General features: G+C 41.3%; 52 protein-coding genes, 1 tRNA gene, 1 other RNA gene and 2 pseudogenes (1 of these 56 cut by a window edge). 20 read left to right on the top strand and 36 right to left on the bottom strand.

What is annotated here, in order from left to right; all coding sequences use genetic code 11:
• Positions 1-266 precede the first annotated feature (266 nt).
• A pseudogene (locus tag NSTC731_RS20220) lies at positions 267-1,502 on the top strand (glycosyltransferase family 4 protein); the annotation flags it as partial.
• Positions 1,503-2,065: 563 nt separating this feature from the next.
• Complete coding sequence (locus NSTC731_RS20215; protein ID WP_445626499.1) at positions 2,066-3,814, top strand: Rqc2 family fibronectin-binding protein; 1,749 nt, start codon at positions 2,066-2,068, stop codon at positions 3,812-3,814.
• Positions 3,815-4,028: 214 nt separating this feature from the next.
• Here NSTC731_RS20215 and NSTC731_RS20210 read toward each other — a convergent pair whose 3' ends face one another.
• The 3 genes from NSTC731_RS20210 to NSTC731_RS20200 all read right to left on the bottom strand — a co-directional run bounded on the left by NSTC731_RS20210 (position 4,029) and on the right by NSTC731_RS20200 (position 7,277).
• Complete coding sequence (locus NSTC731_RS20210) at positions 4,029-4,256, bottom strand: type II toxin-antitoxin system HicA family toxin (protein WP_445626498.1); 228 nt, start codon at positions 4,254-4,256, stop codon at positions 4,029-4,031.
• Positions 4,249-4,458, bottom strand: a complete 210-nt coding sequence (locus tag NSTC731_RS20205) for a type II toxin-antitoxin system HicB family antitoxin (protein WP_445626497.1) — start codon at positions 4,456-4,458, stop codon at positions 4,249-4,251. Before NSTC731_RS20205 ends, NSTC731_RS20210 begins: the two co-directional genes overlap by 8 nt.
• Positions 4,459-4,646: 188 nt before the next feature.
• Complete coding sequence (locus NSTC731_RS20200; RefSeq protein WP_445626496.1) at positions 4,647-7,277, bottom strand: DNA polymerase III subunit alpha; 2,631 nt, start codon at positions 7,275-7,277, stop codon at positions 4,647-4,649.
• 193 nt (positions 7,278-7,470) lie between these two features.
• Between NSTC731_RS20200 and NSTC731_RS20195 the strand changes: the two genes are divergently transcribed.
• Positions 7,471-8,763: a dicarboxylate/amino acid:cation symporter gene (locus NSTC731_RS20195; RefSeq protein WP_445626495.1), complete on the top strand. Its 1,293-nt coding sequence runs from the start codon at positions 7,471-7,473 to the stop codon at positions 8,761-8,763.
• Positions 8,764-8,807: 44 nt separating this feature from the next.
• Here NSTC731_RS20195 and NSTC731_RS20190 read toward each other — a convergent pair whose 3' ends face one another.
• From NSTC731_RS20190 to NSTC731_RS20170, 5 genes are all read right to left on the bottom strand, one after another.
• Entirely contained in the window at positions 8,808-8,987 is a 180-nt protein-coding gene (locus NSTC731_RS20190) for a hypothetical protein (RefSeq protein ID WP_322679176.1), read from the bottom strand.
• A gap of 275 nt (positions 8,988-9,262) precedes the next feature.
• Positions 9,263-10,336, bottom strand: coding sequence for a TIGR03032 family protein (locus NSTC731_RS20185; protein ID WP_445626494.1), 1,074 nt, complete (start codon positions 10,334-10,336; stop codon positions 9,263-9,265).
• A 335-nt stretch (positions 10,337-10,671) separates the two neighbouring features.
• A complete protein-coding gene (locus NSTC731_RS20180; RefSeq protein WP_445626493.1) occupies positions 10,672-11,376 on the bottom strand; it encodes a hypothetical protein in 705 nt (234 codons plus the stop codon).
• 693 nt (positions 11,377-12,069) lie between these two features.
• On the bottom strand, positions 12,070-13,782 hold the full coding sequence (locus tag NSTC731_RS20175; RefSeq protein ID WP_445626492.1) for a diflavin flavoprotein: 1,713 nt from the start codon (positions 13,780-13,782) through the stop codon (positions 12,070-12,072).
• Positions 13,783-13,897: 115 nt separating this feature from the next.
• Complete coding sequence (locus NSTC731_RS20170) at positions 13,898-15,637, bottom strand: diflavin flavoprotein (RefSeq protein ID WP_445626491.1); 1,740 nt, start codon at positions 15,635-15,637, stop codon at positions 13,898-13,900.
• A 1,093-nt stretch (positions 15,638-16,730) separates the two neighbouring features.
• Between NSTC731_RS20170 and NSTC731_RS20165 the strand changes: the two genes are divergently transcribed.
• Positions 16,731-17,186: a helix-turn-helix domain-containing protein gene (locus NSTC731_RS20165; protein WP_445626490.1), complete on the top strand. Its 456-nt coding sequence runs from the start codon at positions 16,731-16,733 to the stop codon at positions 17,184-17,186.
• Here NSTC731_RS20165 and NSTC731_RS20160 read toward each other — a convergent pair.
• From NSTC731_RS20160 to petL, 11 genes and pseudogenes are all read right to left on the bottom strand, one after another.
• Positions 17,179-17,391 carry a hypothetical protein gene (locus NSTC731_RS20160; RefSeq protein WP_445626489.1) on the bottom strand — a complete coding sequence of 71 codons (213 nt, stop codon included), beginning with the start codon at positions 17,389-17,391 and terminating at the stop codon, positions 17,179-17,181. The two genes, NSTC731_RS20165 and NSTC731_RS20160, sit on opposite strands and share 8 nt — an antisense overlap.
• Positions 17,392-17,582: 191 nt before the next feature.
• Positions 17,583-17,973, bottom strand: a transfer-messenger RNA (tmRNA) gene (gene ssrA, locus NSTC731_RS20155).
• 171 nt (positions 17,974-18,144) lie between these two features.
• Positions 18,145-19,092 carry a F0F1 ATP synthase subunit gamma gene (locus NSTC731_RS20150; protein WP_445626488.1) on the bottom strand — a complete coding sequence of 316 codons (948 nt, stop codon included), beginning with the start codon at positions 19,090-19,092 and terminating at the stop codon, positions 18,145-18,147.
• Positions 19,093-19,188: 96 nt separating this feature from the next.
• Positions 19,189-20,703 (bottom strand): F0F1 ATP synthase subunit alpha, encoded by a 1,515-nt coding sequence (atpA, locus tag NSTC731_RS20145; protein WP_445626487.1) that lies wholly within the window; start codon positions 20,701-20,703, stop codon positions 19,189-19,191.
• Positions 20,704-20,917: 214 nt separating this feature from the next.
• Entirely contained in the window at positions 20,918-21,472 is a 555-nt protein-coding gene (gene atpH / locus NSTC731_RS20140) for an ATP synthase F1 subunit delta (RefSeq protein WP_445626486.1), read from the bottom strand.
• Positions 21,469-22,043 (bottom strand): annotated as a pseudogene (locus NSTC731_RS20135) (F0F1 ATP synthase subunit B). Before NSTC731_RS20135 ends, atpH begins: the two are co-directional and overlap by 4 nt.
• Before the next feature lie 194 nt (positions 22,044-22,237).
• Entirely contained in the window at positions 22,238-22,669 is a 432-nt protein-coding gene (locus NSTC731_RS20130) for a F0F1 ATP synthase subunit B' (protein ID WP_322715098.1), read from the bottom strand.
• A gap of 181 nt (positions 22,670-22,850) precedes the next feature.
• On the bottom strand, positions 22,851-23,096 hold the full coding sequence (gene atpE / locus NSTC731_RS20125) for an ATP synthase F0 subunit C (protein ID WP_012411162.1): 246 nt from the start codon (positions 23,094-23,096) through the stop codon (positions 22,851-22,853).
• Between the two features lie 232 nt (positions 23,097-23,328).
• Positions 23,329-24,090: a F0F1 ATP synthase subunit A gene (gene atpB / locus NSTC731_RS20120; protein ID WP_322652708.1), complete on the bottom strand. Its 762-nt coding sequence runs from the start codon at positions 24,088-24,090 to the stop codon at positions 23,329-23,331.
• A 60-nt stretch (positions 24,091-24,150) separates the two neighbouring features.
• The gene (locus NSTC731_RS20115; protein ID WP_292873069.1) at positions 24,151-24,591 is read right to left on the bottom strand and encodes an ATP synthase subunit I; all 441 of its coding nucleotides are present in this window, start codon (positions 24,589-24,591) and stop codon (positions 24,151-24,153) included.
• Positions 24,592-24,859: 268 nt separating this feature from the next.
• Positions 24,860-24,955 carry a cytochrome b6-f complex subunit PetL gene (petL, locus tag NSTC731_RS20110; RefSeq protein ID WP_099101760.1) on the bottom strand — a complete coding sequence of 32 codons (96 nt, stop codon included), beginning with the start codon at positions 24,953-24,955 and terminating at the stop codon, positions 24,860-24,862.
• A gap of 220 nt (positions 24,956-25,175) precedes the next feature.
• Between petL and aroB the strand changes: the two genes are divergently transcribed.
• The 3 genes from aroB to NSTC731_RS20095 all read left to right on the top strand — a co-directional run bounded on the left by aroB (position 25,176) and on the right by NSTC731_RS20095 (position 27,624).
• Entirely contained in the window at positions 25,176-26,333 is a 1,158-nt protein-coding gene (gene aroB / locus NSTC731_RS20105) for a 3-dehydroquinate synthase (RefSeq protein ID WP_445626485.1), read from the top strand.
• A gap of 73 nt (positions 26,334-26,406) precedes the next feature.
• Positions 26,407-27,042, top strand: coding sequence for a Uma2 family endonuclease (locus NSTC731_RS20100; protein ID WP_445626484.1), 636 nt, complete (start codon positions 26,407-26,409; stop codon positions 27,040-27,042).
• A 189-nt stretch (positions 27,043-27,231) separates the two neighbouring features.
• A complete protein-coding gene (locus tag NSTC731_RS20095; RefSeq protein ID WP_445626483.1) occupies positions 27,232-27,624 on the top strand; it encodes a hypothetical protein in 393 nt (130 codons plus the stop codon).
• 153 nt (positions 27,625-27,777) lie between these two features.
• On the opposite strand, the gene NSTC731_RS20090 is transcribed toward NSTC731_RS20095, so the two are convergent.
• On the bottom strand, positions 27,778-27,993 hold the full coding sequence (locus tag NSTC731_RS20090) for a hypothetical protein (RefSeq protein WP_445626482.1): 216 nt from the start codon (positions 27,991-27,993) through the stop codon (positions 27,778-27,780).
• 465 nt (positions 27,994-28,458) lie between these two features.
• Here NSTC731_RS20090 and NSTC731_RS20085 point away from each other — a divergent pair, with 465 nt between their 5' ends.
• Both NSTC731_RS20085 and trxA read left to right on the top strand, forming a co-directional pair.
• Positions 28,459-28,770, top strand: a complete 312-nt coding sequence (locus NSTC731_RS20085) for a hypothetical protein (RefSeq protein WP_445632133.1) — start codon at positions 28,459-28,461, stop codon at positions 28,768-28,770.
• Between the two features lie 225 nt (positions 28,771-28,995).
• Positions 28,996-29,334, top strand: coding sequence for a thioredoxin (gene trxA / locus NSTC731_RS20080; protein ID WP_445626481.1), 339 nt, complete (start codon positions 28,996-28,998; stop codon positions 29,332-29,334).
• A gap of 53 nt (positions 29,335-29,387) precedes the next feature.
• Here the strand turns inward: trxA and NSTC731_RS20075 are convergent, their stop codons facing one another.
• From NSTC731_RS20075 to NSTC731_RS20050, 6 genes are all read right to left on the bottom strand, one after another.
• Positions 29,388-29,921: a dihydrofolate reductase family protein gene (locus NSTC731_RS20075; protein WP_445626480.1), complete on the bottom strand. Its 534-nt coding sequence runs from the start codon at positions 29,919-29,921 to the stop codon at positions 29,388-29,390.
• Positions 29,922-30,063: 142 nt separating this feature from the next.
• Positions 30,064-30,318 (bottom strand): TIGR03643 family protein, encoded by a 255-nt coding sequence (locus NSTC731_RS20070; RefSeq protein WP_445626479.1) that lies wholly within the window; start codon positions 30,316-30,318, stop codon positions 30,064-30,066.
• Positions 30,319-30,362: 44 nt separating this feature from the next.
• Positions 30,363-32,165: an ABC transporter ATP-binding protein gene (locus NSTC731_RS20065; RefSeq protein ID WP_445626478.1), complete on the bottom strand. Its 1,803-nt coding sequence runs from the start codon at positions 32,163-32,165 to the stop codon at positions 30,363-30,365.
• Positions 32,162-33,940, bottom strand: coding sequence for an ABC transporter ATP-binding protein (locus tag NSTC731_RS20060; RefSeq protein ID WP_445626477.1), 1,779 nt, complete (start codon positions 33,938-33,940; stop codon positions 32,162-32,164). Before NSTC731_RS20060 ends, NSTC731_RS20065 begins: the two co-directional genes overlap by 4 nt.
• Positions 33,941-34,029: 89 nt before the next feature.
• Entirely contained in the window at positions 34,030-35,103 is a 1,074-nt protein-coding gene (locus NSTC731_RS20055) for a WD40 repeat domain-containing protein (protein ID WP_445626476.1), read from the bottom strand.
• Positions 35,103-35,447: a hypothetical protein gene (locus NSTC731_RS20050; RefSeq protein WP_445626475.1), complete on the bottom strand. Its 345-nt coding sequence runs from the start codon at positions 35,445-35,447 to the stop codon at positions 35,103-35,105. The genes NSTC731_RS20055 and NSTC731_RS20050 overlap by 1 nt, the downstream gene beginning before the upstream one ends.
• 264 nt (positions 35,448-35,711) lie before the next feature.
• Between NSTC731_RS20050 and NSTC731_RS20045 the strand changes: the two genes are divergently transcribed.
• Positions 35,712-36,773, top strand: a complete 1,062-nt coding sequence (locus NSTC731_RS20045) for an L-histidine N(alpha)-methyltransferase (protein ID WP_445626474.1) — start codon at positions 35,712-35,714, stop codon at positions 36,771-36,773.
• A 499-nt stretch (positions 36,774-37,272) separates the two neighbouring features.
• On the opposite strand, the gene NSTC731_RS20040 is transcribed toward NSTC731_RS20045, so the two are convergent.
• Both NSTC731_RS20040 and NSTC731_RS20035 read right to left on the bottom strand, forming a co-directional pair.
• On the bottom strand, positions 37,273-37,485 hold the full coding sequence (locus NSTC731_RS20040) for a type II toxin-antitoxin system HicB family antitoxin (RefSeq protein WP_099103575.1): 213 nt from the start codon (positions 37,483-37,485) through the stop codon (positions 37,273-37,275).
• Positions 37,469-37,735: a type II toxin-antitoxin system HicA family toxin gene (locus tag NSTC731_RS20035; protein WP_292703480.1), complete on the bottom strand. Its 267-nt coding sequence runs from the start codon at positions 37,733-37,735 to the stop codon at positions 37,469-37,471. Before NSTC731_RS20035 ends, NSTC731_RS20040 begins: the two co-directional genes overlap by 17 nt.
• Before the next feature lie 525 nt (positions 37,736-38,260).
• Here NSTC731_RS20035 and NSTC731_RS20030 point away from each other — a divergent pair.
• A complete protein-coding gene (locus tag NSTC731_RS20030; protein WP_445626473.1) occupies positions 38,261-39,031 on the top strand; it encodes a pentapeptide repeat-containing protein in 771 nt (256 codons plus the stop codon).
• A gap of 210 nt (positions 39,032-39,241) precedes the next feature.
• Complete coding sequence (locus tag NSTC731_RS20025; protein ID WP_445626472.1) at positions 39,242-39,865, top strand: TenA family protein; 624 nt, start codon at positions 39,242-39,244, stop codon at positions 39,863-39,865.
• Positions 39,866-40,026: 161 nt separating this feature from the next.
• On the opposite strand, the gene NSTC731_RS20020 is transcribed toward NSTC731_RS20025, so the two are convergent.
• Positions 40,027-41,631: an iron uptake porin gene (locus tag NSTC731_RS20020; RefSeq protein WP_445626471.1), complete on the bottom strand. Its 1,605-nt coding sequence runs from the start codon at positions 41,629-41,631 to the stop codon at positions 40,027-40,029.
• Between the two features lie 404 nt (positions 41,632-42,035).
• On the opposite strand from NSTC731_RS20020, the gene NSTC731_RS20015 reads away from it, so the two are divergent.
• The 5 genes from NSTC731_RS20015 to NSTC731_RS19995 all read left to right on the top strand — a co-directional run bounded on the left by NSTC731_RS20015 (position 42,036) and on the right by NSTC731_RS19995 (position 45,560).
• On the top strand, positions 42,036-42,977 hold the full coding sequence (locus tag NSTC731_RS20015) for a metal ABC transporter substrate-binding protein (RefSeq protein WP_445632132.1): 942 nt from the start codon (positions 42,036-42,038) through the stop codon (positions 42,975-42,977).
• Positions 42,978-43,090: 113 nt separating this feature from the next.
• Positions 43,091-43,867 carry a metal ABC transporter ATP-binding protein gene (locus NSTC731_RS20010; RefSeq protein ID WP_445626470.1) on the top strand — a complete coding sequence of 259 codons (777 nt, stop codon included), beginning with the start codon at positions 43,091-43,093 and terminating at the stop codon, positions 43,865-43,867.
• 11 nt (positions 43,868-43,878) lie between these two features.
• A complete protein-coding gene (locus NSTC731_RS20005) occupies positions 43,879-44,748 on the top strand; it encodes a metal ABC transporter permease (protein ID WP_445626469.1) in 870 nt (289 codons plus the stop codon).
• Positions 44,749-44,822: 74 nt separating this feature from the next.
• Positions 44,823-44,895: transfer RNA gene (locus tag NSTC731_RS20000), tRNA-Phe, on the top strand.
• A gap of 278 nt (positions 44,896-45,173) precedes the next feature.
• The gene (locus NSTC731_RS19995; protein ID WP_334866878.1) at positions 45,174-45,560 is read left to right on the top strand and encodes a hypothetical protein; all 387 of its coding nucleotides are present in this window, start codon (positions 45,174-45,176) and stop codon (positions 45,558-45,560) included.
• Between the two features lie 183 nt (positions 45,561-45,743).
• Here the strand turns inward: NSTC731_RS19995 and NSTC731_RS19990 are convergent, their stop codons facing one another.
• Positions 45,744-47,078: a lipid-A-disaccharide synthase gene (locus tag NSTC731_RS19990; RefSeq protein ID WP_445626468.1), complete on the bottom strand. Its 1,335-nt coding sequence runs from the start codon at positions 47,076-47,078 to the stop codon at positions 45,744-45,746.
• Between the two features lie 544 nt (positions 47,079-47,622).
• Between NSTC731_RS19990 and NSTC731_RS19985 the strand changes: the two genes are divergently transcribed.
• A complete protein-coding gene (locus NSTC731_RS19985) occupies positions 47,623-50,007 on the top strand; it encodes an ATP-binding protein (protein ID WP_445626467.1) in 2,385 nt (794 codons plus the stop codon).
• Between the two features lie 106 nt (positions 50,008-50,113).
• Positions 50,114-51,412, top strand: a complete 1,299-nt coding sequence (locus NSTC731_RS19980) for a hybrid sensor histidine kinase/response regulator (protein WP_445626466.1) — start codon at positions 50,114-50,116, stop codon at positions 51,410-51,412.
• Positions 51,413-51,487: 75 nt separating this feature from the next.
• On the opposite strand, the gene NSTC731_RS19975 is transcribed toward NSTC731_RS19980, so the two are convergent.
• Positions 51,488-52,039, bottom strand: coding sequence for a 2'-5' RNA ligase family protein (locus NSTC731_RS19975; RefSeq protein WP_445626465.1), 552 nt, complete (start codon positions 52,037-52,039; stop codon positions 51,488-51,490).
• Positions 52,040-53,075: 1,036 nt separating this feature from the next.
• On the opposite strand from NSTC731_RS19975, the gene NSTC731_RS19970 reads away from it, so the two are divergent.
• Complete coding sequence (locus NSTC731_RS19970) at positions 53,076-53,387, top strand: hypothetical protein (RefSeq protein ID WP_445626464.1); 312 nt, start codon at positions 53,076-53,078, stop codon at positions 53,385-53,387.
• 12 nt (positions 53,388-53,399) lie between these two features.
• Here the strand turns inward: NSTC731_RS19970 and NSTC731_RS19965 are convergent, their stop codons facing one another.
• From NSTC731_RS19965 to NSTC731_RS19945, 5 genes are all read right to left on the bottom strand, one after another.
• Positions 53,400-53,765 (bottom strand): hypothetical protein, encoded by a 366-nt coding sequence (locus NSTC731_RS19965; RefSeq protein ID WP_445626463.1) that lies wholly within the window; start codon positions 53,763-53,765, stop codon positions 53,400-53,402.
• A gap of 60 nt (positions 53,766-53,825) precedes the next feature.
• Positions 53,826-54,203, bottom strand: a complete 378-nt coding sequence (locus NSTC731_RS19960; protein WP_445626462.1) for a hypothetical protein — start codon at positions 54,201-54,203, stop codon at positions 53,826-53,828.
• Positions 54,203-54,772 carry a hypothetical protein gene (locus NSTC731_RS19955; RefSeq protein WP_445626461.1) on the bottom strand — a complete coding sequence of 190 codons (570 nt, stop codon included), beginning with the start codon at positions 54,770-54,772 and terminating at the stop codon, positions 54,203-54,205. Before NSTC731_RS19955 ends, NSTC731_RS19960 begins: the two co-directional genes overlap by 1 nt.
• 124 nt (positions 54,773-54,896) lie before the next feature.
• Positions 54,897-55,751, bottom strand: a complete 855-nt coding sequence (locus tag NSTC731_RS19950) for a hypothetical protein (RefSeq protein WP_445626460.1) — start codon at positions 55,749-55,751, stop codon at positions 54,897-54,899.
• Positions 55,751-57,671, bottom strand: the 3' portion of a protein-coding gene (locus tag NSTC731_RS19945) for a collagen-like triple helix repeat-containing protein (RefSeq protein WP_445626459.1). Its footprint extends 524 nt past the window's final position; only the last 1,921 of its 2,445 coding nucleotides appear in the window; its start codon lies beyond the right edge, outside the window; it ends in the stop codon at positions 55,751-55,753. The genes NSTC731_RS19950 and NSTC731_RS19945 overlap by 1 nt, the downstream gene beginning before the upstream one ends.

The following is a 57,671-nucleotide window of genomic DNA, read 5'->3' as shown; positions in this document are numbered from 1 at the left end:
AATTAAAATTGCCATATCTATGAAATTAGAGCTAGACATGAATGAAAAAATCTCATGTTTATCTATCAAAAGGATGAGATACGGATATAACAATTTCCTATATCTGAAGAAACTAAATGTATATTTCTGACAGAGGATGTTAAAAAAAATTAGACATAGTAAATTAAAGTCAATAATAATCAAAGTTCCTAAACAATTCTGGCAAGTGTGCTATACACGTGTTTGGAACAATCCAAAACTTTGTTAAAATCAGCAACACACAAACTATGAACTCTACCACCGAAAAACGTATCGCCTTGATTTCCGTCCACGGAGACCCAGCGATTGAGATAGGGAAAGAAGAAGCTGGGGGACAAAATGTTTATGTGCGTAATGTGGGTGAAGCACTAGCGCAGCTGGGATGGCAAGTTGATATGTTTACCCGCAAAGTAAGTCTGGAGCAAGACTCGATAGTTGAACATAGCAACAATTGTCGAACTATCCGTTTAAAAGCTGGCCCCCTTGAGTTTGTGCCGCGAGATGAAATTTTTGAATATCTGCCAGAATTTGTGGATAATTTCCTCAAATTTCAAGTAAAAAACGAAATTACATACGAATTGGTTCATACTAACTACTGGCTCTCTAGTTGGGTGGGGATGCAGTTAAATAAAATCCAAAAGAGTAAACAGGTTCACACCTACCACTCATTAGGAGCAGTCAAGTACAACACTATAGAAAATATTCCTTTGATTGCTAGTCAGCGATTAGCAGTGGAAAAACAAGTGTTGGAAAAAGCAGAGCGAATTGTAGCGACAAGTCCGCAAGAAGAAGAACACATGCGATCGCTAGTTTCTACAAAAGGCAATATCGATATCATTCCCTGTGGTACAGATATTCAGCGCTTTGGCTCCATTGGACGAGAAGCAGCCAGGGCGGAATTGGGGATTGACAAAGAAGCCAAAGTTGTACTATACGTGGGGCGCTTTGACCAACGCAAAGGTATAGAAACTTTGGTACGGGCGGTAAACGAGTCTCAACTGCGCGACTCCAAAAATATTCAGCTAATTATTGGTGGTGGTAGCACTCCAGGTAACAGCGACGGAATTGAGCGCGATCGCATTGGGCAAATCGTCAACGAATTGGGAATGAGCGACTTTACCACCTTTGCTGGTCGTCTGAGTCAAGATATTTTACCAACTTATTATGCTGCTGCCGATGTTTGCGTTGTTCCCAGCCACTACGAACCCTTTGGATTAGTAGCGATCGAAGCGATGGCAAGCGGTACACCAGTAATAGCAAGCGATGTCGGCGGACTTCAGTTTACTGTAGTTAATGAAAAAACTGGTTTATTGGCTCCACCGCAAGATGTAGATGCTTTTGCCTCTGCGATTGACCGAATTCTCTTAAATCCAGAATGGCGAGATGAATTGGGTAAAGCTGGTAGAAAGCGCGTCGAAACTAAGTTTAGCTGGGATGGTGTCGCAAATCAACTGAGTGAACTTTACACCGAACTGATGCAGCCACAAACAGTAGCGTCAACAGCAAAAGAACTAGTACACTCAACCGCTGAATTAGTGCAATCAGCAGCCAAAGAACTAGTACACTCAACCACCGAACTAGTGCAATCAGCAGCACAAAAGCCAGTTTTAGCTGCTAAATAATGCTTTTGCGTAACAAATAATGGTGAGTGAGTAACTCGGATAATATTTTGGGTTTAAATTTAGCAGCGTAGGCGTTGGCGTAGCCTCTCCAAGAGTTGCCCGCACTTCGACACCTTTCGGCTTCGCGGTAGTTGAATCTCGACTTCGCTCGATTACCGCGCAGTCGAAACTCAAGGCAAGAAGCTCAGTGACCACCGTAGGCATCGCCTGAGCTTGGAAAACTCAACACCAAAATACAAACTGTATAAAAAACGAACCGATCGCTTAAACGCAGAAGCTTATCTGATGATAATTTCTGCGTTTTTTGATTCGCAGCTATCACCAAAGCAAGTAACCGCTATGATAGGTGAGGTCTGTTATGCTTTAACTAAACAAAAATAAAAGCATAGCGATCGCTACCATTTGAATGTTAAAAACTAATCGCTTTGCAACCAGTTGACTTTACCACTCTCACAGCTGCTTGTAGCGAAATCCGCGCTAACTGGCTACCATCACGCTTAGAACAAGTTTACCAGCGCGATCGCTACACGATCGCTATGGCATTACGCACCTTAGAACAGCGAGATTGGCTACAAATTTCTTGGCATCCCCAAGCTGCACATATTTGTATTGGCGATCCGCCACCGCGATCGCCGGATACCTTTACCTTTAGCCAACAATTAATACACCAATTGGGTGGTTTGGCACTGGTGGCGATTCAAGCGATCGCCCCTTGGGAGCGGGTGATTGATTTACAATTTGCCCGTCGTCCTGGAGAAAGCGCTCTATATCATGTCTATGCAGAAATCATGGGCAAGTATAGCAACGTCATTCTCACCGACGCTAACAATATAATTATCACCGCCGCTCATCAAGTCAGTCAGCAACAATCTAGTGTCCGTCCCATCCAAACCGGACAACCTTATGAAACACCACCGAAACTAACTAGAAATGTCCCCTACTTGAGCGAATCTCAAGAACGTTGGCAAGAACGGGTAAGTTTAGTACCAGGAGCAATTAAGCAGCAATTGCTCAAAAGTTATAGTGGCTTGAGTGCTGTACTAGTGGAGTTGATGCTGCTAGAAGCAAATATTGCACCAGAAACATCCACCCATACTCTCAACCCCAACGACTGGCGACGGCTATTTGAGCGTTGGCAAGAATGGCTGCAAGCTCTAGATTCCAAAGAATTTCAACCCGCTTGGACAAAAGATGGTTATACCGTAATGGGTTGGGGTGCAGTTGAAAAGGTCAAAAATATTCAGGAGTTACTCAACCACTATTACAGTAACAAGATTAACGAACAGTTATTTTCGCAATTGCGCCATCAGTTGAGTCAGAAATTGAATAATATTCTGGCGAAATTACACAATAAAGCTCAAACCTTTGAGACGCGCTTGCAGCAATCAGATCGAGCCGATGAGTATCGGCAAAAAGCTGATTTATTGATGGCTCATTTGCAAAACTGGGAACCAGGGATGAAAGAAATTATCCTTGCTGATTTTGAGACAAATTTGCCAGTAGCGATCGCTCTCCAGCCAGATAAAAATGCCGTCCAAAATGCCCAAAGTCTTTACAAACAGCACCAAAAGCTCAAACGCGCCCGTGCTGCTGTCGAACCCTTACTATTGGAAGTGCAGACAGAAATTGATTATTTAGAGCAAGTAGAAGCTGCGATATCTTCGATGGGCTACGCCAAAGCTCAAATAGATAACTACCAAACAGCAGAAGATTTGCGAGCTTTAGAAGAAATCCGCGAAGAGTTGATTGGGCAAAAGTATTTAGAAGATCCAGAATACCGCAGCCGCAGTGCAAACGAACCTCCCAGCACTAACTTTTATCGTTACCTTACGCCTAATGGCTTTGAAGTTTTAATCGGTCGTAACAATCGCCAAAATGACCAATTAACCTTTCGTGTAGCAGGGGATTATGACTTATGGTTCCACGCTCAAGAAATTCCAGGTAGCCATGTGTTACTACGTTTAGAACCGGGTGCTGTGGCGGAAGAAGCTGATTTGCAATTTGTAGCTAACCTTGCTGCATACTACAGTCGCGCACGTCAGAGTGAGCAAGTGCCAGTAGTTTACACTCAGCCAAAACACGTCTACAAACCCAAAGGAGCAAAACCAGGAATTGCCATTTACAAGCAAGAAACCATCCTTTGGGGAAAACCACAAATGGTCATTAGTTATTAGTCATTTGTCATTGGGCAATACAGTTCAGAATGAGCAACAAAACACTTGTAGAGACGGCGATTTATCGCGTCTCAAAAACCCAAAATTTTTGCCAGTAGCCCTTAACCCAAGCGTATTGAGTCATTGGGTATTAGGCATGGGACACGGGTTATTCTCCTTGTCTCCCCAGTCGCATCAACCTGTATCAAATCCAATTCGCACTCAAAGCGATCGCTTACAGATTTTCTATGAACTCTTCCGGTGTAACTTGTGCTTGCTTAAGAATGCCGCTCAATGTTCCTACCTTCAGTTCTTGATGCACAGGTACAACACAGCCAATTGTGCCTTCTGGCGTTTGCTTCTTCATCACGACATGACTACCGGTTTGTCGAATTTGCTCAAAACCCAAACACTCCAGTGCCCGAATTGCCTCTCTACTTGAGATTCGTGGCAACTTAGGCATAGGTGATTTCAATGCTGGTCATATATCTTGGAGATGTTTCAGGTAGAGGAAATTCCTCCAAGTAAAGCTGCGTTGCCTGTCTTAAGCTAGCAATTGCTTGTTCGATTGTCTCCCCCTGATCGACCGTACCAACTTCGGGACACTCAGCTATATACATATCGTCCTCTTTATAAATGAGGACTGCAAAGCTGCGAGTTTTCATCGTACTGTATCCTCAATCCTTTTTATAGCAAGCATAGCATCACCCTTTCTCTATAAAGATCGCCGTCATGTACATCCATCAGTGGAGCGATCGCTTTCAGCAACCATAAAAATAAAAGTATTTGTCTTGCAAATACGATCGCTGCTAATTCAACAGCGTAATCTCATACTACTAAAGTTTTATTCTGGCTAACTCGGCAAATTCTCTACCCGCATCAAATCCAATTCCCGTTCAAATATTTCATCAATTGGCAACATTTGACCATCAACAGTCATAAATTTATGGTCTTTTGTCGCCCGAATTATTGAACCATCTTCCAAGCAATACTCAAACACCTCTTGTTGTCCGCGATCGTGCCACTGTGCTACAGGTTGCGTGTAAATATTCCCATTCTTATCAACGCTGTACACATTACATTCAATGCTTTTTTCTACAATTTTCCCAATGGGCAACAATCCATATTCTACTGTTAATATTTCCGTGTCATAGCTTAAACAATATTCCGCAAACTTTAACATCTGCTCAAATAATTCATCCGCAACTTTTTTCTGAACGCCATTTTTTGCTGCGCCATCTACAAATTTTTCTCGCTGCTTTTGCATCTCAGAAACTTTCTTTTTACCCATCGCCCGACGCAGCAAGTCAGCTTGTCCTAAAGAATATCCCGCCATATCTTGAGCAATTTTCATGATTTGCTCTTGATAGACCATAATTCCATAAGTTTCGTCTAATATTGGTTCCAGAACTTGGTGCTGATAATCAATTTTTTCTCGACCATGTTTGCGGTTAATAAATTTAGGAATCAGTCCCGCATCTAATGGGCCCGGTCGATAAAGTGCCAAAATTGAAGAAATATCTTCTATATTAGAAGGTTTCAAATCTCGCACGATCTGACGCATACCAGAAGATTCTAATTGAAATATTCCTTCTAACTCACCTGCTTCTAATAATTCATAAGTTTTTTGGACATCTTTAGGTAAACTGCTATGTTCGCCTTTAGCTAATATTCTCTGGGCTTTTCTTTCTTGGCGAGGAATTTCATCAGGATCGACCCGATATCCTCTCGTTTCTTGAATCAAGTCCAAAGTTTTTTGAATCAGCGTTAGGTTCCGCAAACCGAGAAAATCCATTTTCAATAAACCCATTGATTCCAAGTCTTCCATGAAATACTGGGTAATCACGGAACCATCATTATTCTTCTGTAGCGGCACAATTTCATCCAGTGGATCGGCAGAAATTACCACACCTGCTGCATGAACACCAAAAGTTTTGTTAGTTCCTTCAATTCGCATGGCCATATCAAGCCAGTGGCGAACATGGGGTTCTTTATCATATTTTTCTTTAAACTCTGGCTCTGGAGTTTTATCGGAAACCATCACCTTGAGTTTCGTTGGTTTCCCCCGCACTACAGGAATTAATTTCGCCATTTTGTCAGCTTCCCCATAAGGGATATTTAATACTCTAGCGACATCTTTCAAAACGGCTTTAGAAGTTAGACGGTTAAAAGTAATAATTTGGGCAACTCTATCTGCACCATATTTCTCAGTTACATAATCAATCACTTTATCCCGTTGTTCAATACAGAAATCCGTATCAATATCAGGCATGGATTTCCGTTCTGGGTTCAAGAAACGCTCAAAGAGTAACCCATGATGCACAGGATCAATATTAGTAATTCGCATTGCATAAGCAACTAATGAACCAGCCGCCGAACCCCGACCTGGTCCCACAGGAATGTTATTATCTCTAGCAAATTTGATATAATCCCATACAACTAAAAAGTATTTGGAAAAACCCATCTGCTGAATCATTTTCAGTTCGTATTCCAATCTTTCTTTATAGACGGAATCAACTTCTTGGCGAGATTTGCGATTTAATCGTTCTAAAAGTCCTTGCCATGCAACATCTTCGGCATAAGTATCAGCAGTATGACCTGAAGGAATGGGGGGTGTGGGAATCTGAGGCTCACCCATGATATGGTAAGGCTCGACTTTATCAGCGACTTCTTCAGTAGTGGCGATCGCTTCGGCAATTACATCATCCGGCAAATGGTCGCGAAATAGCTGCCGCATCTCCTCACCAGATTTGAGATACTCTGTGCCGCTATAACGCATCCGCTTATCTTCAATAATTAGCTTACCTGTTTGAATACATAGCAAAGCATCGTGGGCTTCAACGTCAAAGCAAGAAATAAAATGTGAATCATTGGTAGCAACAATTTTAATCCCTAGTTCCCTAGCAATTTTGACTATTTCTACATTCACAATCCGGTCTTCTTGGGAGCCGTGGTCTTGAATTTCTAGATAATAATCATCACCAAATACATCTTTATACCACTGAGCAACTTTCCGGGCGGCATCTGGTCGATTACTGAGAATCGCTTGGGGAATTTCTCCACCCAAACAAGCGCTAGTGACAATCAAGCCTTCATGATATTCTTTTAATAAATCTTTATTAATACAAGGACGAGAAAAAATTCCTTTCCCTTGAACACCTTGGAGGTGAGAAATTGTAGTTAATTTGACTAAATTTTTGTAACCTTTGGTATTTTTAGCTAAAACTACTTGATGATATTTTGGTCGGCGTTCTTGTTTCTCAATATCGCCGTTAATTACATACATTTCATTGCCGATTATCGGCTTAATATTTTGACTACGGCAGATTTTGATCAGTTCAACGGCTCCATACATGACACCATGATCGGTAAGGGCGATCGCTTTCATTCCTAGTGCGATCGCTCGATCTACCAACTCTGGTAGCTGACTTGCCCCATCGAGCAAACTATAGTCACTGTGAATATGTAAAGGAACAAAGGACATAAGCATCTCCAACCACAAGCCAAGACACCTCTAGGGGCCTACCTTGTGGTATACCCTTTTGAGCGAGATTTTGCAAAGCAACGGAATCTTAGATTAACAGTTTTTAACCAAAATTAAAGCTGTTCTTTTTCTGGAATTACCAATATCATTAGTGTTGTTTTAATAGTTACAGCAGTTAACCAGTATCTAGCCAATGAGTCAAACAGAGAGAACTACATCGCCTGAAACCAAAGCTAGCCCTTGGTGGCAGCGTATCCCTCTCACGTTGCAAATTCTCATCGCCTTAATAGCGGCAGTCAGCGTCGGAATTGCCCTTGGTGCAGGGAATCCTAATCCCAGCAACGCTGCCTTAATCAACAATTTAGCAATTCCGGCTGAATTGGTGCTAAAGGCTCTCCGCGCCTTGGCTACACCCCTAATTTTGGTAGCGGTGCTGCATACTTTAATGACCACCAACATCCCTGGTACAGCCGGACGGCGGCTGGCAGTGCTACTTTTAACCAATACTACTGTAGCTATTTTGGTGGGGCTTTTCGTAGCGAATGTCCTGCGTCCAGGAACTTGGGGGAATGTAGCCACCTCAACAAGTACGGCAATAACTGCTCAGAGTCTCGATCCTTGGGGAATACTCAAAGATGCTGTACCAGAAGCCGTCCTCAAGCCATTGGTTGATAATAATGTCATCCAGTTGATTGTGATTGCCCTGAGTTTTGGCATCGTCCTGCGGGCATTAAAATCTGAACAAATCGCCCAAGGCAAGAATGGATTCCAGCCCATAGAGGATGTCATCGGAATTTTATTTGAAGCGGTAGTCCGCATCCTTAACTGGGTAATTGCTTTAGTACCGTTCGCAGTCTTTGGGATTGTGGCTAAAACTGTGGCGATGCAGGGATTTACACCATTTAAATCTTTGGGTGCATTTATCGTCGCCGTATTGTTAGCACTGGTATTGCAAGCGTGCTACTACCTCACCAGAGTAAAATTTGGTTCTTGGGTACACCCACTAAAATTCCTCGCTGGTGGTTCTGATGCCTTTTTGACAGCTTTCTCAACTTCTTCCTCAGCAGCGGCAATGCCCGTAACCTTTGAGGTTTTGCAAACAAAAGTCGGTTTAAGGGAATCTTCTGCTGCTTTGGGCGCATTAGTCGGGGCAAATTTCAATAATGATGGTACTGCCCTCTATGAAGCAATGTCTGCGTTGTATATTTCCCAACTGATTGGACAACATCTGAGTCTAGGACAGCAGTTAATTGTCATCCTTACCTCGATTTTTGCATCTGTGGGTGCGGCAAATATTCCCAATGCAGGACTGGTAACAATGACGCTAGTGTTCACTTCTGTTGGCTTACCTACCCAGTACATCGCTTTGCTAGTGACTGTAGACTGGTTTTTGGATCGCTGCCGCACCGCAATTAATGTTATGGGAGATATGACTGTCAGTACTTTACTTGATGGCAAAAAGCCACGTTCTGTAGACGAGGCTTAGTTTGCCAGCTTATAGTTGAGTTCAGCAGCTAGTTTTTCAAATATCTAATGCTGTTGAGGCCCTTTGGCGTCACATTCTTTAGTCCAGCAACGTTCTAAAAGTTGCAGACGCCAGACTAATACAAAACGTTGGGGATTCAGTATTAATTTAGTATCGCGACTAAATAAGGGCTGGTTCAGATACTGCCAAAGAGGAAATTTAATTTTAGTGTGTTTTGGAGTCATAAGAACAAGAAAAATAATATAAAAGTTGTGTCTAGGAATTACCTAATACTGTTTTTCTAGTTAAAGGCTACCCTGCGTTTTTGCTATTGTCTTTGTGGCAATTGCGGAATTCCAACAAGTGAATTTATGTTGTTTACGCTTTAATACTGAAATTGCACACGCGATTTTTCTGATTCCACATCACAAAGCCGTTGCTGCCGTTGAGATTAGATAGGTGAAAAATTGCTCAATTAGACATCATTGATGTTGATTTTTCGGAAATTTTGAATTGCTTTTTATCCCACCGTTATCACCCGCCGAATTTCATCGCTGCGAAACCCGATCGCCATCGGACGACGTACCCCCAAAAGGGCTACCACATCGTATAATTCCAGTACCACCCCTTCTATTCGCAGGGAATGGACAATATCACCGCTTCTCAGGTCAATCACTAGTAACCCACAGCGAGGCTCAACATTTTTCTGGTGCAATTTATCGTCCAAAGCCAAGCCGCTGAAGGTCTTGTTATGCCTGGGTTGGGAAATTCCTACTATTGCAAAGTTGCCATAAAATGCACAACCACGCAGATATCCCGGACAGAAGGCGATTGGTTCAAATACTCCTCGCTTTAAGTCGGCAAAACCAAACTCGCCCGTACCTGAATTGAGCAGCCAGAGTTTTCCCTGATGCCAGCGTGGGGAGTGGGGCATAGACAACCCCTGCAAGACGATTTCATTGCTTTCTAAATCAATAACACAGCCCCCATTTGCCCGATGCTCCCGCCAACCTTCGGCTACGTCCGATTGACTGACAGCAGTAACGTATTTCGGTTTTTCTTGCTGCATTGCCAACCCATTCAGATGACATCTATCTTCTGCTGCCAGCTTGCTGATAAAGGTTGGCTGCCATAGAGGAACGAAACTGTGGGTTTCGCTGACTGTTCCCAAACAACTAAATAAAGTATTGACAAATAATAGTTTTTGTGGAATTGAATCTTTCTCTTCTGCTTTACTCAAAGCGATATCGTGAATATCTAAATCTCCTGTCACATAACTCATCTGGGGTAAATAGAGAGCATCATAGCCTTGGTGGTTTTCTCCAGATTGGATAATGTTTTCAAATCGCCACAGTTGGTACAGGGAACTCATGTAGAGGCTGTTGCCATTGGCATACAACCCCATACACCGCTCAAAGGTACGCTCAAATACTGACAATTTGCCGTTTGGTTGCAAGCCAATGAAAAATAACTTCCCCGCTTGATAGGTAGTGAAGGACAAACTGAGGTTTTGCTCATACAGCCAAGCGGTAAATTGGCGAGAAGCGTTGATTTCTAAAAATGGTTTCTCAACGTTGCTGTTACTGGAATTCACTTGGTTTAGACTCCTTGATAACTCTGGTGTTTAGGCGATGAAAATTTCGCCGCCGGGTAGAAACCAATACGGTTTATTTAAGGCTAAAACGCTTTGTCAAAGTCAATTTTTTGAACGTAGAGGCGTAGTGGCTTGGCTACTGCATTCGCGCAGCGGACGTACCAGAAGAACCTAAAGGACACAAACAGAAAAAATAAATACCTAACTTAACTGTATTGGCTTATACATTTGACTACAAACCAATTGATAACGCACACTCCTGAAAAATTCAGGCTTGAAGTATCCATAAAACTGGAACGTTTATGGCATAAAAAATCAAAAAAACAGAAAGAGAATTAAGTTAGTCTCTTCAACACAAATTCTCTCTGTACTGGCATTGACAAACGCCATGCATGGGCGTCTACAATAAAATGTCCCATTGTCAAACCAAGTACTCCACCAGCAAAGAACTGTATCCACACAGAATCACCAGCCCACTGGCTACTATATAAAATCGCCCCACCAAGTATCATATATATACTGAAAGGAATCAGGGCTTTCTTACTATCCGCAAGTGCGATCGCCCCCATAAATATGATGTACTGCAAACCATGTGCGATCGCATAAGTATAAAAACTTATGGCAATATTATTTGAAAGAAAAGCCGGAACAAAAAAGAGTGACATAACAAAAAGAAAGGGATTCGCACCTTTGAAGATTGTCCAAGCTGATAAAAAAAAAGCGCTAACAGCAAGAAACAGTCCAAAATGATACATCATATCAATTAATTGATGTAAGAAAATAGGAGCGGTTGCATAACCTACGATCTTCAATGCTGCAAATGTACCTGCTAATGTTCCTATTGTGATACACTGCCTTTCCAGCTTTTTAAGAGGTCGTTTAACCCAGAAGCTATACACACCAATGTTTTGGCGTCCGTAATGGTGAGATTGCCAAACCCAATAGAACAGCAGCAGATATATCTTTAAAAAATCCGGTGAGTAAGCATAAATAAATCCTGCTACAAGAAACAGCAGAATAGGTAAGAATATGTATCTCATCTTATTCTTAACTATAATATTTTCTCTAAATTCTCTGCACCAATAAAAATATCCAGTAGTTGCAACGTGAGCAGTTGCAAGAAAAAGAAAAGCAACCTTGATAGAAGTTAGTGTGAATGCAGCAATTGTGAGTAAAGAGGAAAGAAAATAAAAGGTAAAAAAGTAGCAATAGCTAGACAGATTTTAAACATTTGCATATTAAAGGTCTATTTACATGATTCAGAATAGCCTAATAGTAGATCAGCCGAGATATGTGGAAATTGGAACACTTGTAAAGTTATGTTACGCAGATTTACCAAACCCTTGATATAAGGCAATATGTGTCGTCGATGCTCTAGGCAATATGCGTTTTATCAACAGTTATGAGCGATCGCTCTTGATATAGTTCGTAGTCAGTGGTTCTTTATTTCAGAAATTTACTAGAATATTGTCGGAGTCCTTTTAAAACAATAGATAAATTTGTAATACAAGGGTATATAGTGTATAATCTAAAACTTAAATAACCCTGAACATCTGTCTAAAGATCGATCGGCTTCTAGATAACTAAAATTTATTTGGGCGTATTCTGCATATCGACAAAAAATTGGGACGGGCTTTTCGACCCATCCCACAAGAAAAAAGAGAATTTTTGTTATAAAACGCCTTGGCTATATTTAAGCTAAAGCGGTTTCGTTAGGTTAAATTTCTCATTATTTAATAATGAGTGCCGGTTTTGCGATGATTGATGGCAGTCACAGCATCAGGCTTGAGTAATTTACCTTCATCTACAGTTGCATACACAACCCAATGATCGCCACATTCTAGACGTTGGTTGACTGAACATTCCAAATATGCTAGTGCATCAGTGAGGACGGTACAACCGTTATCTGCAACTGCTGTGCTAAAGTTGGCAAATCTATTTTCTCCAGGCGCGAAAGATTTACGGAAATGCTTCATGTATTCTTGATGATTGCCTTCAGGTAGAATATTTAAGGCAAACTTCCCGCCTGGATACATCAAAGATTCGATCGCTCGCTCTTTGGCGATCGCCACTGTTATTCCGGGTGGGTTGAAGGTGGCTTGAGAAACCCAAGCGCCTAACATTGCGGTAGACACTTCTCCTTGTTTAGCTGTCACCACACAAACGGAACCAACGATCCGGCCAACAGCCTGTTCCACTGGAGTCGCGGCTTGTTGGGGTAAGCGTACCTTTTTAGCCTTTTTCAGTGCTTGGGCAAAGTCTGTACCTAATTCCTCACAAAACTTGAGGGTAACATCATCAGGTTTAAACTTCACCTTCAAAGTGTCAAAGCCAAAGCGATATCCAGCATCCCGGAGTTTACCTTCAATTAAGTCAAAGGCTTCGCCACTCCAGCCATAAGAACCAAAGACCCCAGCGAGTTTGCTGTTGTCACCACTCGATAGCACAATCCCTAAAGCAGTATGAATGGGAGTTGGTGCATGACCACCAATGGTAGGAGAACCAATGATAAAACCCTCTGACTGTGCGAGGTTGATGCGAATTTCATCAGGGGTAGCAAATTCGCAGTTAATGGATTTAACTGCGACTCCACCTTTAGTTAGTCCCAGAGCGATCGCTTGTGCTAAAGTCGCTGTATTCCCATAAGCTGAAGCGTAAAGTAGGGCAACGGAAATTTCGCGATCGTTGTGAGAACGGCTCCATTCTGCATAAGCTTTGGTAAGTTCAATTAAGCCGGTGCGTACCAAGGGCCCGTGTCCCACAGCATACATTCTCACCTGCAAATCTGAGATTTTTTCCAAAGCTGCTTGCACATGAGGAGTTTGGGGAGCCATCAGGCAGTTAAAGTAGTAACGCTGGTCTTCTTTGAGCGTTTCCCAGTTATCATCAAACACTTCATCGCCACAGAGATGAGTTGCAAATAACTTATCTGTGTAAAGAATTTGAGTTTGCTGGTCGTAGGTACAAAGTCCTTCCGGCCAACGCGGACTGGGAGTGGGTAAGAATTTCAAAACATGACCCTTACCCAAATCCAGAGTTTCTTTCCCCCGCATCACCAAAACATTTAAATCTTGCTCTAAGAAAGCAGCACGCAAATTGTTCGCACCAGGAAGAGAACAGACAAAAGTTACCTGTGGTGCCAGTTCTAAAATTGCTTTGAGGGTTGCAACTCGATTGGGGCTAAAATGACCCAAGATGATATAATCCAAACTTTGTAAATCTAAAGTCTGCCGCAATGCCTCTAAATAAATTTCGGTAAAGCTTTCTGGCGGTGGATCGATAAGTGCGGTTTTATCAGCTTCAATTAAATAGCAATTGGAGGTTGTACCTCTTTCAAGTGCGTATTCAATTTCAAACCGCAGACGTGACCAACTACGCGCTCTGATAGCTTTAGTATTGGTAGCAATTGGTAAAACTTGTACGTCACGTGGCTTGGAATTGGTCATAGCTGTTGGAAATAGGTTACAGAGAACAGGGGATAGGGAATAGGGAATAGGGAATAGGGAACAGGGGATAGTTTTCTCTTCTGTCCCCTGTCACCTGTCACCTCTTGCCTCTTTCTTAGTAGTAATTACCTACTTTGCGATGGCGAACAGCTGTCAATCCATCGTTTTTGGAGACACGACCTTCTTGGACGGTGCAGTATAATATCCAGTGGTCGCTGCATTCCATACTGGTCTGTATTTCACATTCCATGTATGCCAAAGCATCAGTTAGAATCGGCGAACCGTTTTTCGCGGTTTGAGTTTTCACTCCAGCAAAACGATCGGCACCAGGATGCAAGCGCTTGAGGAAGTGTTTTTTGAGTTCTTGATAATTGCCTTCTTCCAAAACGTTGAGGACGAAGCGATCGCCTACTTGCATTAAGGAATCAATGGCGCGGTCTTTAGCAACGGCAATTGTAAATCCTAATGGTTGCAAACTCGCTTGCGTTACCCAGGATGCCAGCATTGCACTTGAGACATTATCTTTTTTCGTGGTGACTATATATAGTCCACTACTAATGCGACCCAGTGCCTTTTCCATGTTGACATCAAGGGACTTGATTTGCTTGATGTTGCGATCGCGCACTAGCAATTGTCCGATGTCTTTACCCGCTTCTTCACACAACTGGAATGTTGATGCGGTGGGAGCCTCTTTAATCCGAATGGGTGGGAAGGCTTCTTTGATGCCAGAGTCAAGAAATTGTCTGCGGAGTGTATCAATGGGTTCATCATCCCCACCGTAACATTCAAACAGCCCAATCAATTGCTTGTTCTTGGCGACAGCTAGCACCGAACTGATACCAGCTTGGGCGGCGGCGGAAGTAGTTGGGGGCATCCCGATAATGATGCCAGCTGCTCTCCCGGCTAGTTCTTGAATTTCTTGGCTCTGGGCAGTACTTAGATCCAGTACTTCTACGCCAACGCCAGTTTTCAGGATACCTTCGGCAATTGCGTGACCAAGGCGTTCGCCATATCCATATTCTGAGACAAAAAACAAGCCAACTGTTGTTTCTGCTTTAGCTTGTCTTTGGCTCCAATTTTCGTAGCACCCGGTTAAAACATCTAAATGGTGGTATAATAATGGCCCGTGACCATTGGCGATTATATTAATCTTTCCTAGTTCGCCCATCCGCTTCATCGCATTCAACAACGAACGAGCGTTAGGACCCATCAAGCAGTCGTAATAAAATCTAAAGTCCGCTTCGATCGCTTCTAAATCTTCGTCGAAGGTGCGATCGTCACAGAAGTGCATTCCAAAAGCATCACAGGTGTAGAGAATTTGGGTTTTGCGGTCAAAGCTAAAGATTGTATCCGGCCAGTGCAGGTTAGGCGCACTCACGAATTCCATTTCGTGTCCTTTGCCGAGATCAATGCGATCGCCAGTTTTCACAACCCGCTTGGAAAAAGGATCGTGTACTAATCCCTCAAGGAATTGCAGCGCAACTTTTGAGGCTAAAACAGTGGCTCTAGGAGCTAACTGGAGGACATCTTCTACCAAACCGCTATGGTCTGGTTCTGTGTGACTAACAATTATGTAATCAATTGTTTTGGGGTTAACAAGACTTTTGAGAGTCTCTAAATACAAATCGCGAAACTTCTGGTGAGAAGTATCAATCAAAACTGTTTGTTCGCCCCTAATTAGATATGAATTGTAGGTTGTACCGTTTTGCAATCCGAATTCGATATCAAAGCGATCGCGATCCCAGTCAAGAGAGCGAATCGCCGTTGTGTTAGGGGCAATTTCTACAGTTTGTATAGTTAGCCGATGTTGAACGTTCTCTGCGTGGGCCTTGCCGGTCGTAGACATCGATACCATTATTCGTCTCCGAGCGCAAATTAACAGGTTTTTCTTCTGCCCCCATTCTCTCTATTATTTTTCTTTGAAGTTGTAATGAATATCAGTTTTTTAAAAATTTAACTTGTATCAATTATTGCTGTTTTTTCGCAAAAAATATGATTCAAAAAATATTCTCAATAAATATTAATTTATCCCTAAGTTTTACTGAGTACTTGTTTTTGCTATTTATCTGGTTTTATCTTAATTTAAAAATATCATAGTAATTATATTTTTTAACTAAGAAAGCATAATTTTACCATGATTAGATTGTTGGTCTATCTACCAAGTTGAGATTACTTTTAATACTTCATATTGTCAAAGGATATATTTATCAAGTAGAAAAATTTATGTTTTTCGGGTACTCACTTAATTAAACAAGTAGGAAAAGTAGGAAAGGTAGGAAAAGTAGGAAAAGTAGGAAAGGTAGGACAAACCTTATTAGGCTTGCAAAAAGCGTCGCATCGGCTGTTAACATTAGTTTATTCAATTGGTATTCAATATGTTGTCTTAACCAAAAATATGGTGCATAGAATATAAACTTTATGTAAAGTTGAGAAAAAAGATATTTTTTTGAAGATAATCAAGGCAAATTTCCAGAGACTAGTTGAATAAAAAGAAAGCAGGCTTGTATATATTTTTTTGCTCATCTAAAAGGAAACTAGCATAAAAATAATTTTTAAAGTTTCGATAAACCTCCGTAAGCATAAGAATAATCTCAGGAATTTAATGATACAGTCCTTTATTATCGACTTTAAACATTAACAAGATAACGCCAACAAATTTTTCTTGTTATAGCTATAAGCTACAGCTTCAGGCTATCAGATCGCTTTACCTATATAGGTTAATGTGTAATCTCGATGTGCCGAACTTCTTATCAAAATCCATTGTTGATGAAAAAATGCAAATTTTGATAGTTTTCCCAAGCCAATACTTATCGCGTAGTAGCCTTAGAAACGCCGATATCACTAATACTTGTAGTTAAAATATTTAAAATGTATTATGAAATACCTAAGTAATTCAATATACAGGCGTAAATAGATACAAAAATTGATTTTGTAAAAGGTTATTGTTTATGGGATGCCGATTAAAAGTGTTTCTCACAGAAGAAGAAAAGCTGACTTTAGAAGAATTGAGAAAAGCCAAAGATGTTCCTCAACGTACTAAGGATCGCGCTCAAGTTTTACTGCTGAATACTCGCGGCTTAAAAAATGAGCAAATTGCAAAAGGCTTGAATTGGGCGATTTCAACAGTGCGTCAAACCCTTCATCGCTGGGAAAAAATGGGTTTAGCAGGTTTATGGGATGCTCCTGGCCGAGGAGGAAAACCACGATATTCAGAATCAGATTTGGTTTATCTCGAAAATTGTTTAGCTCAAGAGTCAGAGACTTATAACTCTAAACAATTAGCAAAAAAACTAGCATCTGAGCGTCAAGTAAACTTGAGTGCAGATCGACTACGACGTGTACTGAAAAAAAGAGGAAGAAGGTTGGGAAACGCACACAAACCCAGAAACAGCGTGATTAGCTGATTACACCATCTTGAAATCGAATCACTTGTTTCGTTTGGGTAGCGATCGCTAGATTATGGTTGAAAATCAAGATTATTTTCTTGACAAGTTCCTGACTTTTTGCAGAAATAATATTTGTTGCGCTTCTTTCTGTTAGTCGGGCTTGGGTGCTGTTGAGGTCTACACATTTTTGGTTTAAGGTTTGCCGAGAAACTTGTAGAGACACCTTAGCGCAGCAGGATAACAGTTTAGTTTCGCATCTTTACCAAAAATTTTGGGCTTCACTAAACGGTATTGCTATTTTAGCCGTTGAATGAACTCAAGTTAACTGTGCATTATAGAAAATTATGATGGAGTTTTCCATAAAACAAAGCCCACTTACACATCACAGTGTCAAGTGGACTTGTTAACTATTTTTAGTGGATCCGAGCAGAGTCGAACTGCTGTCCAAATTGGGTATTGACCCCCCGCTCATTCACAGGTTTAGCCTTTCTGACCCTCAAGGCGGGAATCGTTCATTATCCCGAACGTAGGATGCTCTGATTTAATCTTAGCCAGCAAGCCAACCAGAGAACGCTTGCTAGAGCATCCGTTGGGGTTTGGTCTTCAGTCCTTAACGGAGTCAAACTAAAGACGCTCGAACCTGTAAGAGGTGTTTTAGGCTGCTACTAGAGCATCCTTACGAGCAAAGTTAACGATGTTATTCGCATTTACTTTTTGTTTGAGCCTTTGATTTGCGAGAGGAGACTCACTCTCGACCTGAATCACAGAGCAGCGTTCGCCAACCTGTCGAAACCGTGACGGACCCATGCGCTTCATATTTCAATTATAGTACGCGATTTTTAATTCGTAATTCGTAATTCGTAATTCGTAATTATCAAAGTCAGGATATATAGCTCCCATTACTCAAAATAGCCAATCGTTAATGGTTTTAAAATTAGCGATTGGCTATTTACGACGATCCACAACAAGTATTTTTCTAAGTTAGTGCTTCAGCACCGCCCACAACTTCAAGGAGTTCTTGGGTAATTGCAGCTTGTCGAGCTTTGTTGTAGGACAGGGTTAAAGTGTTAATCAGTTCACCGGCATTGTCGCTGGCATTACTCATAGCTGTCATCCGCGCTGCTAGTTCGCTAGCTGCTGATTCTTGTAGCGCCCGCAATAGCTGGTTACTCAGATACAAGGGCAATAGAGAATCGAGAATCTGCACGGGATCTTGCTCGAAGATCATGTCAGGAGCCAACGTGCGGGCTTGGCTAGTCACTTTCTCGCGTTCGACTTCAAATTTACCACCACGGGTTGTCAAGCGGAAGATTTCATCATCGCCTGCTTCTAGACCTTGGGGATCGAGGGGCAGTAAGGTTTGTACCACAGGACGGGAGCTAACTAAGGAAATGAATCTGGTATAGATTAATTCGATGCGATCGACTTCTTCGGAAAGAAACAAAGAAAGTAGCTGGTCAGCAATCTGATTGGCTTCTGCTGCGGTGGGAATTTGCTCTAAGCCGCTGTAGGTGGCATCAATTGGCTGATTGCGGCGCTGAAAGTACTGTGTAGCTTTGCGTCCAACGAGTACAAATTGATAGTTTAAACCTTCTGCTTGGATTTCTTTAGCGCGGTTTTCTGCACGACGGATAACGTTACTATTGTAGCCGCCGCATAGACCGCGATCGCCTGAAATTACCAACAACCCGACTGATTTAACTTGGCGTTTTCTCAGCAGTGGTAGGTTTGCTTCTTCAAAGCGCAGACGGCTTTGCAAACCATACAATACTTGTGCCAAGCGATCGGCAAAGGGGCGAGTTGCTAGCACTTGTTCTTGCGCCCGACGCACTCTAGCCGCAGCTACCAGACGCATGGCTTCTGTGATTTTTTTGGTGTTTTTGACCGACTGAATGCGATCGCGTATTGCTTTTAGATTGGGCATATTCTTGAGTTAGGAGTTAGGAGTTAGGAGTTAGGAGTTAAGAGGTAGGAGTATTTCATTAACTTTTAACTCTTAACTCTTCACTCCTCACTTTAATTACGCTGCTGCTTTGAAGGTCTTCTTGTATTCGGTAAGTGCTTCCTTTAAGGCAGCTTCTTCTGCATCACCTAGCGCTTTGGAGGCTCTTACTCCTTCGGCGTACTTACCAGTCTTTAAGTACTCGCGCAAACCTTGGGTAAAGCTGGTAACTTTATCTACAGGAACGTCATCTAAGTAACCATTGATACCAGCGTATAGAATTGCTACTTGCTCGTATACTGAAAGTGGCGAATTTTGTGGCTGCTTGAGGAGTTCGCGTAACCGTTGACCCCGTGCTAACTGGTCTTGAGTGGCTTTATCTAAGTCAGAAGCAAATTGAGCGAAGGCTTGCAGGTCGTCAAATTGGGCTAGTTCCAATTTAATCTTACCGGCAACTTTTTTCATTGCCTTGGTTTGCGCCGCAGAACCCACGCGGGATACAGAAATACCGGGGTTCACAGCCGGACGGATACCAGCGTTGAACAAGTCAGAAGACAGGAATATCTGACCATCGGTAATAGAAATTACGTTGGTGGGGATGTATGCCGAAACGTCACCAGCTTGGGTTTCGATAATTGGTAGGGCGGTCATACTGCCTTTACCTAATTCGTCACTTAGCTTTGCTGCTCTTTCTAGCAAGCGGGAGTGAATGTAGAATACATCTCCAGGGTAAGCTTCGCGTCCGGGTGGACGACGCAGCAGTAGGGACATTTGGCGATAAGCTTGGGCTTGCTTGGAGAGATCGTCATAAATTACCAGGGTCGCTTTGCCTTTGTACATGAAGTACTCAGCAATAGTTGCGCCTGTGTAGGGTGCTAGGAATTGCAGGGTTGCTGGGTCGCTGGCATTAGCAGCGACGACGATGGTGTAATCAAGTGCGCCTTTTTCTTGTAATGTCTGCACCACGTTAGCGACGGTGGACGCCTTTTGACCGATCGCAACGTAGACACAAATTACATCTTCTTCTTTTTGGTTGATGATTGTGTCGATCGCGATCGCAGTTTTACCGGTTTGACGGTCGCCAATAATCAATTCTCGTTGACCGCGACCGATGGGAATCATTGAGTCAATAGCTGTGATACCCGTTTGCATGGGTTCGTGTACTGACCGACGAGCAATGATACCGGGTGCTGGAGATTCAATCAAACGGCTGTCTGAAGTTTTGATGTCTCCCTTACCATCGATGGGGCGACCCAAAGCGTCTACAACTCGTCCAATTAAGGCTTCTCCTACTGGAATCTGAGCAATTCTACCAGTAGCGGTTACAGAGCTACCTTCTTGAATTTCTAGCCCTTCACCCATAAGCACCGCGCCCACGTTGTCTTCTTCTAAGTTTTGGGCGATGCCAATTGTGCCATCTTCAAATTCTAAGAGTTCCCCAGCCATAGCCTTTTCCAGACCATAGATCCGGGCAATACCGTCACCTACTTGTAGGACGGTACCAACGTTAGCAACTTTGACCTCTTGATCGTATTGCTCGATTTGTTGTTGGATAATGCTGCTAATTTCGTCAGGTCTAATTGATATGCTCATGTGTCTATCTTGTTTGCTTTCGAGACGGAAAAATTCAAGAGTTAGGAGTGATGAGTTAAGAGTGATGAGTTAAGAGCGATGAGTTAAAAAATCAAAGGTTAAAAGTTAAAAGTCAAAATAAATTATTGTCTACTTAACTCTTAACTCCTAACTTCTAACTCCTAACTTCTAACTCCTGTACAGACGCGATTAATCGCGTCTCTACTCCTAACTCTTAACTATTAGTTAAGCGCAATGAAAGGCGGCGCAACTGACCCCGGATACTGGCATCAATTACCTGTGAACCTACTTTAATAATCACACCACCAATTAACTCGTTGTCTACCCTGGTTTCTAGTTCTACCTGGCGAGCATTAGTTATGGCAATGACCTTTTGAATGATTGCCTGCTGTTGAGCTTCTGTGAGGGGAACGGCTGAAATCACTTCCGCTAATACGGTTTGATTCAGCTGCCGCAACAGCGCCAGATATTGTTGAAAAATCGATTCCAAGAATGCAATGCGGCGTTTGTCTACTAGCACCAACAAAAAGTTGCGTAAGTAGGGGTTAGAGCCTTCACCAAGTATTTGTTTGATCAGAGCTTTTTTGTTCTCAGGCTGAATAAACGGGTTGCCAAAGAAGTTTTGTAGCTGTTTGTCTGCTTTTAACAGCCCCAGTAAAGTACGCGCATCTTCCCCGAACTCTTCTGTCAAATTTTTCGATTGCGCTATTGACAAAAGTGCCTGTGCATAGGGTTGGGCTACTTCGGCTGTTGCTACTTGACTTGTCATACATTGCCTCCCAGTTGTGCGATGCTGCGGTCAATTAAACTTTGTTGAGCATCGTCGGCAATCCCGCCTTTGAGTTGCGATTCGACTTTTTGCAATGCTAGTGCAGCAACTCTTTGCCGTAGTTGAGCGATATCGCTCGCTCTGTTTCGGTATTTAAATCTGCTGCTGCTGTTTGTTTCAAGCGTTCTACGTCTTGCGCTGCCTTCGCTAACAAGGCTTCTTTCGTCTTTTGGGCGTTTTCTGTGGCAGATTGGCGGATGCGTTCTGCCTCTGCTTGAGATTGCTTCAATTGCTCTTGCGCTTGGGAAAGGGCAGTCTTTGCCTCTTTTAAGCGCCCTTCTGCTTCCTGAATTGCAGTGGCAATATTGGATTGTCGCTCGTTCAGGATATTGCTTAAAACCTTACGTCCGAAGTAGAATAATATGCCAATCAGAATCGTTAGATTGATCAGATTGGTTTCAAAAATGTCTAGGTTTAGACCGAAACCACCTTCTGCTGCGCCTTCTGCCAATTCAGAGCCAACAGCGTTCGCTTCTGCGGCAAGTAATAACAATGTCCCCATGATACCCATTTACAAGTGCGCTGCTCGCTTGCTAATACGTTGTATTTTTCCCAAGTGAAGGAAATTTAAGTATCTTTTCCCCGTAAGGAAATCTAAGTATCTTTCCCGAGAAGGGAAAAAGTGCCTTTTTTTGACACTTAAATTTTGCGCTCTGGACTAGGGACCAGCTGCGCCTATGCTTTCACGGAACCAGTCTGGTTAGCTTATCTAACTGGAGTTGGCCCCAATAGTTTTTCTAGAATCTGCCTGCTTAGAGCATCAACTTGTTGCTCTAAGGTACGAAAGGCTTCTTGCTTTTGTTGTTCTATTTCAACAGAAGCTTGTTCTCGTTGAGACTGAGCTTCCTTTTGGGCCTCGGCGATTTTCTCGGCAGTAATTTTTTTAGCTTCCAGTTGAGCTGCTTCTAGAGTAGCTTGCGATTGTCTGCGAGCGTCTGCGAGTTGCTGCTCATATTCGGCGGCTAAACGCTCGGCTTTTGCCAAGCTTTCTTTCGCCTCAAGGGTATTCGTTCGGATATAATTATCGCGATCGTCTAGTACCTTGGTCAGTGGCTTATAGAAAATTGCATTCAACAAAGCTGCTAGTAGCAGGAATTGCAATGCCATGAAGGGCAAGGTAGCATCGAAATCAAACATTTGTCTCCTCTTTGGCTGGAGTAGCAGTTTTCATGGCTAGCAACATCATCCAACCTTTCATATTTTAGAGACCCATAGCCAACAAGGGTCAACTGTACATTACAACTATTAAGATACCCAAAATCTTTTGATTGTAGAGGCGTGATGGTTCACGTCTCCACACTCACAAAAATTTTAGGTATTAGCCGAAAGGATTAGCAAACAGCAATACCAGGGCAATTACTAGACCATAGATAGTCAAGGATTCCATGAATGCCAAGGTTAATAGCAGAGTACCGCGAATTTTTCCTTCTGCTTCAGGTTGACGAGCAATACCTTCTACTGCTTGTCCAGCAGCGTTTCCTTGACCGATACCAGGGCCAATTGCAGCTAAACCAATCGCTAAAGCAGCAGCGAGAACTGAAGCAGCCTGAACTAATGGATCCATGTTGATTTTCCTTGCTTTGATTACAAAACTAACAGACATTACGTTAACAATTAGAAACGTGGTTTTCACGCTGCACCTGAGTTCTTTAGATCGCGCTTTGCGATGTTTTGAGCGAAAATGCTCTTGGAACTGTGCTATCAACTGAGAAGTTTAACAGTTATTCAGTTACCAGTTATCAGTTGTCAGTTGCACCGCACGCTTGATAACTGTTCACTATTAACTGTTCACTGATTTAATGCTCCTCATGTCCTTCTTCACCATGCCCCTCCATTGCCTCATGAATGTATGCTCCGGCTAGGGTGGCAAAAACCAGGGCTTGAATGGCACTGGTAAATAAACCCAAGGCCATTACAGGCAGAGGTACAAATAGAGGAACTAGTAGCACCAGCACCGCTACTACCAATTCATCCGCCAAAATATTACCAAATAGCCGGAAGCTTAGGGAGAGGGGCTTGGTGAAATCTTCGAGAATTGCGATCGGCAACAAAACAGGGGTTGGCTCTATATATTTCTTAAAGTAGCCTAAACCCCGTTTGCTAAAACCTGCGTAAAAGTACGCTAAAGAGGTCAGCAATGCCAATGCGACTGTCGTATTGATGTCATTGGTGGGAGCTGCCAATTCGCCCGAAGGTAGCTTGATGAGCTTCCAGGGAATTAGCGCACCTGACCAGTTCGATACGAAAATAAACAAGAACAATGTGCCAATAAATGGCACCCAAGGGCGGTACTCTTTCTCACCAAGTTGGTTTTTTGCCAAATCACGAATAAATTCTAAGGCATATTCCATCAAATTCTGGATGCCCTTGGGAATTCTTTGTGCGTTGCGAGTAGCAGCAATTGAAGCCACTACTAGAATACTAATCACAAACCATGAGGTGAGAAAAACTTGCCCATGAATTTTAAGATTGCCCAACTGCCAGTAGAAATGATGACCTACTTCTAATTCGGCGAGGGGAAAAGAATTAAAGGCGTTTAAGACACTAAGCATTTGCATTCTTCAAGCATTTTCCCCAACGAGCGAGGATGGGATTACTATCTTTGTGAGCCTGACTTTTTAAGAATCAGGAATGAACGCAATTTGCACCATATAGACGAGGAGCGTGGCTTTGTAAGTTAGAAATCCCAAAAAAATGGGCAAAATCTGTAGCTCACGCCATCGAGTTGCTACGATCATGACTCCAATAAACAGAGCAAAACGAGTTTTGCTCAGACTGGTTTTTTCACTACCAAGCTGCTCAACATCTCTTGCCAACATTTTTAAGTAAACCACACCTGTACACGCCCCAATTAAATAATTTAGGGCAATGTTTAAGGAATAAAAAATCCACACAGAGATAAAAATAACCCCCGTCAAGACAAGCGTGATTACCAATAATCGCTGGAAGAGTTGATAGAACTCTTGCATGGAGTTACCTGATTCTGTGTCTTCAGAACCAGTTTTAGCATCTTGTTGCGTTGTCGGAGTGGGCGCAATTGATTCGTCTGACAAGCTCACGGGACTTGAAACCAGTACAGTTAAATATGATGACTGCACATTCAGTCAGCTGAATCATATCACGATCCAGTAACAATACTTTAGGAAAAAACAATTAACTTCTTGTCAACATCAGGCAGTAAGTACCGACGGACTAAAGCCTACAGCAATTTTATTAAGTCCACGTTGCCGGAATTGGTGAAAAAGTAAAGGTTTTATAGCCTATTTGTCAACTGAGGGCAGGCAAGATGCCCGCCCCCACAAGAGTTTTGGGTTAAATATACCTCGATTAAATTATTTTGGCAGTCCGTAGACCGAACAGCAATCCTACAGATAAGCCAAAGAATAAACCCAAGAAGACGATATAAGATACAATTGCAAACATTTATTGCTCTCCAGAATACTTCCTAAATCTATTGAATCATTAGTTGTTGGGTATTGGGGATGGGGTATGGGACATTGGGCATGGGGGTAGAGGAGAAATACTTACTGCAACTTCTTTGCTGCTTCCCTGCTTCTTACCAATCCCCTATGCCCAATGCCCTATGCCCATTTCGTAGATTGCGATACAATACAGCCCACAAGCGCTTGTTTGGGGTTGGGCAATGACTTCTGTAATTAATGTAAATTTACCAGAGCAGTCTTATGAGATTGTGATAACTTCTCTTCTCCCGTTGGAGACGCTGCGCGAACGAGACGCTACGCGAACGTCGAGCGACGCTAACGCACCTTCGAGTTTAGATCGACTGGGTCAACGGATGGCCAGTCTCAAGCTGGGCAAGAAGGTACTGCTAGTTTCTAATCCGACGATTTTTAAGCATTTTGGCGAAAGAGCAATTACATCCCTCAAATCTGCTGGTTTTGAAGTTGCTAGCTGCACTCTACCACCTGGTGAACGCTACAAAACCCTCAATTCCATCCAAAAACTCTACGATGTAGCCTTGGAAAACCGCCTAGAACGTTCTTCTACGATGGTGGCTTTGGGCGGAGGTGTAATTGGCGATATGACTGGCTTTGCAGCCGCAACTTGGCTACGCGGTATTAATGTTGTCCAAGTGCCTACCTCTTTGTTGGCGATGGTAGATTCGGCAATTGGTGGCAAAACTGGTGTGAATCATCCCCAAGGTAAAAACTTAATTGGGGCATTCCATCAACCGCGTTTGGTTTTGATTGACCCAGATGTGTTAAAAACTCTACCTATGCGCGAGTTTCGGGCAGGAATGGCAGAAGTTATTAAGTACGGTGTGATTTGGGATGCCGAATTGTTTACCCAGTTAGAAGCAAGTAAACGCCTCGACCAACTCCGCTATGTCAAACCTGACTTAATAACCACCATATTAACGCGCTCTTGTCAAGCTAAAGCTGATGTTGTTGGCAAAGATGAGAAAGAAGGCGGATTACGGGCAATTCTCAATTATGGACACACCATCGGTCATACAGTGGAAAGTTTGACTGGTTATCGTCTAGTAAATCATGGTGAAGCGGTGGCTATTGGTATGGTAGCAGCCGGTCAAATTGCTGTGGATTTGGGACTGTGGCAAAAAGAAGACACAGAACGTCAAAATGCTTTAATTCAAAAAGCGGGTTTACCAACTCAGTTACCAGATGGAGTAGATATTGAAGCAATTATTGAGGCGTTGCAGTTAGATAAGAAAGTCAAAGCGGGGAAAGTGCGGTTTGTTTTACCAACAGAGATTGGTGTAGTAACAATTACCGATGAAGTGCCATCGGATATTATTCGGCAAGTGTTGCGGGGAATGTGAACAATTTGAAGAAGAATTAAGGAGTCAGAATAAAAGTTAGTTGCTCTGTTCTTCAATTACGAATTAATGAGCCATGATACTCCAAGGCAAAAATCAATTAACTTTGCAAGAGTTCCTAAATCTTCCACCAAGCGAGGGAGACATAACTTATGAGCTAGTTGATGGCCAAGCAATTCCTAAAATGTCACCAAAATTTTTTCACGCGAAACTTACTCGCGTTATTCTTAATTTGATTGAGCAATCGTGTGAGGGTAAAGGAGAAGTTTGCCCGGAATGGGCTGTTGCTTTAACTCGTCGAGGACGAGATTGGATGCCAATTCCAGATATTTTATACATTTCTTATAAGCGTTTACCCGCCAACTGGGATGAAAATGAAGCTTGTCCTGTTCCTCCTGATTTGGTGATTGAGATTATTTCGCCCTTCGGGTTCGAGAGTTCGCAATCGGCGGAAACCGCCAAGACTGCGACTCTCTCACCAGGGCAAACCTTTGGACAAATGGCGGCTAAAGCCAAAGACTATTTGGATGCTCAGGTGCTGCGGGTATGGATATTAGATAGTAAAGCCAGAAGCATTACTGTTTTTTATCCAGACGCAGCGCCACAAACTTATATGGGAGAAGAACTACTCACAGATTCTTTGTTTGAGGGACTGCAATTTACTGTTGAGCGGGTGTTTCAAAAGGCGAAAATACCATTAGCTACTGAATAGCACAATTCTCTTGCTTTCAACATCCATCGAAATTTCAAGTAGCGGAAGGTTTGTCTAACTTTAACCAGTTGCTTGAGCAACTTATCTGGTTAATTTAGATAGTAGCCATATTTACGCTGTACTGTACTAATAGTTTAGCTGGTTAATTCATAATTCATCCATTTGTAGGAGGTAATTAGCAAGGAATAAATGTATTTTATTTATAATCAGACCAAGACTAATATGGTTGAAAACTGTCTTCACGCAACCGATCTATCAACGATGTTAAACTTAATATTTACCAGATGTATAAAAATAAAACCTTTGGTGCTTTCAACAGCTTTTTTACTGGCTGTACAGACTTCTGCCAATGCTGAACAAGCAGTTTCTAATTTGACTCCAAGACAAGCTCAACATTTATCCCGTGACTTGGTTCCATATAATTCTCAAGAATTTTTTAGACAAGGAAAAAATTCAATTGAGAGAGAAATTCAAATTCTTAATCAAAGGCAACAGCGCCCAATTAAACCTATTCTGAAGATTGATTCAGTACCGCAAAGCAAAAGACCACATACTCAGCAAAAACCCCAACGTCTTATCTAAGTAAGAATCATCACTCTTCTATGGCTTTTGCTTGTCTTGTTAATTTTTAAACTGTAGCACATAAGCTACATTTCCAGACATCACGATCGCTATACTTTGCTTTTGGCCAACAGAGGTTTTGTATTTCCAATTTTGCAACAAAAGTTTACAATCTTATTCGTCTAGCAAACTCATCAACGCTTGAATTTCAGCGTCTTGCTCTTGCGGCTCTGATAATTGAGACTGTAGCTTTAATAATTGACTCTGTAATTCTTCTGCTACATGAAGCATTTCAGACTCTTGTGCAATTTTTAGCTGATTTTCTTTAATTTTGATTTGTTTAAGCAAGTCATTTTCAACATGAATTGAGTTGTAATGTTGAGCAATCATAGCTTTACATTTATTATCAATCTATGGAGTGCAATTAAATTTCTCACTTATGTATTATTCCACACTTTTTTCATTTTTGAAATATCTAGGCGATTTAATCTCAATAGCTCATAGTTTTTAGTCTGTTCTCTTCTCAAAATTTTGGGAATATTGACTTCAGCTACTTCCAGTTAAAAAACATCCGATCTTAGGGATGCCCCAATGTACGCCCCTAATACAAATGTACGAATAATTTAGGATAATTTATTTTTTGTAAGTTACCAATATAGAAATTGTCATCGTGAGAACATATAGCTAGCTGTGCCAGTTTACCTCTGTAGCATATTTATATTTTTATAGGCTTTTGTAAAAATGAAAATATGAAATAAAATTGGTTGGCTTAGGGCAAATTTTTAGACAAAACATATTAACTTTTTGGTTAATTTTCCAAGTATTGTAGATATGTTAAATATTATTTTGAGCAGTATGGACTTAAAATCGATCGAGAAAAAGATTTATACCTTTATAAAAATTATATCTACAGCGCTGATAACAAGCGCAATTGGATTGGAATCGTGGAATATTTATGCAGTAATAACTAACATTCCTCTACCAAGCAGCCTTAATCCAATTTTTTTGATTGAGCGTTTTGCGATGATATGCCATTTTATTGAAAGTATTATAGCAGCTTTTTATGCACCTTCAAGACAAAAGATGCCAATAAAATATGCTATTTATACTTTTTTTGTCGGCACAATTGGGTTGTTAGAATTATTTGACCAGCAGAATGACTGTTGACGCTTCTACGCCTTGAAGGTAGGGGTTTTTGGATAGTAATGTGCGTTATGCGATCGCACCTACGTAAAAATCTATAAGTCATTAAATATACCATTACAGCAAAAATCATCTGTGGGAGTTTTCCTATGAATGTAGGTAACTAATTAATCTGACACTCAGAAGGGAGTATAGTTTGTATAGTTAGTTTTTTGCTGAAATTTTAGTTTGCCACTAAGGAATTAAAAAATGTCTACTGATACTGACATAGTTACTTACGTTGAAGAAAGTGAATTTGATATTGTTTTAAATGGAAGTGAAGAGAAAGTTGTTGTTGTTGATTTTACTGCTACTTGGTGTGGCCCCTGTCGCCTAGTCAGTCCGTTAATGGATCAACTTGCCGAAGAATACAAAGGTCGTGCTAAAGTCGTTAAGGTAGATGTTGACAGGAATAAGCCCGTTTTCAAAAAATTCGGTCTTCGCAGTATTCCAGCAGTTTTAATTTTCAAAGATGGTATTTTAGCAGAAACTATAGTAGGGGTTTCTCCTTACGAAGACTTTAGCAACGCTGTTCAGAAGCTTGTTTAGCTAATTCGTAATTCGTAATTCGTAGAGAATATCATTAGGGATTACGAATTATTTTAACCATTTACTTTTCGCCTATAATGTGCTTGAAGTAAACCACTTGGATATTGTTGTGAGTTAATCAGCTCTAATTTTTCTTCATGGTTAGATGGTGGAAAAAGATGTATACCGCCACCTAAGATAATTGGAATCGTTGAAATAATATATTCGTCAATCAAGCTGTGCTGAAGAAACGAATTGATTAATTCTCCGCCACCAACTAGCCAGATATTTTTAAAACCTTGAGCCTCTATATCTGCTAACGCCTGTTTTACTGGGTGAGAAACAAATACAACGTCCTGACGATCGGATTGGAAATTACGCTGGGTGAATACGAAGGATTTTTTTTCTGGATAAGGCCATCGATCAAAACCCAGCCCTACTTCATACGTCTTGCTACCCAAGACGATCGCATCAATCGATTCGTAGAAATCACCATAACCATAGTCTTCATCTTCTGTATCAAGGATTGATAGCCACTCAATTTTGCCATCGCTACGAGCAATGTAGCCATCCAAACTAGCTGCAATGTAGAGTGTAACTTTCGTCATTGTGCTTGGTGAATTTGGTAGTTTTCACTCAATGAGTACAAGCGATCGCACGCTTATTCTTTTTACAGCATTTTAGCCCTTGATGGTTTATATCACAAAAGAGCGATGCTACGACGGGCTACGCCTACGCTTACCCAATTACTTAGGTTTTTTGATTATGCGATTTAAACCGACCTGTAATAAATTCTCGCTGAGATAAATGCTTCGTATTGCGTTTGGTGACTCGTTCTCGCCACATCTTGAAACTAGATTCTTTCATTTCGCGCCTCATTAAGGCGATTACCTGTTTCTCCAACAGCCCAAACTGAGCTTCAATTGCATCAAAAGATGTTCTATCTTCCCATGCCATTTCAATGATGCGATCGATGGTTTGTGAATCAAGGTTAGGTAGCTTCATTTTTTTTTGCTGGCAATTAGTAAATTTGAGCTATATATAATATTTTACTTTTCGTTTTGAAGAACCATTGTGTCTGCTGCACCCAGTTGCAGAGCATAAAGGTTGGCATAAACACCTTGCTGATTAATGAGTTCGGCGTGAGTACCCTGTTCGACAATTTGTCCCTGCTGAATTACTAATACCCGATCTGCCTGCGTAACTGTACTGAGGCGGTGGGCAATTACGAAACTAGTACGACCTTGGAGCAAACGAGCGATCGCACTTTGTACTAGTGCTTCTGTGCGGGTATCGATGCTGCTGGTGGCTTCATCCAAAATCAGAATTCGGGGATTAATTAATACCGCCCGAGCAATACTGATTAGTTGTCGCTGTCCTTGACTCAAGGGCGCTCCCCGTTCGCCTAATTGAGTTGTATAACCCTGTGGTAATGAGGTAATGAACTCATGCACATTTGCTAGTTGTGCAGCCGCTTCGATATCAGCTTGGCTGGCGTAAGGAGCGCCAAAAGCTATATTTTCGGCGACAGTGCCGGTAAACAAAATATTGTCTTGCAGGACGATGCCAATTTGACGGCGCAGACTTGCTTGAGTCACGCTACGCACATCAATATTGTCAATTTTCACTGCACCGCTTGATACATCATAGAAACGCAAAATCAAGTTAATAATTGTACTTTTTCCCGAACCGGTTGGCCCGACTAATGCAACCATCTGTCCTGGATAGGCGTGTAAATTCACTCCTTTAAGAACCAGTCGATCTGGGTTATAGCCAAATTTGACATTCTCGAATGTCACCTCACCTTGAATAGGCGGCATTTCTATGGCATCAGGTGCATCTTTGAGTTCTGACGGTTCATCTAATAATAGAAATATTCGCTCTAATCCGGCGAAGGCAGATTGAGCTTGAGTATAAAACTGGCTGAGAATTTGGATCGGGCGGAAGAACTGCTGGACGTAAAGTAAAAAGGATGTCACTACACCCACTGTTGCAGCTCCTGTTACCGCTAGATAACCGCCATAGGCTAGCACGCCAGCCGTTGCTAGTGTGTTGAGAAAATCGATAGAGGGCAAAAAGGCGGAAGTAATTGCCACAGCCTCAACGTTGGCATCTCTATTAGCGGCGTTAAGAATATCAAATTCTGCGATATTCATCTGTACGCGATTAAATGCTTGTGCTTCTCGGACACTGCCAATATCTTCTTCTAACTTGGCGGAAAGTTCCCCAATGGTTTGTCGGGTGACGCGAAATCTGACTCTTGCCCAACGTGCAAATAAGCTTGTGGTAAAAATCATCAGTGGCACAACCAGATTGCTCAACAAACCAAGTCGCAGGTTGATTGAGAGCATGGCAATTACAATGCCCACCAAACTGAAAGTATTGCCCAGCATTTGGGCAATCGTCAGTCCAAATGCTTGATTCACGGTATTGACATCATTCAGCAAGCGGCTCATTAAATCGCCTGCTTCGCTGCGATCGAAAAAGCTGAGTGGCAGACTTTGGATTTTAATGAAAATATCTTGTCTTAGTTGAGCCAGCAATCGCTGCATAATCCAGCCGACTCGAATAATTTGACCCCGAATTGCTAAGACACCAAGTCCGTAGTTCAGCCCTAGTAGCCCTAACAACATCAGCAGTCCTTGCAAATTCCCTTGTGCAATCAAACGATCGATCGACCAGCCGAGAAAGAATGGTCCAACTGCCTGAGTTATGGCACCAATTAATACTAATGTCAGAGCGATGGGAATTTCTTTGCGATAAAGCAGCACGTATTGTAAAAAGCGCCGCAGGGTGGAAAATTGCTGACTTGCGTTTTCCTCAGATGCAACAACGGGAATAGTGCCTCTCATTTTTTCTCCTTCGGCTTTACCTGAGATTCCAAAATTACACCGTAGAGTGGACTGGTTTGCATCAATTCTTCGTGAGTGCCTTGTGCTACCAATCGTCCTTTATCCATGAGAAAAATGCGATCGGCATTTTTAACAGTGCTAATACGTTGAGCTACTACAAAGGTTGTACAAGCTTTTTGGCGCATTAAACCATCTAGTTCGGCTTGAATTTGGGCGGCAGTTTTGGCATCTATAGCCGAGGTACTATCGTCAAGTATCAGAATGCTGTAATCGGTTAGTAAGGTACGAGCGATCGCAATTCGCTGCTTTTGTCCACCAGATAAGCCTACGCCCCGTTCGCCCACAATCGTCTCGTAGCCATCAGCTAGACCGCTAATAAAATCGTGCATTTGGGCGGTTTTCGCAACTTCAATCACCTCTTCTAAGGTGGCATCAGGTTTGGCGTAGGCAATATTTTCGCGGATTGTGCCAGAAAAGAGGGTGGTTTCCTGAAAGACAATCCCAATATGCGATCTGAGGCTTTTGAGTGTGAAACTTTTTATATCTCGTCCGTCAATGCGAACTGCTCCCTTGGTGACATCGTAAAAGCGAGGAATCAGGTTCATGATTGTGCTTTTTCCCGAACCAGTCATTCCGAGAACGGCGATTAGCTCGTTAGGCTTGGTTTCAAAGGATACTTCTTTGAGAGTTTCGGTTGTCGCTCCGGGATAGCGAAAGGAAACATTTTCAAAGGTAATTCTACCACCGCAGGTGTCAAAGGGGACAGCACCAGGGCAATCGCGAATTTCTACCTCTGCATCCACAACTTCGTAGACACGTTCGGCGGAAGCAGCTGCTTGAGCGATCGCGGGTGCGGCAAATCCAATCAACAAAATTGGTTGGAGAATCAACGCTAGGTAGGAGTTAAACGCCACCAGCTCGCCAATGGAAAATCTGCGCCCAATCACCTGCGCTCCCCCATAGGCGAAAACTGCCAGTGTTACCAAATTACTCAGCAAGAATATCAAGGGAAAGGTATCGCGGATGGCGCTAATGGTCTTCATGTTTGCCTTGACTAGGCCATCATTCAGAGTTGTGTAACGCGACCTTTCGGTTGACTCCCGCACAAAGGCTTTAACTACACGGATTCCTAGCAAGTTCTCTTGCAAGATAGCATTGAGGTTGCTCAGTTGCTCTTGTACTTGCCGAAAAAGTTTGTTATTTCGGCTGACGAATAGTGCCATTAACCATGCGGTTATGGGCACTGCTGTTAGGCTAATCAGTGCTAATTGCCAGTTCATCACCAGCAAAACCACCGAAATACTCACCAATGTCACAACTGAACCGACGACCTGAATTAAACTAGTACCAACAAAGGTACGAATTTGTTCAATGTCGCTGGTGACACGGGTTAGTAGTTGGGAAGTCTGCGCCTGGTCATGAAAGCTGAAACTGAGATTTTGGATTTTGCTGAAAATTTTGTTTCGCAGTTCATAAGCAACACCCTGAGATGCTGCTTCTGCTAAATAGCTTTGTCCAAAGTTAAATACACCACGAGCGATCGCGGCAACTACCATCCAGGCGGCGCTATATAGCACAATTTGGAGATTTTTTGGCGCGATTCCCTCATCAATTCCCCACCGAAATAGTTGTGGAGTGAGTGCGTTGGCGATCGTCAACAGCAACAGGCTGACTAATGCTCCCAGTGAAGTCCACCGGTAAGTGCTTAAACTTTTAAGCACGCGCTGGGTTGCCTTTATCGACGAAGTTTCTTGGAGTTCTGGTTGCTGAACCAATGGTATTTACCCCTCTATCTTTGGAAAATTATCTCCTATTTTTGATTGTAAAAAACCAATTGGCTAGTCCATCAAGGGTGTTAGTATTATCACACTCCCCAGACTTTGATAGTAGCATCGTTAGCAAAGTAACTACTAATGTCACTGGAACTGACAATAGTTTGGCCATCTGGGCTGATAGCAATGTCTACAATTCGAGATGAATGACCTTCCAGTATGCAAAGTTTTTCACCCGTTTGTAAATCCCACACAATGATTGTATTGTCTGCACCTCCACTTACGATAACTTTAGCATCTGTACTGAAAGCCACAGGTGCGGAGCCTTCAAGTATATGTATTTTTTCTCCTCTAATTAAATCCCATAAAATGATAGTATTTATTCTATTCTCGACCCCTACACTTGCAAGAATATTGGCTTGGGGGCTTAGGAAAATAGGTTGATGACCGTGAATAATTCGATGACCTTGGAAAATATGAACTATCTTCTTTGTTTGGAAATTCCACACTTTGATGCTGGCATCCCCACTGCAAGTAACAAGAGTTTTTCCATCTTGGCTTAAGGTAGGGAAAAAAGTTTTATCCGATTTACTAAGAGGCACATTAAATGTAGCAATTCGTCGTTCACCAGTTTGTAAATCCCACATTTTAAGAACTATGTCATAAAAACCACGTGCATCCTTAAAGTGACAATACATAATAGTGAGAAACTGCTCTGAGGGGTTGACGATCAGATCGTTCTCTTCAGCTGTATTATGCCCGTATATAGTACTAACTAGCTGACCTGTCTGTAAATTCCAGACTTTAACAGGGTGTTCAGAGTCAGAGTAGTCATCATGAACGCGACGACCGAGAGAGATGGTTGTTTTATTCAGCAAATTGGTAGCGAAAGAGCCAGCGTAATTCCCTTTTAAAGTGCGAATTATCTCCTCTGTTTGTATGTCCCATAGACTTACTATACCTTCAGATGCAATGATAAGGGTTTGCGTATCAGGGATGAAAGCGATATTAACATAATCAGTAACATCATCAATATCATCATTTGGTAAATTGATATCCAAAGTGCGTATTAGCTGACCTGTTCTTAAATCCCAAAGGTTGCATTTTCCATTATCAACACTTACTAGAGTTTTCCAATCTGAACTGATTGAAGAACACAAAGACATTACAGTTTGCCCATTCCATGCATGAAGGCATTTAAAAAATTCATAGGTATATATTCTTGTAAGACCTCTTTTGCTGACCATTCTGTACTTTCTTGAAGTAGAAAATAGGCAGCTTCTCTCACTTCTATTGAAGAGTCATGCAACGAATGAATAATTATTTGTAAGCCAGCTTGACCATATTCAAAAGCATCCAGAAGAGCATCAATTTTTTGCTCAATCCTTCCATGCATCATCAACTGGTTAATTCTTTCAAGTTCTCCCAAAACTACATCATCTGCTGGGACTTTATAATGACCGCACAGAGATACATCATGCTCTTTTGGCTCTTGGGAATTATCTACCATAATGTAAGTAGACAGATATAACTAAATCTAATATCTAATTGCGAAGAGGAACGACGTTCGCGGAGCTTTCCCGTTAGCATAGCATCTCCGCCAAAAGAAGAGTAGCAAGGTTTATGTTGTTTTTGATTAAATTCTGTATGACTTGCGGCAAATTATTTGTGGTGCAAATTTCGAGTTTTGGGACAGTGGCATGGGAGAATACATTTTTAGCAAGCATTACGGCTAATCAATTTCAAGACCGAAGAAAACCAAAGAACAAGAATAATGGCTCAAAATTTTCATCGTAATTCCCAACTTCCCTCGGATATCTCAACTACTATCAGTCGCACAGCAAAGCCAAGTTCTGAGTTCTACTCTCTTTTTTCTGAAGAAGAAATTTCAGGAATAATTCATGCATTAGAAGTCAAACGAGAAATCCCTCTCAAGTATTCATATAAAGGGAGAGGTGCAAAAATTTGGAACGATTTTTATCTAAAACATGCTATTCCTAGATGGTATGGAAGAGCAAATGTAGAAATTGACCTTTTAAAAGATAATTTTAAATACCTGAATGATCGTATAAGCATTGGTGACAGAGTAAATATTATAGACGTTGGTGCAGGTAATTCCTATCCAGTTAAAAAGTTTATTCGCAGACTAAACAAATTAGGAAAAGTTAATAAATATGTTGCTTTAGACATTAGTGAAGAATTGCTTCGCGTCTCCAAAAGCAATTTCAGAAAATGGTTTCCACTAGTCGAGTTTATCAGTTCCACAATTGACATAGAAAGTAGTTGTGTACCCAAAATTTTATTCCAAAATCAAGCTAGCCTTGAAATGGACGACACAGCGAAAATATTTTTCCACTTAGGAGTTACTATTGGAAATCATCAAAATAGAGATGAGGTTTTCAAAAATTTTAGAGATAGTATGGGAAAAAATGATCTTTTAGTATTTACTAATGAAACTGGTTCTAACTCTACATGGGATGGAATAGTTAGAGGTGGCTGCAAGTATCATGTAGAAGAAGTATATGCATGGGTTAAAAAGAAGATTGGGATTAAATCTGAAGATTGTGAACTAGTGAGAAAATACGATTTAAAAACAGATAGTATTGTTGCTAATCTGAAATTACATCATGATTACACTATCAATTTTAGTCGGATGGGAATAGATAAAAATATTGCAATCTCTGAAGGTGAAGAAATTACTATTTGGCGACATCACAAGTATGAAATGCCTAAACTATTGCAAGAACTAGAACGTTCTGGACTACAAATTGTTCACTATACTACTAACAAATACAAATCACATATTATGGTGATTTGTAAGGTTGTCAGTAACTAAGCTTTTCAATTAGACTTTATAGCGCTTCTGTGTTTAGTTCAATAGACTTCTTGCATGAATCCCTTACCCTCACCCTAAATCCCTCTCCCAAGCTAGGCAGAGGGACTTTAAAATTGACTCCCCTTCTCCCAAAATTGGGAGAAGGGGTTGGGGGATGAGGGCAAGTTTTGCATTCGTGCAAGAGGTCTAATAAAGACCTAGCTCTCAACTCTCAATACTATTTGGATAAACCTAAAAATCCCTCTTTTGGTCTAGGGAAAGGTAAATTCAAACTTTTTGCCCCGAAGCCCGAAAAGTATTGCCTCAACTCTTCCCTACTAGCGTTGGGGAGTAACATTCAAAGCCTCCTTCTTAAAAGAAGAGAGGTTTAGAAAGAGGTCAGAGTTTATTGCATACCAACGAGAAGCCTATAGCGAAAATTTTTCCGATCCGTATCTAATATGGTATTAAATATTTCTGATGATGCTAAAAAATCAGTTTAACTTGGTTTGTATATCAATTAAATGTACATCAAACGCGGTCTAGGCTCAGGAACTGGACGCCCCAAATCCTTAGCAGTTTCTATCCATTCCTGCACAACTAATTCTACATTATGCAGGGCTTCTTGATAAGTATCACCGTCAGCAGCACAGCCTGATAACTCTGGGACTTCAGCAATAAAGGCTCGATCTAATTCACTCCAGTAGAGAATAATTTCATACCGAAACATCATTTTTACTTCCTAGCTTATACTTGAGAATCACTGCCCGAACTTGTTTAATTTGATAACTTTTGGCTTTTCCTTTTTTATGTTGCAGGTTCAATATTTCCTCAACATCGGCTTTGACAAAAATACGATGATCGCCACGAATCCGTTCTTCAAAGCCTAGTGTATATAAAAGTTGCCACAGTTGGGCAAAAGGGATATCTGTATCAGAAGTCCCAGAGAGAATTTTGTCTAAGAGTTTGTCTTGCTGACTCACGTTTTTCTGACTGCCTTAATATTTCTATAGTCTCATATTTATTTAAAATCAGGGTATCTAAAAGCAAATCTATCATTTTGCTCCTGAGTTCAAGCATCTCTGATGATAATGACTAGTCCAGTTATAGGGCAAACTTTAGGCTTGGATACTGCTCTACTAATTGACTTGATTTTAACAAATACTAATTATTTGGATGTTACAGATGATTTTTTGGAAGCGATATTTTGCAGTGAGTTTAATTTTGTAACATCAATTTTGTCTCTAGTAAAGTGTATCATTTATCTTGACAAATAATGCTCATTTACCCTTATTACTGGGGTTATCAATCTTAATATCGGCTCAATTTATACTTTCCCGATTTTTATAGAATCCTTTAGCGTAAGGTTCTACAGGAAAGGTATCACCAATTTATAAGTGATGTAGGCAACTACAGAGGACAAATTATTGAGATTGCTCATATCATAATGCTGAGGTATAAATCCATCTCAGTTAATACTGTTATTGAGTAAGGAATATTACATAAATATGAAGAATCAATTTCTAAGTGCAGTTGCATTTTTAACCACGATTAGTTTGACAACGACCGTACAAGCAGCTAATTCTGAACATGTTAAACAGTTATTAGCAACCAAACAATGTCAAAACTGTGATTTGACGAGTGCAGGTTTAGTGATGGCTGACTTATCTGGAGCCAATTTGAGCGGTGCTAATCTCACAGGTGCTAACCTCAGCCGCGCAAACTTGAGCGGTGCAGATTTGCGCGGTGCAAACTTAAGTGGCGCGAGTTTATTTGGCGTTAACCTGAGCGAAGCTAAATTTAATGGGGCAAATTTGACGGGTGCTGATTTGAGAAATACTTATTTAGCAAATGCAGAACTAACTGGTGCTTACTTGAATGGGACTAACTTTCAAGGTGCAGTTGCGATACCATCACAAATTGCTTCACCAGCAGATTTTTATGCTTTGGGTGTAGCAGAAGGGCAAAAAGGCAACCAACAGCAAGCAATCAGTTATTTTAATCAAGCGATCGCAATTAAACCAGAATATGCAGATGCTTATCTTGCTCGTGGTGTCGCTCGTTACCAAATACTAGATAGACAAGGTGCATTCCAAGATGCTCAAGTTGCAGAAAAATTGTTTACATCCCAAAACAACAGCACTGGAACCCTAACAGCCCAAACTTTTATAAAAGAACTACAAACACCGGTTAATGAGAAGGTAAGTACTGGTAAACCCAGCTTCGTTGACTTTTTGGGAAGTATTGGCTCAGTCTTGCTCAATTTCTTCCCTTTTTAAAGGAGATAATAGTTGACAAATGACAAATACAACTCTTGGAGAGGCTGCGCCCGAAGCGTAGCTATGCCGCAGGCTTTACGGCTTCGCTCAGTACAAGTGACAAATAACAAATGACAAATGACAAATGACCGAAAACGAAAAGGATACAGAGCAACTAAATTTATTTATGGGTGTTTTGAATTTTGAATTTTGAATTCGGAGCGAAGCGACGTGACTTTATCTAACGAATTATGGGCAGCAAATCAAGACTTAGCCCAAGCTTGCTTAGAGCATTCTTTCGTTCAAGGCATTGGCGATGGTACTCTTGAGCGAGCTAAATTTGCTTACTACGTAGGGCAAGATGCTTTTTTCTTAGAAGCTTTTGCCCGTGCCTACAGTATCGCCGCGGCTAAAGCACCAGACTGGTTAGGTTTCACCACATTTCATAATTTAGCTAGTGGAGTTTTAGAAGAATTGCGGCTGCATAGTGGCTATGCTTCTGAGTGGGGAGTCAATTTGTATGCTGTAGAACCTGCATCTGCCACCCGCCGCTATACTGATTTTTTGTTAGCAACTGCTTGGAGCAAAGATGTAGGTTTAACTGCGGCGGCAATGTCTCCCTGTATGCGTTTGTATGCTTTTTTAGGAGAAAAATTGGCTTGTAACGGTATTCCTAATCATCAATATGCAGACTGGATTCGTACTTATAGCAGCGCAGATTTTCAACCACTGACACAACAATTAGAAAATTTGGTTGACAATTATGCCGCTACCAATTCTGTTGTGCATTCAACTTATCGTTATGCGATGTTTTGTGAACGCGACTTTTTTCAAGCTGCATGGATGTTCAGTTGAGCAAATTCATATCGAGCAACTTTTTTGACTTTTCCTAACTGTCGAACTCACGTTGTTTTTAGATATCAAGCTGGGTAAAAATGCTAAGTTCTATTTTTAAACCTATATCCAAAAAAAGACGCAAAAGATAAATTTGCGTCTTCTTTTAAAATTTTAAAAAATTAGAAACTGAATGTGGTTCTCAATGCACCAATAACAACATCATCATTAGCGTCGTTATGATCTGGAGATGTTAACCAGATGACTCCAGGAGTAATGGTGATATTGTCACTCAGCTTATACTGGTAGAACGCCTCAAGATGATAGGATGTATCAGGATCGCTATCCAACCCTGCAATGTTAGAACTTGTCACTTTCGGCTCCACACCAGCGATGATACCTGCTAAGTTACCTTTTTTACCGAGGTCAGGGAAGCCCAAGGTGACAGCATAGTTCCAAATATCAACGTCTCCACGAGTTCCTCTCAAGCTTTGGCTGTTGGTGTATCCAGCCCAACCACCCAAGACGATATTATCAGTAATGCCAATAGATGCTTCAACACCGTAAGAATTACTGGAAAATCCTACTTGATCTTCTGGTAAACCCTGGATAGCTGCTATATCCTGGAAAGTGGCGGCATTGCTACCTGTGAGTAGTGGTTGATTGTAGGAATTGATGTAAGTTAAACCGATAGAAATGCGATCGCTTGGTTTAACTGTCAGCTGTGCCAACGCACCATAAGAACCATTGAACAAACCATTATTGGGCGTAGGGTCATTAGCTGTACCACTCAAATACCCTAGACTTAATGCCAATTGATCGCTGAACTCGTGCGTTACTGCCAACCCCGCGCCATTTATCTGATTATAAATTGGGTTGCGTGTACCAAACGTGGACAAAGCACCAAAGGAGCCATCACCGTCAAAGAGATTGACAGTACTGGTAATATCATCTGCTGCGGCTGCGTTGACAAGAGCAGTAACCTCTGTTTTTTCACCCAGAGGGAATTTGTAATACAAGGCATCTATAAAAGCATTAGTGGTACCATCCTCGCCAGCAAAAAATAAGTTCCCCTCTGGCGTACCGATGTTAGGACTGAGAATATTATCAGCCTGGATTCTGGTGAACAGCGTATCTTTTCCTGTAAAGCTGGTCACGAATTGTATCCGCGCCCGTAACCCTAAAGTTGTATTCTTATCTGTAATTTCCGCACCGTTAACTGTATTTCCTGACAAAACATCGCTAGCGACTGCGACAACTTCTGCTTGCAATTTAGTTGTGGTTGAGAACTGATTCGCCTCCAATTCAGCAGTTCGCGCTTCTACTGCATCTACACGGCCTCGGAGTGTCGCCAGTTCGGCGGAAAAATCTTCTTGCAGCTTTTGTAATGTGGCTAAATCTTGTTTGTTAACTAAATCGCCAGTGGCTGTCGCAATAAGTTCGTTAACGCGATCGAGACAAGCATTCAAACCAGCAGCAAACTCATATCGCGTTAATGCCCGATTACCGCGATAAGTGCTATTTGGGTATCCTGCAATACAGCCATAGCGCTCAACCAAGGATTGCAATGCTTGAAATGCCCAGTCGGTTGGTTGTACATCAGAAAATTGAGACACGGAGGTAACTTGCGCTTTTGTCTCAACTTTTGTGTCTGGATTAGCTAAAACTTGCACTTGATTGATTTCAGACATGCTAGAAGTTTCACCTGCAAATGTAGCAGTATTCACAAATAGCATGACACCGCAGACTGCTGGACTAACTAGCAGATATTTCCAGAATTTTTGCATTTCTCTCCTCACACCGATCTCCAACTCACACCCAAACCACGTTTTTTAAACGTGTATTTTATGAGAATATTTGTCAGCAATCTTATCAGAAGAGAGGAAACTTTTTAACAAAAAAAGTCAACAAACCCTAATTATTTAGGGAAAACTAAATTGCAGAGGGCTGTACCGTCTGAAAAAGTTTTGTTGTTACTCATTACACAGCAAACTCAGAATGATATTATGTACTTAAAATGAGAATGAGAATTATTATAGTATAAAGTTTAGAATACTTCCCATTGTCAATAGCGATGATGACAGAGGTAGAGCAAGCATCCGTTTTGGAGGCAAAATACGTGATTGTGAATTGCACAGAAGTTAGAACAGGTAGGCAAAGAAGCGGCATCTTGCCCATAATTGCTCTGCTAATGTTGTCGATGGCTACTGGGTGTAGTCAATCGAATCCAAATCAGGGAACAACTTCCGAACAGTTGCCGCAAGCACAAGAAGCTGCTTCTAACCCACAGGCACAGTCGGGAAAAACTAAAGTAGTAGCGACATTTTTGCCGATATATTTGTTTACTAAGGCAGTAGCTGGGGATGTCGCAGATGTAGAAATTCTAGTGCCACCTGGTACGGAGGTACATGAATACCAAGCGACACCAGGAAATGTTAAAGCGATCGCTACTGCCAATGTGTTAGTAAAAAATGGTTTAGGTTTGGAGGAATTTCTGGAAGGTACTGTGAAAAATGCCCAAAATCCCAAATTAACTGAAATTGATGCAAGTATTGGTATTAAACCCTTAAATGAAATCTCACCTGTTGTGAAAACGACTCAAGATGAAAAAGACCATAATCATGCCCAAGGTAATCCTCACGTTTGGTTAGATCCAGTTTTGGCAAAACAACAGGTAACAAATATTCGCGATGGATTAATTGCAGCCGACCCCGCTAACAAAGCTACTTACGAAGCAAATGCCACAGCTTATATTAAAGAATTAGAAAGTTTAAACAGCGAATTTCAGCAGATTTTGCAAAAAAATACCAGTTGCACCTTTATTACCTTTCATGATGCGTTTCCATATTTAGCTAAACGCTATAACCTCAAGCAAGTCGCTGTGGTAGAAATTCCCGAAGACCAGCTTTCTCCAACGGATGTACAAAATGCAATTAATGCCGTAAAACAGTACAAAGTTAAAGCTTTATTTAGTGAGCCAGGAGTAGATAATAAACTTCTAACCAGCCTTTCCAAAGACTTGAAATTAAATTTGCGTACTCTGGATTCTCTAGAAAATGGCGAAACAGATCCGCAGCGTTACTTTAAAGCGATGAAAGCTAACTTGCAAACTTTAGAAACTGCATGTAAATAGATTTATCATTAATCATTTCTCTTTTGTTCTTTACAAATGACCAATGACCAATGACCAATGACTAATGACCAATGACCAATGACCAATGACTAATGACCAATGACCAATGACCAATGACCAATAACATTCCTATTTTGAAAGTAGAAGGATTAACTGTCTATCAAGGCAGCTATCTAGCTGTTCGAGATGTATCCTTTGAATTATTGCCAGGAACAGATACAGCTATCGTCGGGCCCAATGGTGCTGGTAAAAGTACCCTGGTAAAAGCGGTTTTAGATTTGATCCCTCGAAGTGCTGGTAGGATTGAAATCTTGGGTCGTCCAATTGCCAGATTGGGACATTTACGCCACACGTTGGGCTATATGCCGCAAAACTTCATTTTTGACCGCAGTTTTCCTATTTCTGTCAGCGAATTGGTGGGACTGGGATGGACTAAGGAAGATAAAAGAAAGAATTCATTTTTCTCTAAATTGTCGAGACAAGACCGCGAAAAATCGGCAGCAGTAACAGAAGCTTTACGGCGAACTGATGCTTATCATTTACAGCATCAAGCTATTGGGACTCTTAGCGGCGGTCAACTGAAGCGGGTTTTATTGGCTTATTGTTTGGTAATGCCTCGGAAACTCTTGGTACTAGATGAAGCCTTTGCTGGTGTTGATGTACAAGGTGCAGCAGATTTTTATGCTTTGCTAAATGAATTAAAGCGAGAAGAGGGTTGGACAGTATTACAAGTTTCTCACGATATTGATATGGTAAATCGCCATTGCGATCGCGTGCTTTGCCTGAACCAAAGCATTGTTTGTACTGGTAAGCCAGAAATTGCCCTTTCACCGCAAAACCTGTTAGCAACCTACGGCCCAGGTTTTAGCCGCTACCAGCACCAACATTAATGCCTATAAGTATGAATTTCTTCAATGATTGTCAGATAACTTGGCTTGCGATCGCCAATATTAATGATTTGGTAAGCTTATTAACATTCCCTTATATGCAGCGTGCGATCGCAGGTGCTGCATTGATGGGAATACTTGGCGGGATGTTGGGTAGTTTTGTCACCTTGCGCCAGTTATCATTTTTCAGTCACGCAGTTGGTCATGCAGCATTAGTAGGTGTGGCGTTAGGTGTACTGCTACAAATAAATCCTACTTGGATGCTGTTACCTTTTACCTTAGTTTTTGGGGTTATTGTTCTTTACTTTATCGATAAAACCGACTTAGCTAGCGATAGCGTACTTAGCATAGTGCTATCTGGGGCATTAGCGATCGGTTTAATTCTCACGAGCCTAATTAAAGGATATCGTGGCAACTTGATGGCTGTACTGTTTGGGGATATTCTAGCGATCGACACCACAGATTTGATTTTGACGCTGCTAGTACTTGTGGGAGGTGGCATATTTTTATTATCAACTCTGCGACAGCAAATTTTATTGACCCTTAACCCCGATGTCGCCCAAGTTCAAGGTGTTCCCGTCCAATTGTACCGCTACGCTTTTGTAGTCTTGCTTTCACTCGCCGTTGCTGTCGCGATTAAAGCTGTTGGCGTTTTATTAGTCAACGCCTTTTTGGTCATTCCCGCCTCTACCGCCAAACTGATGAGTCACCACTTTAGCCGCTTTCTAGTCATGTCGGTGATAGTTGGTTCCATTAGCAGCATTGCTGGGATCATTGTGTCAGGTATTTTCAACTTTGCTTCTGGGCCAAGTATTGTTCTTGTCCAATTTCTACTATTTGTAGCCGTTTTCATCTGGTTTAAGTTGAGTTTGAAAGCTGCATAACTATTTTTCTCCAAAGACTTGCTATATTCTTTTATCTTTGCTACATTGATTAATCGTGGCTCACAAAAGCCCCAGCCGGGATAGCTCAGTTGGTAGAGCAGAGGACTGAAAATCCTCGTGTCACCGGTTCAAGTCCGGTTCCTGGCACTATATTAAACCCCTTGAAATATAATAATTTCAAGGGGTTTGTGGTTTGTAGGTACTAGCTTATATAGGAAAACTGTTGTAGCTTAAACTAAAATGTGAGGTATTTTTTGATACCTTTAGATAGAGAATGAGTGTAAAACGGGTGTAAACAAGCTAAGAAGCTGGATATTTACTAAGTAGTTGAAATCTTGTGAGCTTTTATGCTTAAAATTGCACAAGAGGTTTATTTAGCATCTACTGACAGCTAAAGTTAACCCTTTGCAGGATTCACCTAAGCAATGCTGACTGAAATTTTACCTTTCCGTTTTGAGTTAGACACGATCGCGATCGCTGGAGCGAGTTTGTGGTCATTGGCGCTATATCTAGGTTTTTCCAGAGTCAATGAATGGGTAATCGAGCAACTCAATCGCTGGTTTAACTTTGCCGAGCGATCGCTCTACACCAGCCAGTCAGAATTTGAAAAGACTCGTAAAGCCAGAGAATCCCAAAATGCTTTCTACGCCTCACTGTTTAGCATTGTGCCTTTTTTGGTAGTCGGCACTTTATGTAACTGGGGTCTGGAAATTAGTTTAGGCGAGAGTTGGGGAATTAGTACAGGTATATTAGCCTGTATGGGTGCTGGCATTTATGAACTTGGGCGCAGGGATGGAGAATCTTCAGATTAAGCCAGAGTGAGTTCGATGAACCTCTCCGAAACCCAAAGGGAGGAGTAGCGAAAAATTCAGCTTTTGCTCCCCTCTCCGTGTCGGAGAGGGGTTGGGGGAGACGTCAAATAATACTTGTCTAACTCACGTTAAGCCAGAGTAAAAATTAGGGGGATGTTGCTTTGATTACTCCCTCATCTTTCCCTACTTCCCAATCTCCTCACCAACAATCTGTGCTATCTTCTGCGCTGCACCGTTTTCACCGCGAATATTACGGAGTTTAGCGCGCATATCATCCAATTTTTCTGGATTCGCCAAAAAATCTAAAACCATTTCTCCAATATCTTGTGGTTGAACTTTACCCATAATTTCTGGGACTATCTCTTCTTGTGCCCAGATATTTGGCCATGCTAATAAACCTTTACGTCTCACAAATCTCAGAAATGACCAATTGATTGCCTTAGCGCATAGCGTACCGACTACTGGCAGATTTGCCAACAATCCAGGTAAACCATCCCAAGAACGCATAGCGTCAAGTTGCTGCGTTGGTAGTAAAACAATCATTGGCACTCCTAAAGCACCAAGTTCAGCAGTGTTTGCCCCCACCGTAGTTAAGCAGATGCAGCACTGGGATAATAAGTGATATGCAGGGTTTTCTTGCCACAGTTCTACAGTTAAGCCCGTTGCTGTTTTGAGCAATGCCTTGCCTTGAGCATCCTCTGGGATAATTAAGGAAGCACCGCCAAAGCCAAAGATTTCAGCAATAGAGTTCTTTTGGGGATTGGCAAAACTAGCTAAAGTTGGTAAATCCAAAGTTGGGGCTACAGGAATCACAAATCTGATTTGCGGTCTTTTTGCATGAATGTATTCGGCAATAGCTAAACATAATGGTACTCCTTGGGCTAATTTTGCTGCTTTTGAACCAGGGAGTAAACCAATCAATTCAGTCTTTTGTCCTACGCTGTGGGAAGTCACTGACGCGTTTATGTCATTAGTCATTTGTCCTTTGTCATTTGCTAAGGACAAATGACCAATGACTAATGACTCTTGACTACTAGCTTCTAGCATCAAATCACCGACAACAGTGAATTTCTGAGCATATTTTGCTGGGACTTTGGCTGCTACTTCGGGTTTCATCACACCAAAGCGATCAATCCAGTTATGCCATCTGGCTTCCCATTCGGCGTAAACAACTGTGCGATATCCGAGCTTTTTGCCTATAATCACTGGAAAAATTTGATCGCCGCCCAAAAAAACGATAACACCGCGACTTCTCCAATCCCAATTTTCAAATGTTTTACCCCAAAGCAAAAATTGCCAAAAATGTTCTGCTCCCTGAACTCTATCTACTTCGGGGTAAGAAAGAGCGATCGCTGCTTCTTTACCACTGGCATTTGAGCAAGGCGATAATACCACAGAAATCCTCACTATAGAACGGTCATCCCCTAGTTCTTGCCGCAACGCCTTTACTACTGGACGCACCCAGGTTGTTACTTCACCTGGGCCATTTGAAAGGATCAGAATATCTACTTGAGTCATTAGTCAAAAGGCAAGTATTACCTAATTGGTTGTTATGTTACAGGTATATACTGTAGCTTGTTAATCAGATTTGATAACCTCTTTCACATTCAATTTGCATAGGGTCGGCAGTCATTTAATCGCTACCAATGTCACCTAGATGGCGACTCTTGGCTTTCGCCTGTTACAAAATAATCCAAATTTTTGATTTTAAATACCTGTTTTACTAAATAAAGTTGACTATTTACCGATACTTAAATATCAGTAATATTATCTAATTTATCAAGAAAATTATAACGAGAAATTTGATTATTATATTTTTGATAAAGTGTATTTTTTGAACTTACTCGACGATCGGCCTATACATACTTCACAATACAGGTCTTTAAAGGATAGTTAGCAAAGTTTAGGGTATTGACAATCGCAGCTATGGGTAACAATCATAATTGCGATTATTAATAATTTTTTGGGCAATCTAAATATAGCCCTTTTTTTGCTTACAAAACCCATTGTTTAAAGGGTTAAGCCTGCGATCGAAGGCAACTCCAGCCCATCTGACACCAAAATGTATTCTTCACGGAATTTACCAATCCAATTTATTATTGGCGGCACTACTCTTATTGTGAGTATTTCTGCTTATTTTAGCTATCAGGCTGCTCGAAAAATAACGCTACAAGACTTGAGAGGAAAAGCATTTTTAGAGGTACAGAGAGGAGTTGATGAAATTGAGGAGTGGTTACATATTCGCAAAGTCGAGGTGCAAACCCTTGCTCATACTTCAACTGTACGCTCCTTAGACTGGTCTTTAGCAGAACCTTATTTAAAGTCAGAAGTTAAGCGGATCGATGAATTTTTCTTTTTCCAAATAGTTACCCCGGATGGTTCGTATTTTAATACTAAAATTGGTCGGTCAAATAAGAATGTTAAGGATCGAGACTACTTTCAAAAAGCACTAGCAGGAAAAAGCAACATTTCCGATCCCTTTATTAGCCGTTCCACAGGTATTCCTTTAATTGCGATCGCCACTCCAATCTGGTCTGATTCTCCTACCAATCGTTCACCGATTGGAGTTTTCCACGGCAATGTTAAAGTCGATCGCATTGCAAAGGTGGTCAACTCTTTGCACTACGGCAACAACAGCTATGCATTTGCCCTCAATTCCCAAGGAGAAGCGATCGTCCATCCCAACTCAATGTTAATGTCAACGGTAGAAAAACCCGCACCCAGCCTGCTGAAAATTCCAGATCGCAATTTAAATGCGATCGCGCAGCGAATGGTAAACAAACAACAGGGAATTCAGTTGATGGAAATTGACGGCACTAAAAAGTATGTTGCTTATATGCCGTTACGAGAAACTAATTGGTCTGTGGCTTTGGTAATTCCGCGTCAAAACATTGAATCTCGGCTACAATTTCTCGATCTGATCGCCCTAATTGTGGGCGGATTAACAGTGACGATGATCGCTGTCTTGTGGCAGGTACAAGCTTTTGAACAAGCTCAACTGAAAAAATCTAAAACAGCGGCTGATACCGCAAACCGGGCTAAGAGCGAATTTTTAGCCAACATGAGCCATGAACTGCGAACGCCCTTGAATGGTATTTTGGGTTGCGCTCAAATTTTGCTGCGTTCCAAAGCTTTGCCAGAGTCAGAGCAATATCATGTAAATATTATTGAACAGTGTGGCTCTCATCTACTGACTCTAATTAATGACATTTTGGATCTTTCCAAAATTGAAGCGCGAAAACTAGAACTGAATCCTCAAGATGTGCATTTTCCGTCTTTTTTACAGGGTATTGTAGAAATTTGCCAGATTCGGGCAGAACAAAAAGGCATTTTGTTTGTCTATGAACCCGCAAGCAACTTACCCACAGGGGTTCATGTCGATGTCAAAAGGTTACGTCAGGTTCTTTTGAATCTGCTGGGAAATGCCATTAAATTTACTGATGAGGGTAAAGTTAGCTTCGAGGTTGAGGTAATCGATCGACTGACTGCTGATGGGCAGATGGAGAAATATCACATTCACTTTAGTGTAAAAGACACAGGAATTGGCATAACTCCAACCCAATTGGGCAACATTTTTTTGCCATTTGAACAAGTAGGTGAAAAAAAGCATCAGATAGAAGGGACAGGGCTGGGTTTAGCTATTACTCGGCAGTTGGTGCAGATGATGGGTAGCGATATCCAGGTTAAAAGTGAGATTGGTCAGGGTAGTACTTTCTGGTTTGAAATTGCGATCGCCCAAGCCAGCGAATGGGTACAGTCTGCGATGGCTGTATCCAAGGGACAAATCATTGGCTTTACAGGTAGACCCCGCACCATCTTGATGGTGGACGATCGCTGGGAGAATCGCACAGTAATTACAAATTTATTGCAACCATTGGGTTTCAACGTAGTTGAAGCCAGCAACGGTAAAGAAGGTTTAGAAAAAGCGATCGCCCTGAAACCAGACCTAGTGATTACAGATTTGCTGATGCCAGAAATGGATGGGTTTGAATTGATTAAACACCTGCGTCATACCCCAGAAATTCAGGATGTCAAAATTATCGTCTCTTCTGCTAGTGTCTTTGAAGCCGATCAACATCGCAGTCTGCAAGCAGGAGGTGACACCTTTTTGAGCAAACCGGTACAAGCAAATGAATTACTGCATCAATTAGAGTGCAATTTAGGTTTGACATGGATTTACCAGCAATCTGAGGAACAAAAAATTAATTCTTCGCCTACAACACTTGATAGTTCACCAGAGAAATTGACTCCTCCTTCCCCCGATGTACTGCAAGAACTGATGAATTTAGCCAGTAAAGGTAACTTCAATGACATTTTAAAATGGGCAGATAAACTAGAGGAAATAGACGCAAAATTCACTCCCTTTGCTAACCAATTGCGGCAGCTAGCGAGACAGTTTGACGAAGATTTAATCCTTAACTTTTTGACCGAAAACTCAAAGGATTAATTTACTTAAATTTATGGAAATTTTATGCCGTGAATTTTGAATTGGGAGTTTTCTCCTTTAGTGTTTTGCAAATAAGCAACGTGAATCAATATAGGTTAGAAATATTATGACAGTAACTATAGGCGATCAAAAAAATTCCTTAAATAGCAATTCTAGCAGAGGAATTATTTTAGTCGTTGACGATAATCCTGCCAACTTACAAGTTTTATCAAGCTTTTTAGATCAGTCTAGCTTTGAAGTTTGGGCAGCTCGTAGTGGTGAAAAAGCCATTCAGAGATTAGATAATGATAATTTACCTGATTTAATCTTGCTTGATATCATGATGCCGGGTATCGATGGGTTTGAAACTTGTAAATACCTCAAAAGTGAAAGCAATCCTCGTGTCCGGGATATTCCGATCATTTTTATGACTGCTCTTTCAGATACTGCTGATAAGGTTAAAGGATTGCGATTAGGAGCCGTAGATTATATTACTAAACCTTTTCAGTATGAAGAGGTCTTGGTGCGAATAGAGCATCAACTGAAGCTGAAAAATTTGACGAAAATATTGACAGACAAAAACGCCGAATTACAACAGATTCAAACCCAACTGATTCAAGCAGAAAAGGTCGCAACCTTGGGTCAAATGACAGCAGGAATTGCCCATGAAGTAAATAATCCCATCAATTTTATTGCTGGCAACTTGAATTTTATTGAAGAGTATTTCCAAGAAGTTGTTAATTTGCTCGAACTATATCAGAAGTATCTCCCCGATCCCCCAGATGAAATTCAAAATGCTATTAAAACAAAAGATATCAATTATTTATTAAATGATTTATCCAAAATTATTCAATCTATGCAACTAGGTACAGATCGCGTTACAGAAATTGTGTCATCCTTGAATAAGTTCTCTCGACACGGAGAAGCAGGTAAAAAACTGGCTAACCTGCATGAAGGTTTAGAAACTACACTACTCATTCTTGGACATCGACTGAAAGCAAATGGTCATCGTCCAGCAATTAAATTAATCAAAGAATATGGAGAATTACCACTTATTGAGTGCTATTTAGGCGAACTAAATCAGGTTTTTATGAATTTGATTAGTAATGGAATTGATGCAATTGAAGAAATCCAAAAAAATAAATATTTTGATGAAAACTTTCGACATAGTGGGACGATTTGGATTAAAACGGAAGCAATTGGAGAGCAAGTTATTCTCAGAATTGCAGACAATGGCTCAGGAATCAGTGAAGCAAACCAAACAAAGATATTCGATGCTTTTTATACTACAAAAGCCATCGGTAAAGGAACAGGACTAGGTTTATCTATTGCTTACCAAATTGTAGTTAAAAATCATCACGGTAAGCTAAATTGCCATTCAACACCAGGTGAGGGTACCGAGTTTGTGATTGAATTACCTATTTGATAAATTAAAATCCCAAATTCTACCCACATTAACATTAATATAATACTTGCAATGGCTGAATTCTCGGTTAAAAGCTCAATTACTACCAGATAAAAAAGCAAACTCTCGTTTAATATTCCAGCGCTTCCCGTCGTGAAGCAGCAAGGTTAATTTGTCAGCAGTAAACTCAAAATGCAACTGGCGATTTTCAAATTCTGGCCAAGCAGCTTTAAAATTCTGCTTTGTTAAATCTCGAAATGCAACCGTTAAATGAGGTGCAAAAGGGCGGGTTTTAGAAACCCGATCGACAATTCTCAAGTTGCTTTCTGTATAAGCCATTAAATCAGCTTGCAAAGTTAAAAGTTCTTGACTTCTGACGACATTAATGTATATGACACGAGGTACAAAGGCATCAAACCCTTTAAGTGTAATTGCTACTGGCTGTTGTCCACTGGCAAACTCCTTCAAGGATGCTTCTAATAGTGGCAAGTTAGCATCTGCCCATTCAAAGGGCGGTTGCAGGGTAATATGAGGCGGAGACTTTAGCGTCCCGCTACTAGCATAGCGATCGGCAAAGTATTGCTTAATCTTGTTGGCGTAGTCTTGAATATCTTGCGGTGGTAGGAGGGCGATAAAAAAACGGCTCATTCAATTTCAGATTTTGGATTTTAGATTTTGGATTATGAAATCATTGCTGTTGAGTATTGAACGGCAAACGCTCAAAGGATATTACAGATATAGCGGTGCGTTAGGCTAAAGCTATAACGCACTTCACTTAAAATTTATTGTATTTGATACTCTTTCATCAGCACTGGGTACTTTACGTAGGCTGTCTGTTGTAACTGGAGTTAAGAAACCAATGCCGTGGTTTGTAAAAAAAGGAGCAAATCACGCAATACCAAGCTTTTCGTTGGATCAGGCGTTTCTACTACTCATTTGCTACTCAACTGAGCCATTTTTACCCTTATTTTTCGCGATCGCAGTTGGTGATCGCGCTACTCAAATGCTACTCATTTTGACGAGTGGACTCTTAATCTATTGGTTGCGGGTTCAAATCCCTCGTCACCCACTACTTCCAGCCCTCCAAATTTACCCTTGACTAATTCTTGACTAAATCCAGTTGGTGACACACTCCAAAAGCGCCAAAGGACAAGGGTAAACGGCTTTGAATCTTTGACTAATTTAAATAAAAACGCTCACTGGTTGGCATAACAGCGACTCAACCACAGAGTAAGCCTTTGGGCGATAATGAGACAAAAACGGAATTATGACCAATGCGATTTAGGAAATTTGATAATCCCTATCATGCTGCTATTGACCGGGTATCGCGAATCCTATCACCAAAAACAATTCATAGGATTTTATTAGAGCCATATTACTTAGGCTGGCAGAAATTACCGCCAGACGTTTTTATAGCAGCTTGTATTATTGTCTGCTTACATAGAATTGCTAAAAGTCCATTAGCATTATTCACTTTTGGGAGTTATGCCACAAGATAAAATAATTCATTATGTCCCTGGGCATTGGGGCGGACAAGCATTTTTAACTGCTGTATGTGGAGAAAGAGTGCTTTATTATGAATGCTCGTCGCTGATAACTAATTGCCCAAGATGCCAAGATAAAAGGGCTGAGGTCAAGCCATCAGTAAAGAGCGTTGACCTGCCTAAGTGACGAAATGGAGATTATGACTCCCTACTACAAACTTGATGGAGAAACCCCTGTTGCTGTTGAATCCTTCATGGAGTGGTCTTTGTGGATGATGTCAGCTAAGACCATAGTCATGATCAATGAACTGAAGGACTCAATAATTTCAACTAGATTTGTGGGCATAGACTTAAACCCTGGCAGCTGCAACTCTGGCTCTAAGCCGATGGTATTTGAAACTTTGGTCATGGGTGGGGCGATGGATGGAAAGAAAAATCTCTACCCCACCTGGGATGAAGCAATACAGGGGCATCTCAAAATATGCACTCAAATTTTTAAATTACTAGAGTGAATCCCCAGAGGGTTAATATTCATCATCACGAAGGATAAAGCCAGATTCCTTGTTGAGGAAACCAGCAAGCTGCTTTATCAGCCCTCTGAGACGGTTAAATTTGTGTTTGACGAGTTCGTCGGTAGCATTGTGCCGATATTCTGCGAACAACTTCTTCTCTGTATACTCAGTTAAATGCACATCTAATTTTTTTTCGTTGATGTACAACCTATCAACAAATCTATCTTTAAGAGAATCAATTTCTGTTAACAAAATATTCTCTATTTTGCTAATCTTGGCGTTAATGTTAGCTTCTACCTGTGCCAATCGGTAGATAGCTCCTATCAAAGTAAGTAACCCAAGAATGATAGTTAGAGCATTATTAATATCAATTTTCATAATAATTTTAAATAAAAGAGAATTGCAGAAATAAATTAATTTACTTCTGCAATAATTTGATTACTGCAAAAAACCTTCAACCTTCAGCTTCCAACCTGCAAATGATGCAAGTGGAAGCTTGCCTACCCACTTTGATGAAAACCTGCAAGATATCGACCGGAGATAATACCCCGCCCCTCTCATTTCATGAGGAACTGGCAATTCATAAACAATTATTTCATCACGGACTGGGATGTATACAGGCTTGGATTTAGTATTTTGTTCGTCGGGATATATAAATCGTATATATGCACCGCTTTGTATCTTAGTTCTGTTCCATCCTTCGGTATCAGTGATGGTGGTAGTGATACGAAAAGTGTCGCTAATTGTATCGCTAGGAAATAATTGCCAGTTGTCTGATACTTGAATTTCTCCGATTGAATTCCACGAAATACTCATTAGAAACGTGCAATTACTTCACGTCCAAATTTCAGGAAGACTTCACCATGAGCGCCAAGAACATCACGCTTAGTTCCGTTCGTTTTATTAAACAAGGTTCCAAAATTCGTGATGATCGTTGACAACGTGAACGCTCCGGTAGCAACCGAGAATGGAATACTGTAGTGAGATTGACTTCCGTTTTTGTCATAAAATTTGACATAACGGTTACGAGTTGCCGTAGCAGGTACAACTACAGGAGTGTTATCACCATAGAACCAACTAATAGTTACTAGCTTTCGTTTATCACCCTTGACTTTTGGAATTGATACTGAATTCTCTGGAACAGTTGCTAATAAACCAACAGAAGCTAAACCACCAAGTTTTGTGTAAGCTTCTTTTTTAACTGTTACTGCTAAAATCAATCCTGCTTCCAAAGGATCGCGGTAGTAAGCAGTATCATAATCTTCAGCCGCCTGTGGTGTATATGGCTTGGGGTTATCGATTAGGTTTTGTCTGCGTTCTGCTTCTCTAGCTTTGGCTTTGTCGGCCCGAGCTTGTAATTCTACGTAGCTGAGTCTTTTGGTCATTTGTTATACCTAGATTTAGTGGTTCTCTCGTAGAACTTAAGTTAACACTAGGTTTTGGCTATTTTTTTCCACTGGAACCCTATAGGGTTCCTTAAGTTTTTGACTTAAATCGATGTTTGTATATTTAGCTAATTTTCACCAGAGCGTTGTGTCTAAAGGTCGTGTCAACTAAAAACACGTGTTTGTCATATCCTGGCACTTCAATAAAAGCAAATCTAAAACGGACGTTGACTATAGGTCTAAATCGTTTTTTGCGTCTTTCTTTACCGTATGAAAGTTGAACAGAAGTATTTGTGTCACTATTTTTTTCAGGAGTACTAATAGTTAATTTATTTTCGTCATAAGTCAAGTCTTGTATTTCAAGACATCGCTGTATTATATCTACAACATCTGATTTACTGTTACCGTAAATCTGTAAGCGATAACCGTGAACTTCATCTTTATAAAGATGAATATTTTTACCTTTAGTAAAGACAACACCTTCGTTCCCTACAACAAAATGTTGTTTTACTTTTTCAGCTATTGTCAAAGCATTTGCTGGCGTGAATGTTGCTTGCGTTTCATTCATCAGCCTAAAAGATATTTCGGCATCTACCCGTGGCTCTCCAGGAGTTATCGATTGTTCATCCTGAGAAAAGTACAACGTGACTTTTGGATGACCCGTTACTGCTGGTGCGAGTCCATCTTTAGCACCGTGATAAATTATTAAATCAGACTTCCCATATCCGAGTAAATCAAAAAGCAAATGATGCCTCAAGTTCATCATTAACTGATTGTCATTATCTAACATCGTGCAAGCAGTTCTTAAACTACTTCTAGCAGTTGCAATGTTAGGCTTCCAATCGTCTGGTAGGTCACTAAAAAAACGTTTTACCGCCGCGTTATGCTGAGGAATATATACTGTTTGCAAATGCTCGAATGGGTCAAAATTATCTGGCAATGAATCATCCGGTGGAGTGGCAGCAACGATTTCTGTCATCAGTCGTTCGCATTAAAAATGTCGTCTAGTGTTGCTTGAATGATGTTTGTTGAATCAGCCTTGCTTTGGTCTTCAGTTTGTTTGACAACAGCCGGTTCGGGTGTATTTAGTCCTGGTTGCCAATGAACAATCTGTCCGTCTTTATCTCGGATCGGATTACCATCTTTGTCTTTAGGATCTATTTGCCCTATCTCGCGCTTTAGGGTGTCAACACTATTTTGAGTTTCTGAAAATGCAGCCTCAAGAGCGATTGGCACTGCGACTACTAATGCTATTGCTTGAAGATTATCGCCAGTAAGTTGTAGCTTCTCAAAAAACTTACCTTTGAGGTTAGGCTGTGGATTCATGAAATTGTAGGCTGCCTCGCCTACAACCCCCCATTTTTTAAGGGCATTACCGATTTTTCCGACGTTGCCACCAATAACCTCTAGTCCAGCTGTTACTACAGCACCAAGGTTTGATATTTGATTAAAAACATTGCTGGCAGCTTGATAAATCCTATTTGCTGCTTGCCATTCTTTGCTAAGTTCTTGATAATTTGCCTCGCCAATAGTGTCAGCGATTACTTCATGAACTGCCTTGCCGAGAACATTGGTAAAGCTTATGGGCGTACCATCAAGTCCTTTAGGTAATAAAAATCCTGTTACTTGGTCAATAATTTGAATAAAAGTTTGCCCTAAGTTATTACTCAACATCAAGGCATTGTGAACTGTAGCGGCAAACGTTAGAACAGATAGTACTTTCTCAATGTATGTGTTCTCCGCAACGCGAGTTATCAATCCCCCAATCCCACCAACAACTTGATTTCCAAGTTTGTTATTAATGATGTTTAATAGTGCTAATTGCGCTGCACCTGCTGCTTTTGAAACAATGTCATATACTTGTTTTAACAATGCCAATATCGGTGCTAGCGCTGCCATAATCGGCGTGAGTATGGTTGTTCTTGTGGTGCTGTGCTGCGTCGTGCTATTAAGACGCGTTTGTGTATGTTGCTGGATAATCAGCGCCCTTAAGCTGGCTGCTTCTGCTGGATTCACGTCTCTACCATTCCTGCCGTTTATGCCGTTAATTCCGTTTCTTCCATCTCTACCTGGTACGCCGGGAATTTGAACAACTGTTGTAATACCGTCTCTCCCTGGCACTCCCTGTATTCCTTGAAATCCTCTTTCACCCTGCCTTCCAGGTATGCCAGGTATCCCTTGTAATCCACGTAATCCACGCAGTGATTTTACGCCCTGATAAAGTGCGATCGCAGTGAGTGCCGTAGTCAGCGCCACACCTGCTTTACCCAGGGCATCTCCAGCGATGCGCTTGGCTTGCTCTCCTATTCCTTGTGCTTCATTTGCTTTTTTGTAAGCAGTAGTAGCATTTTCGTTTGCTATTCCAGCATTCCGAACTGCACCGTCTGCGGTCAATTGGGCTTGCCTTGCATTACCTAAAGCACTTTCTGCCAAACCTTGTGCCCTAGCAGATGTCACTTGTGCAGCACCCGCTTTTAAATTTGCCGCTTCACCTATCCCTTTGGCATCAAGGGCGATATTCTTCACTTGTGCGGTCAGTAACTCGTTGGCACCAATCCGATTTTGAAGGCCCAGTAATTTACCGAGAACACGGGATAGGTCATTGCCTAACGCTACTACCCCGTTTTCTACCGCATCAATGCGATCGCCAAGAGTGTTTAGTACTGCGAGTTGTTCTAGCAAGGTAAAAATCGTCGCAACGAGGTTAAATAGCTCCAACACCCTACCCAGTAACCGCCCTGTCGCGGCAAGTGCTTCGCTACTAATGCCTATTGCCTTTGCTGCATTTGCTACCGCAGTTGCAGTTTTTGATTCCAGTACCCCGATTGCCCTACCTAACCCGTCAATTCTCGATCCGATACCATTTACTAACTGCCTTAATCCCGTCGCTTCAGTAGCA

Source organism: Nostoc sp. DSM 114167 (assembly GCF_052692655.1).
Note: the sequence above shows the minus strand (reverse complement) of the source record. Positions and strands in the feature narration are given on the sequence as shown.

Excerpts from the sequence above, each read along its gene's own strand:
- NSTC731_RS19970 (WP_445626464.1), top strand. The coding sequence starts at position 53,076 with ATGACTCCCTACTACAAACTTGATGGAGAAACCCCTGTTGCTGTTGAA.
- NSTC731_RS20095 (WP_445626483.1), top strand. The coding sequence starts at position 27,232 with ATGTATTTTATTTATAATCAGACCAAGACTAATATGGTTGAAAACTGT.
- NSTC731_RS20205 (WP_445626497.1), bottom strand. The coding sequence starts at position 4,458 with ATGAAAACTCGCAGCTTTGCAGTCCTCATTTATAAAGAGGACGATATG.
- NSTC731_RS19950 (WP_445626460.1), bottom strand. The coding sequence starts at position 55,751 with ATGACAGAAATCGTTGCTGCCACTCCACCGGATGATTCATTGCCAGAT.
- atpA (WP_445626487.1), bottom strand. The coding sequence starts at position 20,703 with ATGAGCATATCAATTAGACCTGACGAAATTAGCAGCATTATCCAACAA.
- trxA (WP_445626481.1), top strand. The coding sequence starts at position 28,996 with ATGTCTACTGATACTGACATAGTTACTTACGTTGAAGAAAGTGAATTT.
- NSTC731_RS19990 (WP_445626468.1), bottom strand. The coding sequence starts at position 47,078 with ATGACTCAAGTAGATATTCTGATCCTTTCAAATGGCCCAGGTGAAGTA.
- NSTC731_RS20065 (WP_445626478.1), bottom strand. The coding sequence starts at position 32,165 with ATGAGAGGCACTATTCCCGTTGTTGCATCTGAGGAAAACGCAAGTCAG.
- NSTC731_RS20210 (WP_445626498.1), bottom strand. The coding sequence starts at position 4,256 with ATGCCTAAGTTGCCACGAATCTCAAGTAGAGAGGCAATTCGGGCACTG.
- NSTC731_RS20045 (WP_445626474.1), top strand. The coding sequence starts at position 35,712 with ATGGCTCAAAATTTTCATCGTAATTCCCAACTTCCCTCGGATATCTCA.
- NSTC731_RS20175 (WP_445626492.1), bottom strand. The coding sequence starts at position 13,782 with ATGACCAATTCCAAGCCACGTGACGTACAAGTTTTACCAATTGCTACC.
- NSTC731_RS20085 (WP_445632133.1), top strand. The coding sequence starts at position 28,459 with ATGGACTTAAAATCGATCGAGAAAAAGATTTATACCTTTATAAAAATT.
- NSTC731_RS20100 (WP_445626484.1), top strand. The coding sequence starts at position 26,407 with ATGATACTCCAAGGCAAAAATCAATTAACTTTGCAAGAGTTCCTAAAT.
- NSTC731_RS20020 (WP_445626471.1), bottom strand. The coding sequence starts at position 41,631 with ATGCAAAAATTCTGGAAATATCTGCTAGTTAGTCCAGCAGTCTGCGGT.
- NSTC731_RS20190 (WP_322679176.1), bottom strand. The coding sequence starts at position 8,987 with ATGACTCCAAAACACACTAAAATTAAATTTCCTCTTTGGCAGTATCTG.
- NSTC731_RS20195 (WP_445626495.1), top strand. The coding sequence starts at position 7,471 with ATGAGTCAAACAGAGAGAACTACATCGCCTGAAACCAAAGCTAGCCCT.
- NSTC731_RS20170 (WP_445626491.1), bottom strand. The coding sequence starts at position 15,637 with ATGGTATCGATGTCTACGACCGGCAAGGCCCACGCAGAGAACGTTCAA.
- NSTC731_RS20030 (WP_445626473.1), top strand. The coding sequence starts at position 38,261 with ATGAAGAATCAATTTCTAAGTGCAGTTGCATTTTTAACCACGATTAGT.
- NSTC731_RS20040 (WP_099103575.1), bottom strand. The coding sequence starts at position 37,485 with ATGATGTTTCGGTATGAAATTATTCTCTACTGGAGTGAATTAGATCGA.
- NSTC731_RS20180 (WP_445626493.1), bottom strand. The coding sequence starts at position 11,376 with ATGAGATACATATTCTTACCTATTCTGCTGTTTCTTGTAGCAGGATTT.
- NSTC731_RS20015 (WP_445632132.1), top strand. The coding sequence starts at position 42,036 with ATGTTGTCGATGGCTACTGGGTGTAGTCAATCGAATCCAAATCAGGGA.
- aroB (WP_445626485.1), top strand. The coding sequence starts at position 25,176 with ATGACTTCTGTAATTAATGTAAATTTACCAGAGCAGTCTTATGAGATT.
- NSTC731_RS20055 (WP_445626476.1), bottom strand. The coding sequence starts at position 35,103 with ATGTCTTTGTGTTCTTCAATCAGTTCAGATTGGAAAACTCTAGTAAGT.
- NSTC731_RS20165 (WP_445626490.1), top strand. The coding sequence starts at position 16,731 with ATGGGATGCCGATTAAAAGTGTTTCTCACAGAAGAAGAAAAGCTGACT.
- atpH (WP_445626486.1), bottom strand. The coding sequence starts at position 21,472 with ATGACAAGTCAAGTAGCAACAGCCGAAGTAGCCCAACCCTATGCACAG.
- atpE (WP_012411162.1), bottom strand. The coding sequence starts at position 23,096 with ATGGATCCATTAGTTCAGGCTGCTTCAGTTCTCGCTGCTGCTTTAGCG.
- NSTC731_RS20070 (WP_445626479.1), bottom strand. The coding sequence starts at position 30,318 with ATGAAGCTACCTAACCTTGATTCACAAACCATCGATCGCATCATTGAA.
- petL (WP_099101760.1), bottom strand. The coding sequence starts at position 24,955 with ATGTTTGCAATTGTATCTTATATCGTCTTCTTGGGTTTATTCTTTGGC.
- NSTC731_RS19960 (WP_445626462.1), bottom strand. The coding sequence starts at position 54,203 with ATGAGTATTTCGTGGAATTCAATCGGAGAAATTCAAGTATCAGACAAC.
- NSTC731_RS20050 (WP_445626475.1), bottom strand. The coding sequence starts at position 35,447 with ATGGTAGATAATTCCCAAGAGCCAAAAGAGCATGATGTATCTCTGTGC.
- NSTC731_RS19995 (WP_334866878.1), top strand. The coding sequence starts at position 45,174 with ATGCTGACTGAAATTTTACCTTTCCGTTTTGAGTTAGACACGATCGCG.
- atpB (WP_322652708.1), bottom strand. The coding sequence starts at position 24,090 with ATGCAAATGCTTAGTGTCTTAAACGCCTTTAATTCTTTTCCCCTCGCC.
- NSTC731_RS19965 (WP_445626463.1), bottom strand. The coding sequence starts at position 53,765 with ATGAAAATTGATATTAATAATGCTCTAACTATCATTCTTGGGTTACTT.
- NSTC731_RS19955 (WP_445626461.1), bottom strand. The coding sequence starts at position 54,772 with ATGACCAAAAGACTCAGCTACGTAGAATTACAAGCTCGGGCCGACAAA.
- NSTC731_RS19980 (WP_445626466.1), top strand. The coding sequence starts at position 50,114 with ATGACAGTAACTATAGGCGATCAAAAAAATTCCTTAAATAGCAATTCT.
- NSTC731_RS20150 (WP_445626488.1), bottom strand. The coding sequence starts at position 19,092 with ATGCCCAATCTAAAAGCAATACGCGATCGCATTCAGTCGGTCAAAAAC.
- NSTC731_RS19985 (WP_445626467.1), top strand. The coding sequence starts at position 47,623 with ATGTATTCTTCACGGAATTTACCAATCCAATTTATTATTGGCGGCACT.
- NSTC731_RS20075 (WP_445626480.1), bottom strand. The coding sequence starts at position 29,921 with ATGACGAAAGTTACACTCTACATTGCAGCTAGTTTGGATGGCTACATT.
- NSTC731_RS20130 (WP_322715098.1), bottom strand. The coding sequence starts at position 22,669 with ATGTTTGATTTCGATGCTACCTTGCCCTTCATGGCATTGCAATTCCTG.
- NSTC731_RS20200 (WP_445626496.1), bottom strand. The coding sequence starts at position 7,277 with ATGTCCTTTGTTCCTTTACATATTCACAGTGACTATAGTTTGCTCGAT.
- NSTC731_RS19975 (WP_445626465.1), bottom strand. The coding sequence starts at position 52,039 with ATGAGCCGTTTTTTTATCGCCCTCCTACCACCGCAAGATATTCAAGAC.
- NSTC731_RS20090 (WP_445626482.1), bottom strand. The coding sequence starts at position 27,993 with ATGATTGCTCAACATTACAACTCAATTCATGTTGAAAATGACTTGCTT.
- NSTC731_RS20005 (WP_445626469.1), top strand. The coding sequence starts at position 43,879 with ATGAATTTCTTCAATGATTGTCAGATAACTTGGCTTGCGATCGCCAAT.
- NSTC731_RS20010 (WP_445626470.1), top strand. The coding sequence starts at position 43,091 with ATGACCAATAACATTCCTATTTTGAAAGTAGAAGGATTAACTGTCTAT.